General features: G+C 49.4%; 60 protein-coding genes and 1 tRNA gene (1 of these 61 running past the window's edge). 22 read left to right on the plus strand and 39 right to left on the minus strand.

What is annotated here, in order from left to right:
• Nucleotides 1-117: 117 nt before the first annotated feature.
• The gene (locus BUB59_RS15290) at nt 118-282 is read right to left on the minus strand and encodes a hypothetical protein (RefSeq protein WP_159433302.1); all 165 of its coding nucleotides are present in this window, start codon (nt 280-282) and stop codon (nt 118-120) included.
• A gap of 277 nt (nt 283-559) precedes the next feature.
• Between BUB59_RS15290 and BUB59_RS01435 the strand changes: the two genes are divergently transcribed.
• The 6 genes from BUB59_RS01435 to folE are packed head-to-tail and all read left to right on the plus strand — an operon-like array spanning nt 560 to nt 3,797.
• Nucleotides 560-964, plus strand: a complete 405-nt coding sequence (locus tag BUB59_RS01435) for a ParB N-terminal domain-containing protein (protein WP_234979892.1) — start codon at nt 560-562, stop codon at nt 962-964.
• Nucleotides 965-975: 11 nt separating this feature from the next.
• Nucleotides 976-1,704, plus strand: a complete 729-nt coding sequence (locus BUB59_RS01440; protein ID WP_141100426.1) for a hypothetical protein — start codon at nt 976-978, stop codon at nt 1,702-1,704.
• Nucleotides 1,685-2,353 carry a 7-cyano-7-deazaguanine synthase QueC gene (queC, locus tag BUB59_RS01445; RefSeq protein ID WP_073224982.1) on the plus strand — a complete coding sequence of 223 codons (669 nt, stop codon included), beginning with the start codon at nt 1,685-1,687 and terminating at the stop codon, nt 2,351-2,353. The genes BUB59_RS01440 and queC overlap by 20 nt, the downstream gene beginning before the upstream one ends.
• The gene (locus BUB59_RS01450; RefSeq protein WP_073224987.1) at nt 2,346-2,915 is read left to right on the plus strand and encodes a 7-carboxy-7-deazaguanine synthase QueE; all 570 of its coding nucleotides are present in this window, start codon (nt 2,346-2,348) and stop codon (nt 2,913-2,915) included. Before queC ends, BUB59_RS01450 begins: the two co-directional genes overlap by 8 nt.
• The gene (queD, locus tag BUB59_RS01455) at nt 2,915-3,256 is read left to right on the plus strand and encodes a 6-carboxytetrahydropterin synthase QueD (RefSeq protein ID WP_073224988.1); all 342 of its coding nucleotides are present in this window, start codon (nt 2,915-2,917) and stop codon (nt 3,254-3,256) included. The genes BUB59_RS01450 and queD overlap by 1 nt, the downstream gene beginning before the upstream one ends.
• Nucleotides 3,237-3,797, plus strand: coding sequence for a GTP cyclohydrolase I (gene folE / locus BUB59_RS01460; protein ID WP_073225392.1), 561 nt, complete (start codon nt 3,237-3,239; stop codon nt 3,795-3,797). The genes queD and folE overlap by 20 nt, the downstream gene beginning before the upstream one ends.
• Here folE and BUB59_RS01465 read toward each other — a convergent pair.
• Nucleotides 3,761-4,312, minus strand: a complete 552-nt coding sequence (locus tag BUB59_RS01465) for a hypothetical protein (RefSeq protein WP_073224989.1) — start codon at nt 4,310-4,312, stop codon at nt 3,761-3,763. The two genes, folE and BUB59_RS01465, sit on opposite strands and share 37 nt — an antisense overlap.
• 39 nt (nt 4,313-4,351) lie before the next feature.
• On the opposite strand from BUB59_RS01465, the gene BUB59_RS01470 reads away from it, so the two are divergent.
• The 5 genes from BUB59_RS01470 to BUB59_RS01490 are packed head-to-tail and all read left to right on the plus strand — an operon-like array spanning nt 4,352 to nt 10,302.
• Complete coding sequence (locus BUB59_RS01470) at nt 4,352-4,555, plus strand: helix-turn-helix domain-containing protein (protein WP_073224990.1); 204 nt, start codon at nt 4,352-4,354, stop codon at nt 4,553-4,555.
• Nucleotides 4,556-4,558: 3 nt separating this feature from the next.
• A complete protein-coding gene (locus tag BUB59_RS01475) occupies nt 4,559-5,011 on the plus strand; it encodes a hypothetical protein (protein ID WP_073224991.1) in 453 nt (150 codons plus the stop codon).
• Nucleotides 5,012-5,054: 43 nt separating this feature from the next.
• The gene (gene terL / locus BUB59_RS01480) at nt 5,055-6,389 is read left to right on the plus strand and encodes a phage terminase large subunit (RefSeq protein ID WP_083540114.1); all 1,335 of its coding nucleotides are present in this window, start codon (nt 5,055-5,057) and stop codon (nt 6,387-6,389) included.
• Nucleotides 6,390-6,404: 15 nt separating this feature from the next.
• Complete coding sequence (locus BUB59_RS01485; RefSeq protein WP_073224993.1) at nt 6,405-7,643, plus strand: anti-CBASS protein Acb1 family protein; 1,239 nt, start codon at nt 6,405-6,407, stop codon at nt 7,641-7,643.
• Nucleotides 7,644-7,647: 4 nt separating this feature from the next.
• A complete protein-coding gene (locus tag BUB59_RS01490; RefSeq protein ID WP_073225001.1) occupies nt 7,648-10,302 on the plus strand; it encodes a phage head morphogenesis protein in 2,655 nt (884 codons plus the stop codon).
• A 14-nt stretch (nt 10,303-10,316) separates the two neighbouring features.
• On the opposite strand, the gene BUB59_RS01495 is transcribed toward BUB59_RS01490, so the two are convergent.
• The 23 genes from BUB59_RS01495 to BUB59_RS01600 all read right to left on the minus strand — a co-directional run bounded on the left by BUB59_RS01495 (nt 10,317) and on the right by BUB59_RS01600 (nt 23,994).
• Entirely contained in the window at nt 10,317-10,703 is a 387-nt protein-coding gene (locus BUB59_RS01495) for a hypothetical protein (protein WP_073225002.1), read from the minus strand.
• Nucleotides 10,704-10,706: 3 nt separating this feature from the next.
• Nucleotides 10,707-11,294, minus strand: coding sequence for an EndoU domain-containing protein (locus BUB59_RS01500; RefSeq protein ID WP_073225003.1), 588 nt, complete (start codon nt 11,292-11,294; stop codon nt 10,707-10,709).
• Nucleotides 11,285-12,034 carry a DUF4417 domain-containing protein gene (locus BUB59_RS01505; RefSeq protein WP_073225004.1) on the minus strand — a complete coding sequence of 250 codons (750 nt, stop codon included), beginning with the start codon at nt 12,032-12,034 and terminating at the stop codon, nt 11,285-11,287. The genes BUB59_RS01500 and BUB59_RS01505 overlap by 10 nt, the downstream gene beginning before the upstream one ends.
• A gap of 272 nt (nt 12,035-12,306) precedes the next feature.
• Nucleotides 12,307-12,927 (minus strand): hypothetical protein, encoded by a 621-nt coding sequence (locus BUB59_RS01510; protein ID WP_143160171.1) that lies wholly within the window; start codon nt 12,925-12,927, stop codon nt 12,307-12,309.
• A gap of 4 nt (nt 12,928-12,931) precedes the next feature.
• Complete coding sequence (locus BUB59_RS01515; protein WP_073225006.1) at nt 12,932-13,612, minus strand: hypothetical protein; 681 nt, start codon at nt 13,610-13,612, stop codon at nt 12,932-12,934.
• A gap of 189 nt (nt 13,613-13,801) precedes the next feature.
• The gene (locus BUB59_RS01520) at nt 13,802-14,284 is read right to left on the minus strand and encodes a PIN domain-containing protein (protein ID WP_143160172.1); all 483 of its coding nucleotides are present in this window, start codon (nt 14,282-14,284) and stop codon (nt 13,802-13,804) included.
• A gap of 35 nt (nt 14,285-14,319) precedes the next feature.
• Entirely contained in the window at nt 14,320-15,375 is a 1,056-nt protein-coding gene (locus BUB59_RS01525; protein ID WP_083540116.1) for a helix-turn-helix domain-containing protein, read from the minus strand.
• A gap of 223 nt (nt 15,376-15,598) precedes the next feature.
• Nucleotides 15,599-15,931 carry a hypothetical protein gene (locus BUB59_RS01530; RefSeq protein ID WP_073225008.1) on the minus strand — a complete coding sequence of 111 codons (333 nt, stop codon included), beginning with the start codon at nt 15,929-15,931 and terminating at the stop codon, nt 15,599-15,601.
• Nucleotides 15,932-15,948: 17 nt separating this feature from the next.
• Nucleotides 15,949-16,209, minus strand: coding sequence for a hypothetical protein (locus BUB59_RS01535; RefSeq protein WP_073225009.1), 261 nt, complete (start codon nt 16,207-16,209; stop codon nt 15,949-15,951).
• A 96-nt stretch (nt 16,210-16,305) separates the two neighbouring features.
• Nucleotides 16,306-16,461 (minus strand): hypothetical protein, encoded by a 156-nt coding sequence (locus BUB59_RS15295; protein WP_159433303.1) that lies wholly within the window; start codon nt 16,459-16,461, stop codon nt 16,306-16,308.
• 13 nt (nt 16,462-16,474) lie between these two features.
• Nucleotides 16,475-16,753, minus strand: coding sequence for a hypothetical protein (locus BUB59_RS01540; RefSeq protein ID WP_073225010.1), 279 nt, complete (start codon nt 16,751-16,753; stop codon nt 16,475-16,477).
• Nucleotides 16,754-16,783: 30 nt separating this feature from the next.
• Nucleotides 16,784-17,083, minus strand: a complete 300-nt coding sequence (locus BUB59_RS01545; RefSeq protein WP_143160173.1) for a hypothetical protein — start codon at nt 17,081-17,083, stop codon at nt 16,784-16,786.
• A gap of 110 nt (nt 17,084-17,193) precedes the next feature.
• Nucleotides 17,194-17,367: a DUF4314 domain-containing protein gene (locus tag BUB59_RS15115; protein ID WP_141100428.1), complete on the minus strand. Its 174-nt coding sequence runs from the start codon at nt 17,365-17,367 to the stop codon at nt 17,194-17,196.
• A 9-nt stretch (nt 17,368-17,376) separates the two neighbouring features.
• On the minus strand, nt 17,377-17,754 hold the full coding sequence (locus BUB59_RS01555; RefSeq protein WP_073225013.1) for a DUF3846 domain-containing protein: 378 nt from the start codon (nt 17,752-17,754) through the stop codon (nt 17,377-17,379).
• Between the two features lie 30 nt (nt 17,755-17,784).
• Nucleotides 17,785-18,024, minus strand: a complete 240-nt coding sequence (locus BUB59_RS01560; protein WP_073225015.1) for a hypothetical protein — start codon at nt 18,022-18,024, stop codon at nt 17,785-17,787.
• Between the two features lie 73 nt (nt 18,025-18,097).
• Entirely contained in the window at nt 18,098-18,511 is a 414-nt protein-coding gene (locus BUB59_RS01565; protein WP_073225017.1) for a hypothetical protein, read from the minus strand.
• Nucleotides 18,512-18,542: 31 nt separating this feature from the next.
• A complete protein-coding gene (locus tag BUB59_RS01570) occupies nt 18,543-18,866 on the minus strand; it encodes a SpoVG family protein (RefSeq protein WP_073225019.1) in 324 nt (107 codons plus the stop codon).
• Nucleotides 18,867-18,923: 57 nt separating this feature from the next.
• Nucleotides 18,924-19,109 (minus strand): hypothetical protein, encoded by a 186-nt coding sequence (locus BUB59_RS01575; protein ID WP_073225020.1) that lies wholly within the window; start codon nt 19,107-19,109, stop codon nt 18,924-18,926.
• 181 nt (nt 19,110-19,290) lie between these two features.
• Nucleotides 19,291-20,379: a site-specific integrase gene (locus BUB59_RS01580; protein WP_083540117.1), complete on the minus strand. Its 1,089-nt coding sequence runs from the start codon at nt 20,377-20,379 to the stop codon at nt 19,291-19,293.
• Between the two features lie 158 nt (nt 20,380-20,537).
• Nucleotides 20,538-20,864: a hypothetical protein gene (locus tag BUB59_RS01585; RefSeq protein WP_234979893.1), complete on the minus strand. Its 327-nt coding sequence runs from the start codon at nt 20,862-20,864 to the stop codon at nt 20,538-20,540.
• Between the two features lie 23 nt (nt 20,865-20,887).
• Nucleotides 20,888-22,342 (minus strand): Asp-tRNA(Asn)/Glu-tRNA(Gln) amidotransferase subunit GatB, encoded by a 1,455-nt coding sequence (gene gatB, locus BUB59_RS01590; protein WP_073225032.1) that lies wholly within the window; start codon nt 22,340-22,342, stop codon nt 20,888-20,890.
• A gap of 96 nt (nt 22,343-22,438) precedes the next feature.
• Entirely contained in the window at nt 22,439-22,888 is a 450-nt protein-coding gene (locus BUB59_RS01595; protein WP_073225033.1) for a type II toxin-antitoxin system VapC family toxin, read from the minus strand.
• Between the two features lie 29 nt (nt 22,889-22,917).
• Nucleotides 22,918-23,994, minus strand: coding sequence for a hypothetical protein (locus BUB59_RS01600; protein WP_073225395.1), 1,077 nt, complete (start codon nt 23,992-23,994; stop codon nt 22,918-22,920).
• 108 nt (nt 23,995-24,102) lie between these two features.
• On the opposite strand from BUB59_RS01600, the gene BUB59_RS15455 reads away from it, so the two are divergent.
• The gene (locus BUB59_RS15455; RefSeq protein WP_200778791.1) at nt 24,103-25,485 is read left to right on the plus strand and encodes a hypothetical protein; all 1,383 of its coding nucleotides are present in this window, start codon (nt 24,103-24,105) and stop codon (nt 25,483-25,485) included.
• Between the two features lie 128 nt (nt 25,486-25,613).
• On the opposite strand, the gene BUB59_RS01610 is transcribed toward BUB59_RS15455, so the two are convergent.
• Nucleotides 25,614-25,811, minus strand: a complete 198-nt coding sequence (locus BUB59_RS01610) for a hypothetical protein (RefSeq protein WP_073225037.1) — start codon at nt 25,809-25,811, stop codon at nt 25,614-25,616.
• Between the two features lie 127 nt (nt 25,812-25,938).
• Between BUB59_RS01610 and BUB59_RS01615 the strand changes: the two genes are divergently transcribed.
• Nucleotides 25,939-26,628: a TatD family hydrolase gene (locus tag BUB59_RS01615; RefSeq protein ID WP_073225038.1), complete on the plus strand. Its 690-nt coding sequence runs from the start codon at nt 25,939-25,941 to the stop codon at nt 26,626-26,628.
• Here the strand turns inward: BUB59_RS01615 and mfd are convergent.
• Nucleotides 26,599-29,991 (minus strand): transcription-repair coupling factor, encoded by a 3,393-nt coding sequence (gene mfd / locus BUB59_RS01620; RefSeq protein WP_073225039.1) that lies wholly within the window; start codon nt 29,989-29,991, stop codon nt 26,599-26,601. The genes BUB59_RS01615 and mfd overlap by 30 nt on opposite strands.
• 135 nt (nt 29,992-30,126) lie before the next feature.
• Between mfd and lexA the strand changes: the two genes are divergently transcribed.
• Complete coding sequence (gene lexA, locus BUB59_RS01625) at nt 30,127-30,837, plus strand: transcriptional repressor LexA (protein WP_083540118.1); 711 nt, start codon at nt 30,127-30,129, stop codon at nt 30,835-30,837.
• 340 nt (nt 30,838-31,177) lie between these two features.
• On the opposite strand, the gene BUB59_RS15120 is transcribed toward lexA, so the two are convergent.
• Nucleotides 31,178-32,320, minus strand: coding sequence for a hypothetical protein (locus BUB59_RS15120; RefSeq protein ID WP_073225040.1), 1,143 nt, complete (start codon nt 32,318-32,320; stop codon nt 31,178-31,180).
• A gap of 3 nt (nt 32,321-32,323) precedes the next feature.
• A complete protein-coding gene (locus BUB59_RS01635; RefSeq protein ID WP_083540119.1) occupies nt 32,324-32,857 on the minus strand; it encodes a peptidylprolyl isomerase in 534 nt (177 codons plus the stop codon).
• 158 nt (nt 32,858-33,015) lie between these two features.
• Between BUB59_RS01635 and lepA the strand changes: the two genes are divergently transcribed.
• Together lepA and BUB59_RS01645 are read left to right on the plus strand one after the other, a co-directional pair.
• Entirely contained in the window at nt 33,016-34,839 is a 1,824-nt protein-coding gene (gene lepA / locus BUB59_RS01640; RefSeq protein WP_073225041.1) for a translation elongation factor 4, read from the plus strand.
• A 26-nt stretch (nt 34,840-34,865) separates the two neighbouring features.
• On the plus strand, nt 34,866-35,999 hold the full coding sequence (locus BUB59_RS01645) for a S26 family signal peptidase (protein ID WP_143160174.1): 1,134 nt from the start codon (nt 34,866-34,868) through the stop codon (nt 35,997-35,999).
• A 116-nt stretch (nt 36,000-36,115) separates the two neighbouring features.
• Here BUB59_RS01645 and BUB59_RS01650 read toward each other — a convergent pair whose 3' ends face one another.
• Nucleotides 36,116-37,912, minus strand: coding sequence for a DUF1015 family protein (locus BUB59_RS01650; RefSeq protein WP_234979894.1), 1,797 nt, complete (start codon nt 37,910-37,912; stop codon nt 36,116-36,118).
• Between the two features lie 113 nt (nt 37,913-38,025).
• On the opposite strand from BUB59_RS01650, the gene greA reads away from it, so the two are divergent.
• Both greA and BUB59_RS01660 read left to right on the plus strand, forming a co-directional pair.
• Nucleotides 38,026-38,493, plus strand: coding sequence for a transcription elongation factor GreA (greA, locus tag BUB59_RS01655; RefSeq protein ID WP_073225043.1), 468 nt, complete (start codon nt 38,026-38,028; stop codon nt 38,491-38,493).
• Nucleotides 38,493-39,374 carry a TatD family hydrolase gene (locus BUB59_RS01660; protein WP_073225044.1) on the plus strand — a complete coding sequence of 294 codons (882 nt, stop codon included), beginning with the start codon at nt 38,493-38,495 and terminating at the stop codon, nt 39,372-39,374. Before greA ends, BUB59_RS01660 begins: the two co-directional genes overlap by 1 nt.
• Before the next feature lie 37 nt (nt 39,375-39,411).
• On the opposite strand, the gene BUB59_RS01665 is transcribed toward BUB59_RS01660, so the two are convergent.
• From BUB59_RS01665 to BUB59_RS15730, 3 genes are all read right to left on the minus strand, one after another.
• On the minus strand, nt 39,412-41,385 hold the full coding sequence (locus BUB59_RS01665; RefSeq protein WP_073225045.1) for a putative bifunctional diguanylate cyclase/phosphodiesterase: 1,974 nt from the start codon (nt 41,383-41,385) through the stop codon (nt 39,412-39,414).
• A gap of 117 nt (nt 41,386-41,502) precedes the next feature.
• Nucleotides 41,503-41,575 (minus strand) — tRNA-Glu (locus tag BUB59_RS01670).
• Between the two features lie 54 nt (nt 41,576-41,629).
• On the minus strand, nt 41,630-43,555 hold the full coding sequence (locus tag BUB59_RS15730) for a peptidylprolyl isomerase (RefSeq protein ID WP_083540120.1): 1,926 nt from the start codon (nt 43,553-43,555) through the stop codon (nt 41,630-41,632).
• A 146-nt stretch (nt 43,556-43,701) separates the two neighbouring features.
• Between BUB59_RS15730 and nadB the strand changes: the two genes are divergently transcribed.
• The 3 genes from nadB to BUB59_RS01690 all read left to right on the plus strand — a co-directional run bounded on the left by nadB (nt 43,702) and on the right by BUB59_RS01690 (nt 47,089).
• Entirely contained in the window at nt 43,702-45,285 is a 1,584-nt protein-coding gene (gene nadB / locus BUB59_RS01680; RefSeq protein WP_073225047.1) for an L-aspartate oxidase, read from the plus strand.
• Between the two features lie 79 nt (nt 45,286-45,364).
• Nucleotides 45,365-46,423, plus strand: coding sequence for a serine/threonine protein kinase (locus BUB59_RS01685; RefSeq protein ID WP_073225049.1), 1,059 nt, complete (start codon nt 45,365-45,367; stop codon nt 46,421-46,423).
• A 9-nt stretch (nt 46,424-46,432) separates the two neighbouring features.
• Complete coding sequence (locus BUB59_RS01690; protein ID WP_073225051.1) at nt 46,433-47,089, plus strand: CvpA family protein; 657 nt, start codon at nt 46,433-46,435, stop codon at nt 47,087-47,089.
• A 61-nt stretch (nt 47,090-47,150) separates the two neighbouring features.
• Here BUB59_RS01690 and BUB59_RS01695 read toward each other — a convergent pair whose 3' ends face one another.
• The gene (locus tag BUB59_RS01695; RefSeq protein ID WP_073225053.1) at nt 47,151-48,395 is read right to left on the minus strand and encodes an amidohydrolase; all 1,245 of its coding nucleotides are present in this window, start codon (nt 48,393-48,395) and stop codon (nt 47,151-47,153) included.
• Nucleotides 48,396-48,500: 105 nt separating this feature from the next.
• Between BUB59_RS01695 and BUB59_RS01700 the strand changes: the two genes are divergently transcribed.
• The gene (locus tag BUB59_RS01700) at nt 48,501-49,496 is read left to right on the plus strand and encodes a GGDEF domain-containing protein (RefSeq protein WP_143160176.1); all 996 of its coding nucleotides are present in this window, start codon (nt 48,501-48,503) and stop codon (nt 49,494-49,496) included.
• A 2-nt stretch (nt 49,497-49,498) separates the two neighbouring features.
• On the opposite strand, the gene BUB59_RS01705 is transcribed toward BUB59_RS01700, so the two are convergent.
• From BUB59_RS01705 to BUB59_RS01725, 5 genes are all read right to left on the minus strand, one after another.
• On the minus strand, nt 49,499-50,737 hold the full coding sequence (locus tag BUB59_RS01705; RefSeq protein WP_073225058.1) for a vWA domain-containing protein: 1,239 nt from the start codon (nt 50,735-50,737) through the stop codon (nt 49,499-49,501).
• 101 nt (nt 50,738-50,838) lie between these two features.
• Entirely contained in the window at nt 50,839-52,212 is a 1,374-nt protein-coding gene (locus BUB59_RS01710) for a hypothetical protein (protein ID WP_073225059.1), read from the minus strand.
• A gap of 150 nt (nt 52,213-52,362) precedes the next feature.
• On the minus strand, nt 52,363-53,652 hold the full coding sequence (hisD, locus tag BUB59_RS01715) for a histidinol dehydrogenase (RefSeq protein WP_073225060.1): 1,290 nt from the start codon (nt 53,650-53,652) through the stop codon (nt 52,363-52,365).
• Entirely contained in the window at nt 53,643-55,217 is a 1,575-nt protein-coding gene (gene cimA / locus BUB59_RS01720; protein ID WP_073225061.1) for a citramalate synthase, read from the minus strand. Before cimA ends, hisD begins: the two co-directional genes overlap by 10 nt.
• A gap of 98 nt (nt 55,218-55,315) precedes the next feature.
• Nucleotides 55,316-56,852: the 3' portion of a polysaccharide biosynthesis tyrosine autokinase gene (locus BUB59_RS01725; protein ID WP_073225062.1), read on the minus strand. The gene runs 626 nt beyond the window's last position; the window shows 1,537 of its 2,163 coding nt (coding positions 627-2,163); its start codon lies off the right edge, out of view — the gene reads right to left on this strand; the stop codon is at nt 55,316-55,318.

Below are 56,852 nucleotides of genomic sequence, written 5' to 3' on the forward strand. Positions count from 1 at the left end.
TGGTAGAGATCAAAAGCCCGAATCCATTCTTTTTCTGTGTGTTTCTTATACATGAAAACCCCGAAGGTTGTGTCCAACTTTCGGGGTTCACATCAGATGTGAGCGAGGCTTTTTCATTTACTTTCCTTCCTTAACCTTATTCTTCGATCCCTTGGGTCTGCCTCCCTTCTTACCGTTTTCTGCGGAAGAAGGCTTCGGTCGACTCCCTATCATTTGTGAATGAATGGATCGCACCTGGGCATCCGTCAAGATTGCTCCACAGCAGGGACATTTAGCAGGCATCTATTTCTCCGATATTTTTCGATAGTCAAAGGATAGTCAATAGTCATTTGATTTATAAATGAGTTCTGCCCCATTCAAAAACCTAACTAAAGTTAGGTTTTCTTTTTTTGAGTGTAAACCCACAAAAATTTGACTTCTATGCAAATAATTTTATTTACAAACAATTATTATTGCATTATATTTAATTCAAATTGCATAGGATTCAATTTTTATGGATATAAAAGAAGTTCCAATTTCGGACATAAAGCCATACGAGAATAACCCCCGTAATAATGAGATGGCGATTGAAAAGGTTGTCGCCAGCATCAAGAATTTCGGCTTCAAGGTTCCCATCATCATCGACCGCGAAAATGTAATCGTCTGCGGTCATACCCGCTACCTCGCGGCCCAGCAGCTAGAAATGGAGAAAATCCCCTGCATCATGGCGGACGATCTCACCCCAAACCAGGTCAAGGCCTTCCGACTTGCCGACAATAAGGTGGCGGAAGCTAGTGGCTGGGATTTTACGAAGCTCAACGAGGAACTGTCCTTCCTCAATGAAATCGCCTTTGACGTGGAACAGTTCGGCTTCAACCCCAGCGAGGACGTGGACTTCGACAGTTTCCTCACCAACGAGGAAAACCCGGAAAAGAAGCCAAAGACTATCACCTGCCCCCACTGTGGAAAGAGTTTCGAGAAATAATGCTTCTCCACATGGCAACAGATGGACTCGTAGGCGATTTCTACACAAAGTTCCCCAAGAAGGAACTCAATATCCTTACGTCCTTTGAATACAAGTCGTCGCTCATGGGCAACGACGTTCGTGAATTTAACCACTTCATCGCGGATAGTGGCGCCTTCACAGCCATGGCGAGCGGAAAGAAGATTGACGACAAATACATCGACGCCTATATCGACTGGATCAAGTGCGAGCATATCGACAACTATATCGAAATGGATATCGACGAGATCGTGGGCTACGAGAAGGTCAAGGAAATCCGAAACCGCATAGAACGGGCCACAGGCAAGCAGAGCATCCCCGTCTGGCATCTTGGACGCAAGAAAGAAGGCTGGCTTGATATGGTCCAGAACTTTTCCTACGTCGCGCTATCGCTTTCCGGATTCACGGATTCTAGCAAGTGGCTCAAGGCAAATGACTGGAAGCCCCTCCACTTCTTCCTGGAAACTGCGGCGAAGTACAACACGAAGGTTCACGCGCTGGGCTGTACGAACTGGCCCCTTTTGCGCAAGTTCCACTTTTTCAGCAGCGATTCAAGCACCTGGAGCCTCGGCGAAAGGTACGGAAACTGCTTCCTCTTTCAAGATGGAGTCATGAAGAACATCCATCTGCCAAAGAAATTCAAGAAGGACAAGAAAACTCTTGGATTCCACAACAAACAACAATGGTTCAAGGCAATGCAATATGCAAAAATCAAAATGTGATGCGGTGCTGCTGCTATCCGGCGGGATTGACAGCACGACTGTTCTGGAACAGCTTACGAAACAGGGCAAGAAGGTTTTCTGCCTCATTTTCGACTACAAGCAGACATTATCCAAGGAAATCGCCTATGCCGCGCAGAACGCGAAGCGACTAAAACAGCCCTACAAGATTATCTCCATCGACCTGGGGTTTGCCGGAAGCAAGTGTTCTCTGATTTCCAAGACGAAGATCAGCGTAAACAGGGACTTCAAGCAGATAGATTCCTCCATACCCACAAGCTATGTGGAGTTCAGGAACGGAATCCTGCTCTCTTACGCGGTCATGTTCGCGGAAGTGAACGGCATAGGCGAAATCTACGGAGGCTTCAACGGGCTTGCAAGCGGTCAATACTATGACGACACCCTCCCCTTCATCAAGGCTTTCGAGAAGGCTGCAAACCTCGGCACAAGCCCTGCCTTCAACGTCCGTATCCGCGCCCCCTTCTCCATGATGGAAAAGGCTGAAATCGTCAAGGCCGGACGCAAGATCGGCATCGACTACGAAAAGAACACCTGGAGCTGTTACAACAATGGAGACCGCCATTGTGGAAAGTGCGACAGCTGCAAACAGCGCGAACGCGCTTTGAAACTGGGAGGCTGTGAAAATGGCTAGGACCTACAGGATAAACACAATCTTTTTCAGCATCCAGGGCGAAGGCAAGCGCGTGGGAACGCCGCAGGTCTTTGTGCGTTTCAGCGGATGCAACATGAAATGTCCCTTCTGCGATACGAATCATGAACCGTTCACGGAAATGACCGCGGAACAGATTATCGCAAAGGCGAAGGAAGTTGGCGGAAATTGCCGAAGCGTCTCCTTCTGCGGTGGCGAGCCGACGCTCCAGCTTGACGCGGAACTTATCAAGGCCTTCGAAGGCTGGTACAAGTCCATCGAGACGAACGGCACAAAGCCCGTTCCCGCGGGGATTGACTACATCGTTTGCAGTCCCAAGACAAGCAGGATCGAGCCGGACAATATCGACGAGCTTCGTTTCGTCATAAAGGCTGGCGACCCGTTACCTTCCCCATGCAAGACAGCGAGAAGAATGTGCCTTTCCCCCTGTTTTGATGGCGACAATCTTGTTCGCGAGAATCTTGACCACTGTATTGAGCTGGTCAAGCAGAATCCGGGCTGGATTCTTTCACTTCAATGGCACAAGTTCATAGGAATCGAATAATGTTCAAGGTAAGCAAGCGTTTTGAAATCGCAGGCGCGCACCGTCTGGAATTACCCTACGAAAGCAAGTGCAACGGCCTCCACGGACACAACTGGATTATTACGGTCTGCTGCAAGAGCAAGACCCTGAACGCCCAGGGAATGGTCGTGGATTTCAAGCAGATCAAGCAGAGCATTTCCGAGAAGCTGGACCACGCCTACATCAATGACGTAGTCCCGTTCAATCCGACTGCGGAAAACATCGCAAGGTGGATTTGCGAACAGGTACCATTCTGCTATCGCGTCGTCGTACAGGAAAGCGAAGGAAACATCGCGGAATATGATCGAGAAGAAGAAAATTGAGAGCCTGGTAAGACAGCTTCTCCAGGCGCTCAATGACAATCCAAATCGCGAGGGGCTTCGGGAGACGCCCCGCCGCGTGGCGGACTATTATGCGGAAATGTTCGAAGGCCAGAACTACACCAACGAACAGATTGCAAGGAAGTTCGGCAAGTGCTTCAAGCAAAAGACGGACGGGCAGATTGTCAAGGTTGACGACATAACGATTTTCAGCCACTGTGAGCACCATCTGGCGCTCATGTACGACATGAAGGTTTCCATCCGCTACATTCCCCATGGCAAGGTTCTCGGACTTTCCAAGTTCGCCCGTATCGCGGAAATGGTGGGAAAGCGTCTCCAGCTCCAGGAAAAGATAGGAAGCGACATTGCCGAGGTCATTCACCTCGCGACTGGTTCGGAGGACGTCGAAGTGAGCATCGAAGGAAAGCACGCCTGTGTCACAGCAAGAGGCGCAAAGAACGTCTCCATGGTGACTCGGACCGTTCATTCCAGCGGAGCGTTCCGCAATCACTTGACCTCGAACGTCACCGAATCAATCAGCTGATGAGTGTCGATGAGGGGTGTCGGACTGTCGTTCTTCTCCCTGCGTCGCGCGATAAGCGTAGCTTCATGCAGCGCCTCGTATCTTGCGCTGTCGCGCATGGCGAGCGTGATGCAGTCCTTCAATCTTACGCCCAGCTCAAGGCATAGGGCATCAACATCGAACTTTCCAGCAATCACAAGGGGGATATACTTCTGTTCGATCTTTGGCATCAAGGCCCTGTACCTCTCCATGGCGAAGCGCAGGAACGGACGCGCGGGAATGGCGCTGTAATGGACGCCCTCAAGGGTCGTCCCGGCCTTTCTTCCGTAGTTGAGCGTTCTTGCGATAAGCGCATTGGAGGGTGGCTCGCGAAGAGCAGCAGTCCTCTTGCCCGTTTTCTTGCGGTAGTCCAGGTTCTGCTTCGCCTTTCTTGCCGTTCCATTGGAATCCAGCCATCCGGCGACAACCTTCCTCTCGTTCAGCGCCTTGAGAGTGTCGAACCTTTTCTTCAAATCTTCAAATGTGGTAATAGCCATGGAAACCGTATATAAAAAAACTTTTCTTCCGGGGAGCCGATGGCTAACATAGACCAAACAAAACAAAAAAACGACTACCTCACAGTCAAGGAGGTCGCAAAGAAGATCGGCTTCAACCCTTTCACCGTCTATGACTGGATAAAGACGCGCGGGATGCCCGTACGCCGCAGCTGCAAGCGTGGACGCATTACAATCTACTGGCCCGATTTTCTGCGCTGGTGGAAGGACTTGAGGAACGACTAATGTATGAACGAGCCAGTAGATATGAGACAGCTCGGCAAGCTGGGAGGCCTTGCCGCGTCCAGGAGCAAGCAGAAGGCCAAGGAGGCTCGCGACGTCGCGAGGAATGTACTTGGCACAAAGTTTACGCTGGGTGAAGGGAAGCTCAAGGAATCGCTGCGGAACATCGGAATCCAGGTTGACAAGCCGATCCAGATACGTGCAGCAATTCTTTCAGTCATGAGCGGCATGGCCCTTTCCGGAAACATCAAGGCGGCTCGTTTTGTCTTTGACATAGCCGAGGAGACGGAAGAAACAAAGCTCACCCGCGCAAAGCGAAAAATGCTCGACAGGATGGTTGACTGTCCCGATGCGATAACGATAGACTCCAACGGGGAAATCCCCACGCCGGAGGAACTGGGAGAAATCAGAAGGCAGGCCAGGGAACTGGGCATCTACGAAAACGACTCCACAGATTGAAAGACTTGCAAGGAGCAATCTTCTCGCCTTCGTGAAGGCGACCATGCCGACGTACAGCATCGGCTGGGTACATAGGGAAATCTGCGCCCGTCTCATGGGGTTCTTCGTGGACGTCATGGAACGCAAGAGTCCTCGACTCATTCTAACCATGCCTCCGCGACATGGCAAGAGCCAGCTTGTCTCCAAGCACTTTCCAGCCTGGTGCTTTGGCGTAAATCCGAACATTTCCTTCATCGCCTATAGCTATAGCGACAGCCTTTCAAAGCGAGTCAATAAGGACGTCCAGAGGATCATGGACTCAAGCGAGTTCCATAGAATCTTCCCAAACGTCTCCCTCCCCCCGCGCGGAAGCAGGTTCACCCGTTCCGCAAACCTGCTGGAAATACCGAACCACATCGGAAGTTTCCGAAGCACTGGTATCGGAGGCGGCATCACGGGCATGGGCTGTGACATTCTCGGCATTGACGACCCGTTGAAGGACAGACAGGAAGCGAACAGCATCACAATCCGCGACAGGGTCTGGGACTGGTACACATCTACGGCCTACACACGCCTTTCCCCAGGCGGTGGCGTTCTTGTGACGCTTACCAGATGGCATGAGGACGACTTGGCTGGGCGTCTGCTCAACGCCATGAAGCGGGGCGATGGAGACCAGTGGACCATCATAAACTATCCCGCAATCGCGGAAATTGACGAGCCTCACCGTAGAATCGGCGAAGCCCTCCATCCGGAAAGATACCCCGTCGAAATGCTTGAGAAGATCAAGGCGAACGTGGGAAGCTATGACTGGAACGCACTTTACCAGCAGCACCCCGCCCCCGTCGGCGGAAGCATCATCAAGCGTGAATGGCTACAGGAATATGAGATTCTGCCGAAGGTATTCGACAAGATTATCCAGAGCTGGGATTTCACATTCACGGACAGCGCCTCAAGCGACAATGTAGCAGGAACTGTCTGGGGAAAGGTCGGCTCACGCTTCTACCTCATCGACTGCGTCTGCGAGAAGATGGATTTCGTCTCCAGCATCCGCGCCCTGCAAAGAATCACAGTCAAGCATCCCAAGGCATTGAAGAAAATCATAGAGGACAAGGCCAACGGCCCCGCAATCATAAGCGCATTGAAAAACCAGATCAGCGGAATCGTCCCCTATACGCCGCAGGGGTCAAAGGAGGCGCGAGCCTTCGCTGTCAGCCCCCTTTTCGAGGCTGGGAACGTTTTCATCCCCAAACAGGATGCGGAACACCCCTGGGTTCGCGACTACGTAGACGAACTGGTCTCCTTCCCCACAGCCCCGCATGACGACCGCGTGGACTCTACCACGCAAGCCCTCAACTACCTATCGACCGGGACAGGCTCCGGCATGGTCAGCTTCATCTAAAAAGGAAATCAACTCATGGAAAAAAGCAAGATTCAGGACGGTGCCTACGGCAATTTCGTCACAGGAATGGGTCACGCCCAGATGGATAAGGGTGAAAGCACCTTCGCAAAGCCCTACGGAGGAAGCGACCTCTACGAACTGGCGAAAATGAAGGTGCAGGACGGAATTGCAGCCCGGATCGTGGAATGTGTTCCGGAAACAGCCTTCAAGCATGACATTTCCATCATCGGAGACGAAGATGGAACAGTCCTCAAGGAATGTTTCTCCCTTGGCCTCATCGAAGCCCTGCAGGTCGCTGGCGAATATCAGCGTTTGACTGGAGGCGCAATCATCGTCACGGAATATGAGAATGACGATTTGCAGTCCCTGGCTGCACCCCCGACGTCCAGCGCCAAGGTGAGACAGTACCGCGTCTATAGCGCAGGGACAGTCGATCTTCAATCCAGCGACTTCGAGGGTGATTCCCCGAAAGTTTTCCGAGTCACCCTTCTGGACGGTGAAAGGCGCGAAATCCACCCCCAAAGATGCACTGTCATTTATGGCAAGAAGGCCCCGGACGTCCTTCGTGGAGTCTCCCTGCGGGAACGGTTCTTCGGAACACCCGCCTTGAAGGCCAGCGAACAGAGCCTAAAGAACCTCGCCAACGTCATGGCAAGCATCGTCAATATGGCAACGGAGACAGGCGTCATGCTTTTCAGCCTGGAGAACTTCAACGAAATGCTCTCCAAGCCGGACTGCGGCATCCGCGACGCACAGGAGCTTATAAGCCTCGTCAAGCTATCCATGAGTTCGTTCCGGGGCGTTTTCAGCGGCGCAAATGACAAGTTCGAGATTTTAAGCCACAACTTCACAGGTTTGCCCGAAGTCCTGCAGAAGGCGATGAACATGGTCAGCGCGGATTCAAGAATCCCCATGAGCATCCTTTTCGGACAGAGCGCCACTGGTCTCGCCCAGACCAACGAGGGCGATACAAAGGCCTATGGCGAACTGGTGGAAAGTTGGCGATCCCGCTACATCTACCGTCCGGCAGCAAGGCTCATTTCCGAACTTGCCCACAGGAACTGCAACGCAAGCTGTAGCGAGTTCGAATGGGGACCCGTTACCGTCCTCAGCCTAAAGGAACAGCTGGAAGCAAAGAAGCTCCAGGCGGAAACCCTCAACATCTATTACCAGATGGGAGCCATAGACGCAGACAGCATCCGCGAGAGCGTCTTTCATAACGGTCACTCCTGGGAAGTAACCGTAGAGGACTAGCTGAATGGCAAGCAGCTTTCTCAATTTCGTAAGGAACGTGGAACGCATCGGACAGAAGAAGCGTGGACGCAGGCCCGTCTTTAGCGCCCACCAGTTCTATCCCAGCGCCATCGAGGCGGACCTTCAAAAGGCTACCCGCGAGGAATTTGCAAGGGCGCTGGAACAGAATATCCAGCTCGCCCTCATGGGCTTCGTTGACGACCTTGACGACCTTGCGAAAGCGAAAGCTGAACTGCCCCCGGAATTTGTAAAGAAAGTGTCAAGCCTAGCCGATGCCGTCGGAGTAAAGACGGGCTGGAATTTCAGCGAATATTCAAAGATGCTTGTGGGCCAGCCCTACTTCCCCCCGGAAGCGGAAAAGTCCATCTTTGACGCATGGAAGGCAAATTTCCAGCAGCTCTGCATAAGTGCCGAAACCGACGCCAAGGCAAAGATATCCAGGCTCGCCACCGACGCGAGGATGAAGGGCTGGAGCAAATCGCAACTTGAATCTGCAATTCGCAGGGAATTGCCGATGGAGACAAAGCATCGCGCGGAGCTGATCGCCAGAACGGAAATGGGAAAGCTCAATTCAGCAGCCAACCTTTCCACCTACAAGAAGCTGGGCATCCGCTACTATATGTGGATGACAACGCTGGACGGACGCGAGCGCGATTCCCACGCCCTCATGAACGGCTTGATCTGCAGCGTCGAAAATCCGGACGTCTATTATGAGGAAACTCCCGAAGGACTTGTGGAGCATCCAAGAACCTCGGAAATGTACCATGGAACCCCCGGAGAGGACTTCCAATGCCGTTGCAGCATGGTCGCCTGGGAGCCGGAAATCGACGGAAAATACCAGGTCAGACAGGCGGAACAGCCAGAGACTCCGCAGCAGGGCGCAAACGAGGCTACGAGCGCCCAGCTGGAAAAGATGGAACAGACTATCGCCCAGCAGGAAAAACAGCTGCAGGCGCTTAAAATGGAGCAGGAATCGCTGTTATCCAGGCAAAGGCTCATCCAGGCCGCAGAAAAACGCCACGAAAGGACGCCCCAGCAGATCGCGGATATCCAAAACCGCTGGGAAGAAAGGCTCCGCAGGCGCAGAATTGCCGAAATTGCCCAGAAAAGGCATGAAAAAAGGACTATTTCACAGGAAAACGCCATCAGGAAGGAGCTGGAACGCAGAACAGCCATCCGTACAGAGGCGCACAAGCTGTTACAGGAAGCAAACGGGCTTCATGGATTGTCCGGTAAGGACGAACTGGAAAAAGCCCTGCAGAAGGGCGGCAAAAGCGCCTACAGCGAAATGGAAGCCCAGAGCGCCAAGCTGGAGGAATCCCTCAAGAAGCTCAAGGCCTGTACCTACCTTGAGGACCCGATCCAGGTCGCCAGGGATTTCGACTATGACACAGCCATTCTAGTCAATGATTCCGTCAAGAAGAAACTCGACGGGATGCCCCGTTCCCTTTCCAGCCGAAAGCATGACCTTGAATTTGAAATCAAGTGGGTGGAGGACCATAAGAAGTATTCCAGCTGGAAGGTCGCACAGGACGCCTATAAGAAGGCGCTTCGCGAGGTGGAACAGAAAATCCTATGGGAATCCGACATTCAGCGCGTGGACGAAATCAAGGACTTTCTTGCCAAGCATCCGAAATCCGGAATCATCAAGAAGCTGGCGGAGGATATGGACGCCGCGATTGCAAAGGGTGACGCCGCAGCAAGAACGGAATTTCAACAGCTATTGAAGAAGGCCGAAACAAGAAAGGCCGAAATCGAAGCCAAGGAACTTCGCGAACGCTTGAAGAAGATCAAGAGCGGAACAGCTGGTGGAATCCCCTTCGGAACACTCACTCTCCCGGAACTCAAGGCCACCATGGGTTCAAAATTACCCAAGACCCTTGAGCATCTGGATGACGCCATCGCCAAGTACGAAAAATCCAGAAAGTACGGTTCGGACACAAAGAAGTACGCCAAGGAAATTGAAGCCAACATGAAGATGCTTTTCCAGCAGCATGACCTGGGAATGCACATTGACGACGATATTCTCGAAAAGGTTTTCACCAGCCATTTCAAGAACACTTTCGAAACAGGAAGCTCCGGCGGTTATTGTGGCCCAAGCCTAAACGCAGATGGTTCAATCAAACAGTCTCACGCACGTTTGGGTGCCGCCCATAATCTTTTCGGCCTTGGTTCCACCGACAGGGCAAATCAGCTCAAGATCGGCCAGTACGAAAAATACGGAAACCTGCTGGACCACGACAAACTTCGCGAGTTCAAGTCCCACAATCCGGCCACGCAGTACGGAAATGTCACAGTTCGTTTCAAGAAGGATAAGGTCGTCTGCACCTGGACTGCTGGCGACAGCCTCGGCGAAACTTACCAGCCCAGCCTCGTCACCGATCCCAAGGCTGTGTCCTACGACGATATGAGCGAAAGAAAATTGCCGAAACTTGGAACGGACACTTCCAACATGGCAAACTTCCGAGACAACAATATCCGAAGCTACTTGGAACTACAGTTCCATGGCGACGTCACAATCGATTGCGTGGAATCACTTACCTATCCCTATGACTTGATGGATAAAAGTAAAGCCACCCATTTACAGGTGGCTAAAAAATGGCAGAGCATCGGAGCAGAGGTTTATTACATCAAGAACGGAAAGCTGGAGAAGTTGTAGGATAAACCAAAGACTCAAGAAGCCGTTTGACTACCCTTACCCAATTTTTTCAACCTAAAGAATTCCTCGCGTTTAGCAACGAATTCCACTATCAGCTGTTTTAATTCGACTGTACTGACAGTTTCCTCGTTGATTATACCCTCAGCCTCATCATCTTCATCTGGATAAAGATATTCTACTCTTGAACAATCTTTATGAATCTCGACAAAGCAAATATTTCCACTCACCTCAGCTCTTTCAAATTTATCTGAAAGGACTAGATCAATGTGTTCCAGAAAAGTCCCCAACAAATCACATTCACTGGAAAGGAATACACTTATCAAGGAATGTTCCTTACCAAAATCGAAAATGATATCCGTCTTTTCTCCGTCATGGACAATGTGTTCAATAGTGTACTTCATAATTTATTTCCCCCTAATCGGAAAAGCCGTCCTTATTTTACCTGTGTTTTTATGAACGATAATTCGTATCGTTATTCCCGATAAAGACACTCCTTCAAGAATGGTTGGTCTATGTGGATTGACTGGGGTTGCGTTTGAATAAGAGTGATTGATTTCGTTCACCACCTGTTGTGGAGACCAATTTCGAGGAAAGAAGGAGGATTCTTGAGCTTTAACCAGAATTTTCCCGTGATATTCCTTCATTACTTTGCCATAGTAAACTCCATTTTTATCAGGAGCTGTTTTGGAACCGGGAATTATCCTCGCCGTATTTCCACGAACACCTTCATGATGGTATCCTTTTAATTCTCCTTTTTCGTTCACCTCTCCCCTAAATATATGATTTAAGGCTTCTTTTGTAAACGACTGGGTATTTTCCAGTTGGTTCAAAATTGCAGCAGGTTCCCTCGGCTCTTCGGAATTGAGCTGCCGAAACAGCTGTTCGATTTCATTTTCGATTTCTTCTACATGCTTTTTGTTTTCAAGTTGTTCAAGACTAAGGTAAACACTCTCCCTAGTGCCACTGGCAAGATTAGTACAGCTTACGCGCATTTCTTCCCCCTTCTTTCCTTTGCAAGAACAATATTCCTTTCCTTCAGCATATTGGGTGGAGCCTTAACGTCGATTCCTTTCTGGCGTGCGTAAGCGAAAATTTCATCAACAGCATGGTTATCCTTGCACACATCATAAACAAGAATTGACTTTAGCTTCAGTGTATCTACGGTTACCCTTACAGCCTCCATCAGAACACTCTTTTCGTAGGGATCGTCAACACAACCTTTGGTACTAAACGCAACTACGCTACAATCCTGCAGGCCCTCAAGCACCCAAGCAAGATGTTTCAAGTTCGGAAAAGTAATCAGCGGAATCACAGATATCCCCATTTCCTGGTTTAACCATAAGGAAATAATTCGAGATCGCTTCAACCTATACAAGTTTTCAATGTGGTCAACATCACCGCACTGCGAACAATCTGGAGCGATGGCAAATCGAACGCCCTTGAACCGTTTCCTAAATTTTTCCAGGTCTCGTTTATTGTCATAGTAGATAGCATTGTAAAGTCCCCGCTGCCCATCAAACGTATCATCATAACTGAAAAATGAAACAGCTGTAAAAGGAGTGCGATGATAATCACCAGGCTGCTGATATACGGCGATGTAATCTGGCAGCACCTTCGTATGACAATGCATTTCCGGGAGATCAAACTCCCCGCGCATAGTCGTCTTGAGTAAGTATTTTAGGTAGTGGAGTAGTAGCCGCTTCACCAGAAGTAGCGGATTTTTCTTTTGCATAAGAAATTTCCTTAAAAGAAAAAATGTTGAATTTTACCAAATTTCGGCATTTACCGAACATGGCGAGAATCGACCCGTCTAAAACCAATTTAGACGGGGTGGTCAAAACGCCCATTTATTTCTATTTTAAGGAAACCGTAGCTTCTACAGAAATGTTGAGGCGAAGTCCTGGATCGCGCCAACGATTCCAGGGCTTTTTTTGATGACCGAAAATATTGATTACAGACTTTCGATCTTTACATGGAATCAGCCCTCCATCTTGAAATTCCTGGTTATAGCGATCCAATCGTGGTATCTATATGCCCTCTAGGATACCCCGTTTTCTCAAACCTGTACGGAAATGTCACCACAGTTTTGCCATTGGATTTGGGGAATTTTACAGCATCAACCAAATCTTTAACTTCTTGGTCAAACTTCGGCATATTCGTGCTCGATGAAAGGATTTCACTTCTTTCAACAGAACCCTTTTCATTGATTACCTGCTTGAAAACGATTTCGCCAGTAAAATACACGGAATCACCTCCAACAGCTTGCATTTCCTCTAACGTTTTTCGGTACAGGCCTCTTATCAATCCCCCTCGTTCACCTTCGGCTTGTACTATTTGGCTTCTTCTAAGTGAAGAACCCGAATCAACTTCAACAAGTTTGCCATAAGGCACGCGAGAATTGAATGGACCTCGGTGAACGATAATACCTGCTGGGTGCTCACACTGAGGACAGGCTTCTATTTTATTACCAACCAACGGCGGTATACCATCCCAATTAAAAAATAACGTTTCTTGATTTTCACGTTTAACGCCATCTTTGTGCTGCGCAGAATCAGCGTTGGAATCACCACATGAACAATAGAGGATTGACAATCCTGCAAGAAGAAGGTTCACGACTTTATTCATATTTCTAATACCCGATTTGAATAAATTCTCCATAAACATCAACCAAGGCCTTCAACATTGGCCAGACATCGGATTTTTTGTCTATGACAATTTTTCCGATCCTGTTGTCAAATTTGGCGACATCCATAGAATCCAGTTCTTTGTCCATTTTAGCAAATCTTTCCATAAGGCATCTGTAGGCAACGTCGCTCAATGAACGGTAACCATTATTACGTCGGTTCATATGATCCTTATGAATCATTTGACGTACAGAAATGATGGCTTGATGGGAAATTTCATGATGAGCAGCATTGGATATATAGTCTGCAGCCCATTCCTGTGCAAGATAGGTTGTTGAACGAGGCTTTACGTAATTTCCGCCATAATTTCCATGCCAATCTTCCTGGGTTGTACATCCGTACAATTTGCGTGGAGATAAGGTTTCCAGAACGCCATGGCAAACCTCATCTACTTCATCTTTGGGCCAAACAGCCAGTTCATCATTTTGAGGTGCAAATGTGACACCTTTCTGCCCCAGTCGTTCCGCAATCGGTTGCATCATGGCTGTCGCCTGTGCCAAGGCCCATTCCCAGTGACGATTGTAAAAACCTTTTGTATCCAGGTTGGAATCCAAAAGTTCTTCTGTGGATTCATCTTCAAAGTCTATATCGCCGACTTTAGGGGCGCTGTTAAGAAATGCAGTCATTGCATTCACCTTTCGAGTAGCGATTTCCGCCTTTCGGCAGAAATCTAGGTTTGACTAAACCCACCTATATTGCTACTTTAAAGGTTCCTTACGTCTTATCTGGTAGCAATACCTGGTGAGCATTGTGCCGGAAGGCTGCACATGCGGCTTTCCGGCATTTTTTTTAAAGGATTTATCCTTCTCAAAAAATTACATAGCAGAGTTTCTCCATTTGATAATTCTACTTTCGCATTCTTCTTTCGGGAGCCTAACGTTCTTCTTCATCAAGGCCTCCAGCTTTTCAGCAGCAATTCCAGGTAAAAGAACGCTTTTCTCGACCAACCTGTCAAATATATAGAGGATGCCGGAGACTCGCACAGAGTCCTGTTCCGCGACCGACCGCAGCTTCCTGTCCCCGGTCAGTAAACGCCCATTCACTTTCTTCGCATAATACCAGACGGAACAGTCCGGCATGGAGGCGTTATTCACGCAAGACCTTTGCATTGCGGAAATTTCAAACATTTCCTGCAACTCGAATACAGCCACTTTCAGTTTTCCTTCCTTCTGGAATCCTTCAATTCTCGTCAGCTGTTCTGGCTTTGTGATTTCACCAATCACCAAGTCCGTGGTATGCACTTCCCAAGGCAAGTCGAAGAACAGCGTCAGTAGGTCCACCGACAGCAGATCGAACAAAATGTTCGCATCACTTATGACAATTCGTTCATCCATCATGCGAGAGCGTAATCCTCTCTTACATCTTCAATGTTGATGCGCAACAGATTTGCCGCCTTGGAAATAGTAATCAATTCGCTATAGAGCGCCTTATAGACCAGGCTGGTAAAGCGGTTTGATTCTTCCTTGCGACAAATGGACTGTTCTACAAAACGTTTGTAGCTTGGGTCCTGGCTTTTGTGGATATTGTACCACTTATAGCATTGAGACGTAATCACACCACATTCACAGGCTTTGTACATCAGGGCATCATAGGAAATTCCGAAACGGGTTTGCAACGGAGCCACTTCCTTATAGGAAATGCTCTTTCGCGCAACACCGAGAAAGCGCTTCATTTCGGATTCCGGAATCAGCATTTCGTTTGCAAAAAGATTGCAAAGAGCTTCTTCTTCCTTCGTTTCGATTCCATCCTTAAAGCGCATGATCAAATGGCCAAGTTCATGCAAGGCGGTAAAACGCTTTCTTTCCGCATTTTCAGAACGCCTTAGGACAATTACCGGATGCTTAACATCGTCAGCGCTACTCAACCCGTCAAAGATATCTGGAGCATCAACTTCAACGACCTTGTAGCCATGTTCTTCAAGCAAGTCAATAACATTCGGGATTCCATCGATACCCAGATTCCATTTCCGTCTAAGTTCCTGGGCAGTTTTCTTTACATCATCCTTTGTTTCGACCGGATATTTCTTTACTTCCGCAGAAACGGAAACCTCGTTGCAGATTTCCTCGACATTGATGTAACGTTCAACTTTATCAATAATGGTTTCTTCAATGGACTTTATTTCTTTCTGAGTTACGGAAGCCTTTTTTCTGAACTTGACAGCACCCATTTTGAAGGTGATTGGACGAAAGAAATAATCAATAGGCTGTTCCAGCGCCTTCGCGATGGAAAGAAGCGTAGTGCTGTTGGGCTGCATAGCGCCACTTTCATACTTAGAGATCGTCATTTTTGACACTTTGGGGGTCATTTTTTCACAAAGTTCTTCCATAGAATACCCCTTCATAAGTCGGGCACTCTTTAACCTCGTCATAAAAATTTCCATATCAGTCATAATGTGTCTCCGTTTTCTATTTTACAAATCTAATAAATTTTTATTCAAATGTAAACACCAAAAATAAACATTTTCCATCAATACAACCAGAAAACGACCAAATTCGTAAATATATTTAGTCTTTTTTGCAAAAAAAAACGTTCTTTTCATTCTTATTTACGGAATAACATCCAAAAACGTAGGCTTTAGTTTCAAAGACACCATCAAGGGAATAATCGAAAAATCACCCACGAACATTCTTATCCACAGTTTCCTTGCACTGTTTCAGCATTGCTTCCGCAGCCTTGTGGGCATCACCATGTATCTTTTCCAGGAAGGCTTTAGTCTTACTACGAAAGTTATCATTGAACTCACCCTGCAAGACATTAGGCCATTTCCCAATTTTCAAATCTTTGACAAAGGTGTTTGCCAAAACACGAATTTCACTTTTTCCAGGATATTTCTTTTCCCGGTAATAGTCGCGCGTCAAGTTCGAAAGGCGCGCCATCGCTGTTTCCAAATCAATGTCGGCGCCCGTTTTGACAAAGATTTTTAGGGAATTTTCAAGGCATTGCATAAAAAGTCCAACAGCTTCTAAAGAATAATATCCAGCGAAGCGGGTTTCACTGGTTCCAGGAAGCCAATCAAAGGATCGAGAGAACTGTTTCCCCTAGCTTCCTGAATAACCTTGAAAATCTTTGCTGCGGTGGCGCCTGCCTTGGGCGTAAACTCCGATCCATCGGAATACCTGGTAAAGATGATGTTATCCAACCAGCGACACCATGTAATCGAATAATCATGGATCATGCAGTATTCCGTCAATTCAACAGATGCAGCAAGGTCTTTGTAATTCATGGTCAGCTTCCCTTTAGGATTCAATTTCAAGATAACAAAAACTCCAAGATTTGTGCAATCTTGGAGCCTTGATGAACAGTTTATGGATTTAAATCTCTATTCCCTGTCGCCAGCGACAATCAGCAGATCGTCATAATTGTCGTCCTTTTCCAGTTTTTCGACCTGGCGATAATCGCCATTTCCATTCTGAGAAAGAACAACCCAGTCCGAGGGGAACTTCTGCAGTTCCTTGATAAGTTCTCCAGCTGTCATTTAGGCCTCACCGTTAGAAATAGAGCTTGCTGACGTTCATGCGAATTTCTTCGCTTGCCTTGGAGTTCTTGAGGTACTCCCGAATCAGTTCTACAAACTGATAGGGCGCCCACTTTGCGATATAGGCGCAGACCATCCTAAAGAAGTCCAGCTCAGTCTGTTTTTCAACAGTCCGCGCATACTCCTTGCAGACGAAATTTTCAGCCACCCAGAACTTGCCTGCATGACCCTTCCCCGCCTCGAAAGGACAGTTTTCCTCGCCCTTGTAATAGGTACAGAAATCTTCAAACATTGATTTTTCCTCTTGTGATAAGATAGCATTTTAAGACTGTTGCTGAATGTCCTTCAACATATCGGCAACCACAGACTTTATCCAGCCAGGTTTCAGCTCATACCCGGAGGAACATTTCTCCAGATAGTCCGTCACCTTGGCCTCAATCTGATCCAGATTGTCGAATACTGTAAAGCAGCATTCCGGGTCCTGGGTCAATGGCGAGCCACGCCCAGCCATGCGGTTCTGCAAGCTGCAGGCGTAATAGACATAAGGATAGAGAAGCGCGCATTTAAGCTCCAAATAGGCCATGTAGCCCTCGCCCTTCGTATAGGTGTGAACATTCGTCACATAGACGCCCACATCGTTCGTAAGGGCGCAAAGCCACGATTTACACCATGGCTTTGCACTGTTGGGGATTTCTACGCGGTCAAGTATCGAAAAGAAATCCAGCTGGTCTGTCATTTGTGGCCTATAACCTCGAAGCGATCGTTCTCGGGCTGAACAGCCAGCCCACCCCAGCTTCCATGCAACTGGCCCAGGCTGTCGATGTGTTCCACGACGCCAGTCTTTCCCGTATAACGCGGTTCACCAAGCATTTCAATAATCTTGATAATGTCTCCAACTTTTACCATGGTCGCCTCCTAGCAGTATTCCACCTGGGTGAGCATTTCATAGCCTTCCGGAAAGTTACGGGTACAGAGCTTCTGGACTCGCTCGCGAACGTATTCGATTTCATCATCCTCAAGTCCGGTTTCTACGCCATCCTTGCAGTTCACCACAAGAAGGTTGCCAACAAACATAGGCGCGCCCAGGTTGTCGATGGCGCTGATCTTGTTATCTTCCTTCATCAGCCCCTCATCATCACAGATAATGTCGAATACCTTCTTGCCGACCTTGCGCGACTGGATGTCAATCAGTTCACAGTGAAGCTCGCGATAATAGTCCTCCAGCTTGTTTTCGATTTCAACGACGCGGCTGTTTCCGCCAATCACGTCAATAAGAAATGCCTTGATTTTCATAATTCGGTGTCCCTTAAATTTTGGTGGTGATTATTTGATGGTCCAGCAGGATTCTCGCGCCTGCCATTCAGCCTTGAGTCCAAATGCGGCCGCGATCTCGATTACAGTCTGTTTCTGGACCGCTACGGCACTCAAAAGCTCACGCTGGTACTTGCGATACTCCGCGCTGGAGCTGTTTTCGGCGGTCTTGCGAAGTTCCACCGATTTTTGCTCATAACCCCAGAGCGCCTTGAGCAGCACCTTCTTGACTTCTTCAATTTCCATTTTCATTCCCTGTTCAAAAATACCTAACTTAATTAGGTTTTTCAAGTAATAAAAAAGGAGGAATCTGAACAGCCTTAAACTAGGCCTCCGATTCCTCCGGTTCTTCTTCGGATTCCTCAATCGCGCTGTCGATCAATTCCTCCAGTTCCTCCATGGCCTTTTCAATTCCCTCGTCCAGCAAATAGCAACGGATCGTCACGTCAGCCCATTCGGCGCCCTTCGCGATGGCGTCACACTCGCAACAGAACTCGCTCATGGCTTCGCCAAGCAGGTCCCAGTTACCAGCAAGATTCTGTTCCGCTTCATAGGAGGAAAAGGTATAGGAACCGGAAGCATTGCCTGTGACGGAATCGTCAATCCAGAACGCGTCATGGAACTTTTCAGTCAGCGTTTCCTTCGACATTCCCTTCACTTCATCCTTATGGTAATCCAGATATTCCTTGATGGCGGTTTCACAATCTTCTTTGATGGCGTCGTGGTAATTGTAGCTCATGGTTTGGAATCCTTATTTTCAATGGTGATTTTTAAGCGATTGCGGCCTGGTATTTTTCCAGGATGCAATTTTCGATGTGTTCACGAAGCTGGCGGGTAATGGGCTGGGCGATACAGCGGAAATCCTCGCCCTTGTAGAACGGATCGTTCGGATAGCCAACAAAAAGACCGTTTTCACCGTCCATAATGCGCAAGCCGCGAAGCATGAGCTGGTCATTGAAAACAACAGTTGCAAGGCCCTTCATGTGGCCCATGCTGGGGCCTTCCTTGAAGGGGAAAACCTGCACGTTCGTGATTGCCAAACAGTCAAAGACGTTTGCGATCTGGGTTTCGGTGTTTTTGGTTTCGTTATTCATGATTTTTTCCTTTTTTAGGGTTTGTGGTTAAAAGAAAGGCCTGCCGATCAGCAGGTCCTAAATGATGTAGGCCGGGTGAGCCTTGTGGTCGGTTCCGCCAAGGTAGCGTTTGACCCATTCAATAGCAGCCTTCTTGCTGCTGGCTACGTCAACAGTCACGCTCCAGGTTCTGGGTTCCCCGTTAAACTTGTAGGCGACGTTGTAGTACCTAAACTCGCCCTTATTTGTCTTTCTTGTATTCATTTGAACCAGCCTTGTTTGCTCATTTGTACACTACAAATCTACATAACCGCACAGCTATGTCAAGACGTAAATCAAGAAAAATTCAAATATTTTTCATTTTCTTTCAATTTTCATTGTTCAATAGACAAAAAAAGAGCCATAGACGGATAGTCTATAGCCCTTTCACGATTTCCGCAAGGTTCTAAATCTTGGGAACCAGTTCGACAGCCTTGCGCTTGCCCTCATCCAGCACCTTTGTGTAGATTTGGGTAGTCTTGACGTTGGTGTGGCCAAGAATCTTGCTAACGGTATAAAGGTCCGCCCCATAGGAAAGCATCAATGTTGCACAAGTATGGCGGGAACAGTGAAAGGTAATGTGCTTCTTTATGCCAGACAGTTCAACGAGCTTCGCCAACTTTTCATCCGCATGGCATGATCTACCAGGAATGGAGTCAAAAATTCGATCTTCGTCTTGAACGTTTTCGTTTCTTTGCGGAATAAATTGCAAAGCGTTTTGCGAAAGAGGAATACGAACTTCCTCCTTCGTTTTCATCTGTTCCGTAATCAAAATACCGTCTTGAATGTCGCCCCATTTTGCCTTATAAATATCGCTATAACGAAGTCCCGTAAAACAACCGAAAAGAAAAGCGTCCTTTATCATGAACCAGCGCCTTGCTGCAGAAGCGCCACATTTCTCAACAGGAGGTTCTACAGCCATGAATTGCTTTATTTCATCCAGCGTCAAGAAAACCTTATTACCAGGTTTTGGCGATGGAACAACACCAGAAAAATCCGGGAGCTGAGGAATAAGACCTTCCTTGAAAGCTTGTCGCATGGCCAACTTAAGAAACGCACCGTTTGAGTTTTGTGCGTTTTGAGAACATTCTCCCCAAGCATCTCGAATGATCTTTGAAAGGCAGGCCCTATCAACAGAAGCGAGCATTATCTTATTCGGAATACGTTTCGCAGCCGACGTAAAAGATCGAACGGTATTTTTCACTTTATATCGACTTGCAACTTCCAAAGCATAATCTCTAAATGAGATGCTGGTTGCTTCAAATTTCTTGACAGCGATTCCTGCTTCTATGGCAATCAGCTCTTCCATTTTCTTGGCCTTGAGTTGTTGGGCCAAACGCATTGTAGTTGCATTTTGAACTTTATCTTTTCCAAGATAGAGTCCTAAAAATTCGCGTTCCCTTTTGCCATGAAAGAACCAATCCAGATATAGGGACTGGCCTCCATTTTTCATGGTACGCTTTCTCAAATTGACTGTTTCACGAACCTTACTCATAGACCTCCCCGGCGATCCTCGGGTGCCAGTCAAGTGACGCTCGAGTGACGGTTTCAGTCCAAAAGTAACACTACAAAAGCAAAATTGAAAGAGGTATTTTTACGAAAATTGCCGTTTTTAGCTCAATTTAGGCGTTTTTGAGTTTATGCAGGTTTCTGTCAGCGCGAAGGGTTATAATTGTTCATGAGCACCATGGCTAGTGCCACACAGAGCATGACGACACTTCCAACTACCACCTGCTGTTTGTGGTTATACTCGCGCTTGATATAGCTGGGATTTTCCTCGTTCAATTCCTGAAGGCTAGGACCTGCGACCAGCTTGGTGGAATCTACCCCAAGGACCGCCTCGATTTCCTCATCCGTCATATTCAACGTGTTCACATGAGCGGAATCATATCGGTCCAGTTTGTCTGCAGCCGTTGAAACCGCCGGCGTCAGTGCGACGCAGACGATTGCAAAAGCGAGAATTCCGAGGGCCTTGCGCAACGTTCTTCTTCGGAGAAAAACGATTATTCCTGAGCCAACTTGTCGAGAATTTCGTTGACCATAGCCGGGTTGGCCTTGCCACCGGACTTACGCATGGTCATACCCACAAGGAAGCCCTTCAAAGCAACCTTACCGGCCTTGAATTCTGCAAACTGAGCAGCGTTGGCAGCGCAAACTTCGCGGACGATTGCTTCGATAGCGCCAGTGTCAGCCACCTGAACCAGACCCTTTTCCTTAACGATGTCTGCAGGATCCTTACCGGTTTCGAACATGTCGGCGAAGACGGTCTTAGCGATCTTACCGTTGATGGTCTTGTCTTCGATCAAGTTCACCAGAGCGCAGAGCTGTTCCGGCTTAATCTTCAGGTCAGCGAGGCCGCCTTCCAGATCCTTCATCTTGGCCAGGAGTTCAGTAATGACCCAGTTAGCCAGTACCTTACCGTTCTTGCAATTCTTGGAAGCTGTATCGAACCAGTCGCTGATGTCGCGGTCGTCGGTCAAAACCTGTGCGTCGTATTCAGACACACCCAGGTCGTTCATAAAGCGTGCGCGGCGGGCATCCGGCAGTTCCGGAAGGGTGCGGCGGATTTCTTCCACGAAGGCAGGATCGGTAACGAGGCGTACCATGTCCGGTTCCGGGAAGTACTTATAGTCGTGAGCGTCTTCCTTGGAGCGGATGACGATAGTCTTGTCGGCGTTGGGATCGTAACGCTTGGTGCACTGTTCCACTTCCTTGCCAGCGTCCAGAGTAGCGGACTGCAGGTAGTATTCGGCGTTCAAAGCCTTTTCAAGGTTGGTGAAGCTGTTCAAGTTCTTGATTTCTGCACGGGTGCCGAAAGGAGCGTCTTCGGAAGCACGGAGGGAGATGTTACCGTCGCAGCGCATGTTGCCGTTTTCCATGTTAGCATTGGAAACGCGGGTGTATTCCAAAGTCTGCTTAATCTTCTTGAGGACCAGCACTGCTTCTTCCGGACTACGGATGTCCGGTTCAGTCACGATTTCGCACAGCGGGGTACCGCAGCGGTTTGCGTCAAAATGAGAATCGGTGGGGCTCATGTCGTGAATCAGCTTACCAGCGTCTTCTTCCATATGGATACGGGTAATGCCCACGCGCTTCTTGGTACCGTCAGCCTTGATGATTTCCAGCCAGCCGTTCTTGCAGATGGGATGATCGTACACCGGAAGACCACCAGTCTGAGTGATCTGATAACCCTTGGGAAGGTCCGGGTAGAAATAGTTCTTACGAGTCCACATAGCGTTCAGGTCAATTTCGCAGTTGAGAGCGAGACCCAAACGGATTGCGTATTCCACAGCCTTCTTGTTGGGAACAGGCATTGCACCAGGCATACCCAGGCAAACCGGGCAAACGTGCTTGTTAGGAGTAGTGTTCACTTCAATTTCGCAACCGCAGAACATCTTGGTCTTGGTAGCGAGCTGGCAATGGATTTCGAGACCGATAACGGTAGAGTAATTAGGCATATTAGCTCCAGTAAATTTTTACGGATAAAATTTAGAAAAAAGGCCGATTCCCCATGGAGTCGGCCAGACTAATTTTCCAATGTTTTTCGTTGAAAACTATACTTCGTCCAGAGTCACTACGGGAATGTCCATAGCGCTGGCAAAGTTGGCGTTTTCTGTAAGGATACAGTCGGCACCGTTCACGAAGGCGGTGGCCAGACGTAAGGAATCGGCTTCGGAAATTTTATGGTTGGTACGACCTGCGGCAGCAAAGAGTTCCGCGGCCTTCACGGCGATTTCACCATTGACGTCGCAGAGCTTGACGTTGGAGGAATTCTCGAAGAATTCGCGGTACTGGCGGGCAAGAACGCCCTCCCCCGCTACACAGGCTTTCTGGGAAAGTTCGAACAAGGTAACAGAAGATGCCAGCAGGGTAATGTTCTTTTCGTAGGCATAGTCCAGCACTTCGGATACAACGGGATAGTAATCCGGATGCATCTGCAGAAGACGCACCACGGCGCTTGTATCAAGAAACAAGATGCGGGACTGTTCAACGGCCTTGTTCATATACTGGACTAGAGATCCGGCAGGGGCAATTACTCGTAAATTTCCATCTGGGCGATGTCTTCACGCATGCCTGCACGGACCATCTTGAAGCGTTCAGCCTTGGGATAGAAGTACCAGATCCACCATTCACCGCTAATATCGGTACGCTTGGTCTTGATTGCCAGGGGCTTTTCACCCTTGAAGAAGTCGCGCTTATGGGGAATCACATGTTCAAAGGGACGGTAGGTATGAACTTCGTCGCCGGCCTTACGTTCAATAAAGCCGTTGCCGCCCTTACTCCAGGTGATGGTCACCTTGCCGTTTTCGTCCTTTTCTTCCTTGCAGGAATCAAAGCCGCTATCGCACCACTTGAAGTACTTGTAGGTAAAGGCCTGTTCCGGCGAGCTGAAGTTTTCGGTAACGCGGGGATTACCCTTGAAAGTATTGTAGTCGCCTTCCAATGCGTAAGAGCCAACGTTGTAGGCTGTGCAGCCACGCTGTGCCACCTTGACCTTGCGGTTGACCACAGCCACATCCACGGTGCAGTCTTCTTCGGAGTAGGTCATGCGGATGTTGCCGTTGGATTCACGGGCTTCCACGTTACTTGCCTCGAATTCAGCGCGATTGCCAAAGGGACCATTCTGAATCACGATGGTGAACAGGCGGGGATTGGTGGGAGACTTCTTGAGGGTTACCGTACCGGAGTTGGAAGCGTAGACACCGCTCAAGTCCTGGGAGGCCTGTTTGAAACGAGCCAGGTCGGCGCGCTTGACCCAGAGGTCATCACCAAACTTACACTGGATGGGGAGATACTTGGGAGGTTCGCTGGATTCCACCTTTTCCCAGTAGTAGACTTTCTTTTTCTTGACCTTGAACTTAGGCTTGCCCTTCTTGTCGTACACCTTCTTGCCCTTTTTCATGACATAGACGGTGTCTTTTTCAAATCTGAACTTCTTAACGGAATCCTGGGGAGGAGGAAGTTCCTTGATCCAGTCGGAAACAATCAGGGAGCCTGCAGGATTGGATTCATCAACTTCGTTTTGATATTTACGGAAAACAGAAAGAGTTTCCTGACTAAATGCAAATGTGGTAAGAATAAACAGAGCACAAATAAGAACTTTTCTCAAAATCAACCTCACTTGGGGCTAAAATTAGCTTTTTAATGGTGTATTTTCCCTACGTGAATATTTTTTTACTACAATTTGATTGTGGAATTAGTGAAAGGAGTTCCTTATATGAAAAAAATGTTCCTCGCCTCTTGCGTTCTGGCCGCAGCAGTTTACGCCCAGGATGCAGCACCCGCCGCAGCAGCTGCACCCGCCGCAGCAGCTGCACCCGCAGCAGCAGCTCCCGCCGCTAACGCTGCAGAACCTGCACCCGTAGCTGAAGCAGCTCCTGCACAGGAAGCAGCACCGGTGGCAGAAGCCGCCCCCGCAGAAGCTCCCGCAGCCGAAGCTCCGGTAGCAGAAGCAGCACCTGCAGCAGAACCTGTCGCCGAAGCAGCTCCCGCCGCTGAAGCTCCCGCCGAAGCAGCACCTGCAGTAGAAGCAGCTCCCGCAGCAACCGAAGAAGTTGCAGCAGCATCTAACGACCAGCCCAAGAAGAAGAAGCGTCGCAAGAAGAAAAAGATGATCGAAAACGCAGTGATGTCTGTAAACCAGATTAACTTCGACATCAACGCCGACTTCGAATTGGAAGCAGGCAAGACTTTCTGGACAAGCGAAGACGACGATCTGGGCGACAACTTCGAAGTGTGGAACGGCGAAGCAAACTTTGCAGTCCTCGCAGAAACCGACGACTTCAAGGGCAAGATCGGTATCGCATTCTATCCGGGCGACCTGGCTACTGGCGATTACGATTCCAAGAAGGTTAAGCGCGAAGCTATCCGCTCCAACTCCAACAATGTTGCCGACAACTTCTCCCTGGACGAAGCATGGGCTCAGCAGGGTACCGAATACTTCACCTTCAAGGTGGGTCGTTGGGACAACACAGACAAGAGCGGCGACTACTTCGGTGGCTACATCGATGGTTACCTGAACGGTTTCCTCTCTACTCAGAAGTCTGAAAACCAGTTGCAGTTCGGTTTCACCCCGACTGAAAATCTGGACATGTACCTATCCTTGATCAGCGGTTCTTCTAACCTGAACAAGGGCGACCTCCGTGCAGCATTCAACTTCCACGGTCTGGAAGGTCTGGAAGGTCTGAAGGTTCAGCTGGCATACCGTGCAAACCTGTTCGACGCCATCTATGACGCCGACGCAGACCTGAAGCACAACATCTCCGCCAAGTTCAACCTCCCCCTCAACAACACCTTCGGCATCTTTGCTGAAGCTGCTTTGATGGATGCTTCCGACGAAATGAACCTGCCGGTGACCGGCGGTATCGCAATCACCACTAAGGTTGTGGACCGTATCATTCTCGAAGCTGAATACGTTAAGGACCGTCATGAATGCGGTTACGGCGTGAACGACAAGCAGAAGCATGTTAAGGACGTTCTCGGTGCATTCTACATCGAAAAGGCCTTCACCGACCGCTTCAGCCTGTCCGCTGGCTTCCACAACTTCGGCTCTACCAAGGACTACATGCTCTCTGGCAACCTGGTTGGTAGAATCAACTAACGCAAGAGCGTTGATAGCGATTTCAAAAGGCATCTGGTTAAGACCAGATGCCTTTTTCACACACAAAAAAAGCTAGGTCGCTTCTGCGATCTAGCTTTTTTTAATACCGGCGCTTGAGGCTTGCGGAATTACAGGCCCTTGCGGTCCAGTTCCATGATGAGGGACTGGAGTGATTCTTCAACACTGGAACGGAAGTCAGAGGAACCAACGCTGCAGCTGGCAACAATGTCAGCACCCTTGGTGATGCGGATGATAGCGAAGCCTGCTTCCTGAGAGAAAGAAACGTTAAGACCCTTATTCAAAACCTTTTCCAAAAGATCGCGCATTAGAAAACTCCTTTCTAGTGTAAATAAAAATTGTTGCTATCAAATTAGGCTTTTTTCCTAGGAAAAACAAGATGAAATTTGATTTTTATGGCTTTTTCTTTGATTTTTCGTGGCTATATTGTAGTTGATGTTCGATTTTCACCTTCACCTGGCCCGTTTTAAGTCTCCCACGACCGTTGCAAAGGGACTTTTTGACGTCGGAACAGGTTTTAATACCATCGCCTGCGAACCTCGGGAATGGGAAAAATCCCTGGATTTGGAATCCCGGGGACTGGAAGCACATCAAGCCTTTGGAATCCACCCCATGGTGGCGACCCAAATGACGGATGAAGACTTTGAACATCTGAAGGCAATCCTGCGAACACATCCAGAAGCCGATGTGGGAGAATGCGGACTGGACAAGCGCTTTGAAGGGTATGCCCCCGCAGGCATCCAGGAGCAAGTATTTAAAAGGCAAATTGAACTTGCGCAAGATTTAAACCGTCCCTTGCACATTCATTGCGTCGGGGACTATTCTCGCATTTTACAAGCAGTAGCAGATGACGCTAGGCAGATTCCCCAGGTGGTCTTCCATCGCTTTGGCGGTGACATTTCCGCAGTTCGTTCCGCCCAGAAGTTGCTTGGACCTCGGGCAGTATTCAGCCTTCACGCAGATTCCTTCCGAAAGAAGTCTACGGTAGCTGCCATCAGGGAAATCCCTCCAGAGCAAGTCCGATTCGAGACGGACGCCGATGATGAAAGCTGGACCGCAGAACGAATTATCCACCAGCTAAAGGCTGTGGAAGAATTATTTCTTAACCTCACCCACGCCTGCTAACAGCGGGTTCTTGGGCTGGATGGTGGCTGCCTGAGCCTTAATGACTGCGAAGGAACGGAACTGCTTGAGGGCGTTTTCCGCCAATGTCTTTGCAGAACCCTTCCCCACTTCAATAATCACCTGCATAGGAGAACCTGCGAGAATACGCATAGGGAACAGAGCGAGGCCGTACATTTCACTGATGATACGAACATCGGGAGGCGGGAATTCCGCGAAGGTTGCCGCAAGCATTCCCTTTCGCTGGACAAGACCCTGAATACGCAGGCGGCCAGCCAGAAGCCCCACTTCCGTCACTAGCAGCAACATCTTGGCGGGGTCAGGCACAGGACCGAAACGGTCTTCCAATTCCTGGGCAATACTCTGAATTTCATCCGTATGGGTAATGCGGGCAATACGCTGGTAAAGGTCGATTCGAGTAAGGCCATCCTGAATGTAGTCTTCCGGCAGATAGGCATCCACACCCAGTTCCACGCGAGTTTGGATAGGCTTTTCCACGGGGCCGCCACGAAGCATTTCCACCGCTTCCTTCACCAGACGAACATAGGTTTCAAAGCCCACTTCAGCGATGAAGCCATGCTGTTCCTGGCCCAGCAAGTTACCTGCGCCACGAATTTCCAAGTCGCGCATAGCCAGCTGGTAGCCGCTACCCAAGTCCGTAAACTGTTCCAGAGCTTTTAAGCGACGCATGGATTCTGCCGAGATTTCGTGCTTGGCGGGAACCACCAGCAGGGCCTTAGCAAGAACACTACTGCGTCCCACACGACCGCGCATCTGATACAGCTGGCTAATGCCAAAGTGATGGGCGTTCATAATGATGATGGTATTTGCGTTAGGAACGTCCAAGCCAGATTCAATAATGCTGGTACTGATCAGCACGTCGAACTTCTTGGAAATAAAGGCGTCCATGGCATTTTCCAGTTCGCGGTCATCCATCTGGCCGTGAGCCACACCGATGGAAGCGTTGGGAACTAGAGCCTCGATTTCATCCGCCAGAGTGTAAATGCTGTGAACGCGATCGTTGACGATAAACACCTGGCCGCCGCGGGCCAGTTCATCCAGGATGGCGTTCTTGATCACTTCGTCATCCCGCTTCATCAAGGTGGTTTCTACGGGAAGGCGGTTGATGGGCGGAGTATTAATGAGGGAGATGTCGCGGACTCCGGTCATACTCAAATGGAGGGAGCGGGGAATGGGCGTTGCACTCATGCTCAGGGAGTCCACCGTCAAGCGGAGCTCGCGGAGTTTTTCCTTCTGCTTCACGCCAAACTTCTGTTCTTCATCGATGATGAGAAGTCCCAAGTCCTTGAACTTGTTCTTTTCGGAGAGAAGTGCGTGAGTTCCGATCAGGATATCCACCTTCCCTTCTTCCGCTTGCTTGAAAATATCCTTCTTTTCCTTGGCAGTCTTGTAACGATTTACAAGAGAGATATTGATACCAAAGCCAGCGAAGCGATCCATGAAGTTTTCGTAATGCTGGGCGGCAAGAATGGTGGTGGGAACCAGAAGGGCCACTTGTTTCTTGCTGACCACGCACTTGAAGGCCGCACGCATGGCGACTTCCGTCTTGCCGAACCCCACGTCGCCACAAACCAGACGGTCCATGGGGCGGCGGCTTTCCATATCCTGCTTGATTTCTGCAGTTGCCTTCACCTGGTCCGGCGTCGGGTCGTACTCAAAAGCTTCTTCGAATTCTTCCTGAAGTTTGCCGTCCTTCGGGAAGGCGAAACCTTCAATCATTTCACGCTTGGCGTACAGTTCCACCAGGTCGCGGGCAATCTGGATGACCTTCTGCTTGACGCGCTTCTTCAGGTTTTCCCAGCTCTTGCCGCCTAGCTTATCCAGCTTGGGAGGTTCCTCACCGTGGTCCAGACGTTCAATCTTCTGGAGGTCTGCCACAGGGAATTTCAGGCGGTCGCCCCCTTCGTATTCCAGCAAGGCGCAGTCCACCATACCGCCGTTCACTTCCACACGGACAAGGCCCAGATACTTACCTACGCCATGATCCTCATGAGCGACGAAGTCTCCTCGATTCAAGGATTCAATCATCAGAGCGCCGGAAACAGAACCGGACACCTTCCTCTTGCGGGTCTTGTTGGAATGACGATTAAAAATTCGAGTTTCCGTCAGGAAGGCCACGTTATCTTCTTCCAGCCAGAAGCCTTCCGAAAGATTGCCCAGAATATAGTCCTCAATGGGCAAGTCACTGAACACGGTCTTCAGGCGATTAATACCGCCAGAGGTGGGAGCCACCACGAAGACGGAGCCGCCAGCAGCCGTAAACTCTTCAATCTGTTTCGCCACCGCATCCGTACCTGTGGAGGAGAAATCCTGAACACGACAATGCAAGTCATGCCAGTTTCCATCATCCACATTGACGCGGGTCAAATCCATGGATCCACGACCAGCAAAACTGCGGGAAACCTCACCCATCTTCAACCAGATTTCGCTGGGAGGAACTGCATCACTTTCGACCTGACGCAACTCATGGAAATCATTTTCGCACTTGAAAAAATACTTGGTGGCAGTTTCTGAAAGTACTGATAATTCTTCAAAAACCAGCGGGGCCTTTGGTAGGTAATCCAGCAGCGTATAGTCTAGTGATTCGTACTTACTGCGGTTCCACCAAAGCCCAGCGCTATCGCCATTATATTTCGCCAGTTCCCTTTCCGGAATTACAAACTCTCCCATGGGGAAAAGCTGTACGGAATTCATCTTTTCTACAGAACGCTGGCTGAAAATATCAAAACTACGGATAGATTCGATTTCATCGCCAAAGAATTCAATTCGGATGGGATGAGGATACAAAAGGCAGTTGACATCAACAATACAGCCTCGGATGGAGAATTCCCCCACACCGCTTACCACAGGCTGTTCCACAAAGCCATGGTCCATCAGCCAGGGGCGCAATGTGGAAGGCTCAAATACGTCACCCACCTTCAGGGTGCGAGAATTCTTCATGATGGAGCCAGGAGCTGGCAACCTCATGAGGAATGCATCCAGAGGGCAAACAGTAATGAAGGGCGCTTCGTTCTTTTCCAAGTCGCGGAAGAACTTCAGACGTTCTTCCAGCACCCCCTCAAAGGGCACCTTCTTTTCGTAAGGCTTCAATCCGATGGAAGGAAGAAAACGGACGAAATCCTCCCCCACCATGCTTTCCAAGTTTTCTACCCAGGTTTCCGCACTCTTGTAATCCTTGGCAATGACCAGGATGTGTTCCGGCTTCTGCTGGAAACGGATTGCCACCATCATGGATGCTACCGGAATGGTGGTTCCATTGACATGGATAGCCTCCCCCTGAACATTCTTGAACAGGGACAGAGAAGGCAAATGCGTAAAGGTGAGAAATTCGGAAAGATGATCCATATGGCCAAAGATAGAAAGTAAAAATAAGTTCGTTCAGTGATAAAAAAGAAAAAGTTACTTTTTGTGCAGTGAAAGTATTGACAATTGCCCAAGAGTGCACTATATTTATAATCGTAAAAATTTAAGAGGTACAAGATGGAAAAACCGAACATTATTACGCCCGCTTTCGACCGCGATGTCGAAACCGAAACCTATGGTGATGCAAGCCCCCGCAAGGAGCTGACCAAGCGTCAGGAAGAAATCCTGGACTACATCAAGAAGTATTCCAAGGAAAATCGCATGCCGCCTACCGTTCGCGAAATCGGCAACCATTTTGAAATTTCTTCTACCAATGGCGTTCGTTCCATCTTGGCAGCCCTCATCAAGAAGGGTTACATCAACCGTTCTCCCCGCTTGAGCCGCGGTATCGAAATCGTTTCCAACGGCAACGAAGAAGTCAAGGATATCGCTCCTAGCAATTCTATCGAAATCCCTATCGTAGGCCGCGTTGCAGCAGGTACACCCATTCTCGCCGTACAGAACCTTGAAGGCACCGTCACCATCGACCGCGACTTCCTGGCTTGCCGCACCGACGTGTTCGCTCTCCGCGTTAAGGGTGACTCCATGATCAACGCAGGTATCTTCGATGGAGACCTGGTATTCGCACGTCAGCAGAAGACTGCAGACCGTGGTGAAATCATCGTTGCCCAGGTGGATAACGAAGCTACCGTCAAGTATTATCATCCGGCTCCCACCCATGTGGAACTGCGTCCCGCAAACCCCACCTACAGCCCGATTATCGTCAAGAAGGACAAGGACTTCTCTATCGCAGGTCGCGTCATCGGCGTCATGCGAAAGATCAACTAATAAGATCAACTAAGCCCTCCCCTCTAGAAATATCTTGTACAAAAAAAGACGGACAAAAGTCCGTCTTTTTTTATAGAAATTCTAATTAGAAATAAAGATTTTCTTTCCTGCAGTAATGTTCTAACCTGCTTGCGCGTCGGCCAAGGATGGGGAGGGTGCGGGAGGGGCCCGTGCGGCCTTCGCAACTCCGAGCTTGGGCCCCGCCCGCCCTAAAGCAAGCGAAGCGTAGCTTCTTAACCGACTCGCGTAGCGAGTCAACTAGGGGACTCTTACGAGTCCCTCGCACTGCATCTTGGCAATACAAACAAGCAAGCTTGTTTGTGCAGCCAAGATTTGTACGCTAGTCATCCATTTCGGCGAGATCTTCTTCGGCTTCCTTCAGGTCGTCTGCATCCGGTCCGAGAATTTCATCATCTTCTTCGTCCAGAGAGTCACCGCCCATGGCGCCCAGCTGGTATTCCACCTTACGGGCTTCCTTGGACTGACCAAGCTTCAGAATCATAGCGCATTCTTCGCAGTAGCCGAGGTGCTTGTCCACCCAGAATTCCGGAGAGACAAGATTGCGGTTACAGCGAGTACACATCTGAGTTGCCGCTTCACGTTCGAAGGCAAGGTTCTGTTCTTCCAGTTCCTTCAAAATACGTTCAGTCAATTCTTCCTGGGTTTCTTCAGCAAGAGAGCTCTTACGGCGGATAGAAGCGGTAGGCTTCATTTCCAGACTCTTCATTTCAGAAGACATCTTCTTCTTGTTGGAGCGATCTTCCTGTTCATCCACTTCGACGAACATGATGGACTTGGAAAGCTTCTTCACGCCTTCCAGAAGAATTGCATAGTCGTAATCATTGGCAGGCTTCTTGCCGTTATCCTTAGCAGGAGCGGCATCCACATGTTCAACAACTTCGGGTTCGGGCTTAACCTTAGTATTTGCCTTGGAGGGCTTTGCTTCGGGAGCCTTTTCTACAGGCTGTTCAACAGGCTTTGCAGCAGCCTTTGCCTTCTTGTCTGCAGCCTTGGGTTCTGCCTTAGGAGCAACCTTCGGTTCAGCCTTTGCAGCAGCCTTGGCTGCGGGCTTTGCGGCAGCCTTCGGTTCAGCCTTAGGGGCGGCCTTTGCGGGAGCCTTGGCAGCAGCCTTTGCTGCGGCCTTCGGTTCAGCCTTAGGAGCTGCCTTTGCGGGAGCCTTGGCAGCGGACTTCGCAGCAGCCTTCGGTTCGGCCTTGGGGGCAGCCTTTGCAGGAGCCTTTACAGCGGGCTTTGCCTTTGCGGTAACCTTGGTATCCTTTGCAGCAGCCTTAGGTGCAGGCTTCTTGGCAGCACTAGCAGTGGCAGTCTTTGCTGCGGGCTTCTTTTCAGGAGCCTTAGCCTTTGCAGCAGGCTTCTTTTCAGCGGCCTTGGCAGGCTTTGCTGCAGCCTTGGCAGCGGGCTTTGCAGCCGGCTTCTTAGCAGCAGTCTTGGTTTCCTTTGTCGATGCTTTCTTAGAACTCATAGGTTACTTCTTTTCCACAATTTTAATGTTTATAATAGGGTCGTTCTGCTCAATACGGCAGACCACATCCAGACCTTTAATGACCTTGCCAAAAACGGAGTGCTTTCCGTCCAGGTGGTGCTGCGGCGTCTGGGTAATGAAAAACTGAGAGCCATTGGTGTTAGGACCACGGTTTGCCATGGAGATAACGCCTTCTTCGTGGGTAAGCTTGCTGATTTCATCCATGAAGGTGTAATCAGGACCGCCTTGTCCATTCCCCTTCGGGTCGCCGCCCTGAATCATGAAACCGGGAATGACACGATGGAATGTCAGGCCATCGTAGAACCCGCTATTGGCAAGTTCCACGAAATTTGCAACTGTGTTGGGTGCGGACTTAAAATCCAGGGAAAGTACGATTGTACCTTCGTGGGTTTCGATAGTTGCCTCGATTTCCTTAATACCGGTATAGTCCTTGTCAAAGGTTTTCACCTTTGCACAGCTTACGGAAACAAGGCCGCTTACTAAAGCCGCTAGCAATAGTTTTTTAACGATTTTCATAGATCCTATTATGTAATCGTATTGAAGATTCAATTTGTAAACAGAATATAGATTTTTTAAAAACCAACTATAGCCGACTCACTCCCAATTAGAGCGCATTTTTCCAACATTCTTGCGCCATTTTCTATATTTGTTCCAAAATTATTAAATGGGACTATATGGCTCACAACGACAATATCAGAAACTTTAGTATTATCGCCCACATCGACCATGGTAAATCCACCCTGGCCGACCGTATGATCGAGCTTACAAAGACTGTTTCTAAGAACGAAATGATGAACCAGCTCCTGGATGACATGGATCTGGAACGTGAACGCGGCATTACCATCAAGGCCCACGCCATCCGTATGGTGTACGAACGTGACGGCAAGGAATACATCCTGAACATGATCGATACCCCGGGGCATGTGGACTTTACTTACGAAGTGAGCCGTTCCCTGGCCGCTTGCGAAGGTGCAATCCTGGTGGTGGATGCAAGCCAGGGTATTGAGGCCCAGACCCTTTCCAACTTGTATCTGGCTATCGAAAACAACCTGGAAGTCATTCCCGTTTTGAACAAAGTAGATTTGCCGGGCGCACAACCAGACCATTTCGCCCAGATGATTGGCGACTTGCTGGGTTACGATCCCGATAAGATTCCCCGCATTTCTGCAAAGACAGGCTTGAATGTAGAACAAGTGCTGGATAAGATTGTGGACGAAATTCCCGCTCCCACTGGCGAAAACGACAAGCCCCTGAAGGCTTTGATTTTTGACTCCGTGTACGATTCCTACCGCGGCGTGATCAACTACATCCGTATTGTAGAAGGCACTCTCAAGCCAGGCATGAAGATTCGCATGATGAAGACCGGCGGCGAATATATGGTGACCGAAGTGGGCACCTTCAGTATGCGTCGCGATCCCAAGCCAGAACTGACCGCGGGCATGGTAGGCTATGTGCTTGCCAACGTGAAGACCATTAGCGACGTGAAGATTGGCGACACCTTGACCGATGCGGCAAATCCGGCCACCGAGCCACTGCCCGGCTACAAGGACATTCTTCCCATGATCTATTCCGGTATCTACCCCATCAATCCGGAAGATTACAAGGACTTGCGCGAAGCCCTGGAAAAATTGCGTCTCAACGACTCCGCCCTTACCTGGGAACCGGAAACTTCCGAAGCATTGGGCTTTGGTTTCCGTACAGGCTTCTTGGGCCTTCTGCACATGGAAATCGTGCAGGAACGTTTGGACCGCGAGTTTAACGTAGACATCATTACCACCGTTCCCAACGTGGAATACCACGTTTACATGAGCGATGGCGAAATGATCAAGATCGAAAGTCCCTCTAAGCTCCCCGATGCCAGCCGTTACGACCACATCGAAGAACCTTACGTGAAGGCTCAGATCTTTACGCCCAAGGAATTCGTGGGCGCCCTCATGACTCTCTGCGATGAAAAGCGCGGCGAGTTCGAGACCATGGAATACCTGGACGAGACCAAGTGCATCTTGAAATACAACCTCCCGCTGGCAGAAATCATGTTCGACTTCTACGACCGTCTGAAGTCCGTGAGCCGCGGTTATGCAGGTCTGGACTACGCTCCCATGGGCTACCGCCAGAATAACCTGGTGAAGCTGGACATTCTTTTGAACGGTGACCCGGTGGATGCCTTCTCCGTGATTATCCATCGCGACAAGGCCCATACCTACGCCCAGGCAATCTGCGTGAAGCTGAAGGATTTGATTCCTCGCCAGCAGTTCGACGTGGCTATCCAGGGCGCCATCGGCGGCAAGATCATTAGCCGCAGCACCGTTAAGGCAGTCCGTAAGGATGTGCTTGCCAAGTGCTATGGCGGTGACATTACCCGTAAGCGCAAGCTCCTTGAAAAGCAGAAGGAAGGTAAGAAGCGCATGAAGAGCATCGGCTCCGTGGAAGTGCCCCAGAAAGCATTCCTCGCTGTGCTTTCCCTCTCCGACAACTCCTCTGGCGGCAGCGAAGACTAATCCACATTCGGGGATCAGGAAGTACAATGGCGTCCTTAAAGCAAAAGCTGAAAAGGTTACATCGTCGGAATTCAAAACGGCATGTCTTGCTGTTGTTTCTTGTGCTTCTTGCATTTCTTGGAGCATCGGGCGTGGCTCGCTACTACGCCTTCGTACCGCTCCGTCTGATGGACAACTCCATGAGTCCGGGATTCAAGGAACGCTCCGTCATCTGGATGTGCCAACTTCCCAACTGCCTTACTCATTTTGAAGAAGGTGACATCGTTCTGGAAAGCCGACCCGGCAACGAGAAGATGATCCGTAAAATCCTGGGACAGCCTGGCGATACCATCAAGATTACCGACCAAGGCCGAGTCACAACCCCTCGCACAAACTTTAAGTGGAAGCAGGAAGACACCTTTATCCAGAGCAGAGCCTTCTACGTTCCTAAAGCGGGAGACACGCTTGTTTTCGATCAGCTCAATGATGTAGAACAAGATTACGTGATTGGATACTTGCGGAATAAGGGTCAGCATATCATCATCCAAACAACCCTTTGGCAAGGCGAGCACGAGATTAACCTGGACCGTGTAGGCTCTACCAAAATTGCCAACCGTCAGGTCAGCCTCAACGAAATCGATTTCCTCCCCTGGCAGGATCGCTTCCTCATCGAAACTCAAATTCGACAGAGCGAACCGGGCAACGCCCCCATCGCCTTAAAGCGAAAGATTTTCCGCGGATCAAAGAAAATCATTCCACAAAATCCGCCCACGATCAAAGACACTCTCGTTCAGGATTCCCTCGCTAATCAAGATTCTCTTACGCCTCAAGTTGTGGAAGAAATCATTGACCCCATCAATACCATTGTGATTGAAGACGACTGTTACTACCTGGTTTGCAACAAAGGTTCCAACTGTCCAGACTCCCGCGAGACAGGCTACGTGACTGCAGATAAAATCACTGGACGCATCATGGAGACCCCTACAAGATTCCAGAACAGCGTCATCGCACCGACCATCAGAAAGACTCAAACGGCAGCAAGGCTAGCCTCAGAACTCATCAGCAAAGCTGTCAATGCCGTTACCGAGTTTTTCAATTCAGAAGAATCCAATGAAGAAAAGGATGCGGAAAAAAAACCGCCAAAAACATCCAAGATAAAACTACCTAAAGGGGCAAAATAATCTTCAAGATGTTTCCGCAAGAATTGAAAAGAACATATAACAGAAAAGGCGTCTAGCAAAACTAGACGCCTTTCTCATTTGCTTTTCGTCGCCGTATTCCAGCGATTTTCAGCTCATTAGTCCAGAGTATGAACCAGGAGACCGTCACGGAGCTTGGGTTCAAACCAAGTGCTCTTGGGCGGCATGATTTCGCCAGCGTCGGCGATGTTCATGAGCTGGTCCAGAGTGGTCGGGTACATTGCAAATGCGCAAGTGCATTCACCGCTATCAACGCGCTTTACCAGTTCGCCCAGACCGCGGATGCCACCGACGAAGTCGATGTTCTTGGAGGTACGGGGATCGTCCACATTGAAGAGGGGCTTCAAGATGAGCTTCTGGAGGAGAGCCACATCAAGGCTGTCCACAGGACCCAGGTTCTGCAGGTATTCAGACTTGAAGGTGCAAGCATACCACTTGCCGCCCATGTAGAAGTTCACCTGGTTCTGCTTTGCGGGGCTCTGCATTTCAGCAAGTTCTGCAATGTCAAAGACCTTGGCCATTTCTGCCATGAGCTGTTCCGGAGTGTGGCCGTTCAGAGTCTTGAGAACACGGTTGTAGTCAAGAATCTTCAGCTGGGTGCTGGGGAACAGGATAGCGAGATAACGGTTGAATTCTTCTTCACCAGTGTAGGTGCCGGCCTTCTTGGCTTCTTCGGCACGGAAGCTAGCGGCGCGAGCGCCAGCAGCACTACGGTGGTGACCGTCAGCGATGTAGCTCACGGGAACAGCTTCGAAAGCCTTACGGATAGCAGCGATCTTGGCGTCGTCTTCGATAACCCAAACGGTGTGGCCAAAGCCATCAGCTTCGGTAACGAAGTCATAAGTGGGGGCCGTCTTAATCACGTCAGCCAGCAATTCGAACTGACCTTCGTCGCGGTAGGTCAGGAACACCGGACCGGTGTTGGCGTTGGTGCCCAGAACATGACGGAGACGGTCTTCTTCCTTGTCTGCGCGGGTCAGTTCGTGCTTCTTGATGATGCCGTTGAAGTAGTCTTCTGCGGGAACGCAGCAAACCAGGCCGTACTGTTCGCGACCGTTCATGGTCTGACGGTAGATGTACAGGCAATCCTTCTTGTCGTGAGCGATAACGCCGTCGGCAATCATCTTGTCCAGGTTTTCGCGAGCATGAGCGTAGACCTTCGGGTCGTATGCGTCAACGCTATCGTCCAGTTCCAGTTCGGAACGGGTAACGCGGAGGTAGGAGTGAGGAAGGCCCTGAGCCATTTCCTTGGCTTCAGCGCGGTTCATCACGTCGTACGGGAGTGCGGAGATGTTCTTGGCTTCGGCGGGGTCAACCGGGCGAAGAGCCTTGAACGGATAGATGTGCATCATAGGTTTCTTTCCTTTGTGAGCTTCTTTGATTAAAACTTCGTCTTCAGCAATAAGATTATGAATAAATCCAGTCTTCTTTGCAATCCACTTTTTGCGGCGGTGACTTACGATGACATAAGCTAGAATAAAAAAGATGATTCCGCCGATGGCTGCAACAATTGTAATGCCAATTAAGAAAGCGATTAGATGATCCGGTGCGTTGTGAGCCAAATTCTTGATAACGGTGACGCAATTTTTGAAGGAAAGCCCTTCCATTTCGGACAGGAAGTCGAAATGGATCTTATCCGGTTCGATGATCTGGCAGCCAATATAATACCCCGCCGGATAGAAAAGCCCGAATTGGGTGAAAGGGTTTGCTACAAAAGAGGATACTACGCCAGGAACCTTAGGCAAACGGAACAAGGCGCAAAATGCAACCGTCAAAATGATAGCCACACCAATAGTGGGCCAAATGCCGATAAATACACCTGCGAAAACAGAAAAAGCGACACGAAGTGCGTCCTGGTTCTTGGGGAACATGCGATTGTAGTAGATTCTACTCAATCGTTTAATCTTCGGTTCCTGTCTTCTTTTGGGCAATCTATGCAACATGCTCATACGGAGGTCAAAGATAGCAAAAATTTACAAGTCAAGGCGCTTTTTTCTACATTTAGGCCATGAAACATCTTATTTCAAAAGAAGGCTTTGAGAAGTTCAAAGCAGAATGGGAGCAGCTCAAGTATGTGGAGCGTCCCGCCATGATCAACCAGGTTCAGGCCGCCGCTGCCGAAGGTGACCGTAGCGAAAACGCCGCCTATACCTATGGCCGTATGCGTGTCCGTGAAATTGACCGCCGCCTTCGTGAACTGGACCGCATTCTGGACGGAGCAAAGGTCGTTGAAAGTATGGCTTCCGATGATGGTTCCATCCGCTTTGGCGCCACCATCAAGCTGAAAGATGTTAAAACCAAGCGTGAAAAGACCTACCAGATTGTGGGCGACAAGGAAATTGACCCCCTCCAGGGTAAAATCAGCATGAAATCCCCCGTTGGAGAAGCCCTCATGGGTAAAAAACAGGGCGAACAAGTGCAAGTACAAGCTCCCCGCGGCACCATTACCTACGAGATTGTAGAAGTAAGCTACTAATGTTTATCGATTCTCATTGCCATCTTGATGCTTACGAGGAATACTCCGGCGAAAAGCTGGACGAATTGTTCGCTCGACTGCAGGCTGCAACCGACGCCGCCCGAGGCGACTCCCCCTCCTTCCCTATTCCCGACTTAAGCAGCCAGAAGAGCTGGAGCAGTTCCAAGTCCGACGCACCGGACCCCAACGTGAGAATGCCCGAGGCATTCATCCATGTGGCATGTGACCCCAAGGACTTGACCCGCGGTGTTGAACTCATCGAGAAGTACAGCTTCGTGTACGGAGCCTTCGGCATCCATCCCGAGTACGTCAGCGTGACGACACCCGAAGATGAAGCCCGCATTGGAGAGCTGTTGAAGCATCCCAAGTGCGTCGCCTGCGGAGAAATCGGCCTGGATTATCATTACGGAGCCGACAAGAAGAACGAACAATGTAAGCTGTTCGAGCGACAGCTTGCCATTGGAATTTCCTCTGGAAAACCCCTGGTGTTCCACCTGCGAGAAGCAGACGATGACGCCCTAGCCATCCTGCGAAATGCGGATTTACACAACAGGAACATTCACGTTCACTGCTTTACGGGAGACCCTGAATTCGTCGAGGAATTGCTGGCACTAGACGCCAACGTCTTTATCGGCTTTACGGGAATCGTTACCTTCAAGAGTGCACAGAACGTTCGAGATGCAGCCATGCTGGTACCCTACAACCAGATCCTGCTGGAAACGGACTCGCCCTATATGGCCCCCGTTCCTCACCGCGGGAAGACATGCCATTCCGGTTTCATTCCCTACACCGCCCAGATGCTTGCGGATATTAAAAAGATACCCGTAGACGAACTCTACAGGCAATGCCGGGAAAACACCCGCAACTGTTACAACATCTAATTAATGCAAAGAGGCTCGCGAATGCGAGCCTTTCCTTTTAAGCTTTTACTACGGGTTCGCCGTAGTGCTCTTCCATATAAGTCAGAGCATCTTCGGGAGAAAGTGGCCTGCTGAAATAGAAACCTTGAATCAGGCGGCAACCTTCTGCACGAAGGAATTCCAGCTGATCTTCGTTTTCGACGCCTTCCGCAATGAGGTCCAGTCCCATACTCTTGGCAATTCCAACCACCATTCGAGCAAAGGAAGCATCTTCTTCGTCATCTGCCACATGGTCAATGAAAGACTTATCCATCTTGAGAGTGTGAATGGGATAGCGCTTCAAGTAAGACAAGCTGCTATAGCCGGTACCAAAGTCATCGATAGAAATCTGAAGTCCCATACCGGAAAGAGCCTTCATGATTTCGATGGTCTTTTCCGCTTCGCACATGGCAGTGTATTCTGTAATTTCCAACTTCAGGTTACGAGGATTCAGCTTCGTCTCGAGCAGGACTCGTTTCACGTCCTCCACCATGTTGTCCAGGGCGAACTGCTTTGCAGAGAAGTTCACGGCCACTTGAATATCCTTATACCCCATATCCACCCATTTCTTAGCCTGCAGGCAAGCCATACGAAGAATGAGTGCACCCATGGGGATAATCAAGCCAGTTTCTTCTGCAATAGGAATGAATTCCGCCGGAGAAATAACGCCACGTTCAGACTGATTCCAGCGAACCAAGGCTTCAAAACCAGCAATACGATTGTTCTTAGTAATGTCAACAATGGGCTGATAAAGCAAGATGAATTCCTGGGCCTGGATAGCCCTACGAATTTCAAATTCTAGCTTATACAGCTTCATGGCCTTTTCACGGATACCACCGCTAAAGAACTGGATACCGCCATGGTTCACGCTCTTCTTGATTTCACGAAGGCTGGCGGTCGCATTAGCAAGAATATCTTCCACGCAGTCCACGTCGTGATTCAGAACCACGGACATGGAGGAACTAATATAGAGGGAACGACCATCCATCTGCATGGGCATCTTCACTGCATTATGGATTCTGCGGACAACCGTCAGGACGTCGTCGTTGTTGTCCTGCAAGCCGTGAAGAACAATGGCAAACACGTCAGGTCCAATACGTGCAATCGTATCATTGTTGCGGCACTGGGACTTGATTCGGTCAGATACAATACGGAGCACACGGTCACCAACATTGGTGGAATAAGACGTATTGATAGCGCCAAAGCTATCGATGTCCAATAGGGCAACCGCAAAAACGTAATCCGGACGCTGTTGTGCAAGGTCTACATCAATCTTCAGCTTTTCCAGGAAAAACTTACGGTTGTATACGCCGGTCAATGCATCCTGATAGGCGTAGAAATAATTCTGTTTTTCGGAGGATGCGCGATCGGAATATTCGTTGATGGCTCCGATAATGCGAATGGGACGACCTTCCTCATTCTTCTGGATATTACCAGAAATCTGGAGGAACTGCTCCACGGAATCCGCATTCAGAACGGTAACCTTCAGGGAGAAACTTTCACCCGTTTCCAGGGCGGTACGCATCACCTTCTTGAAGTTTTCCCAGTCCGTATCCACAATACGGCCGTGGAGAGCGTCAAACGTATCCCCCACAGTAAAGGTATCGCTAAGCAAAAGCTTGGCAGCCTTCTGAGACCAGTAAACCTTTCCAGATGCAACATCAAAAGTCCAGAAGCCGCTGGAGGAAACATCCACCATCATCTTGAAAAGTTCATCCTTCTCAAGCAAATCCTTCTGGAGATCTCTGACATGGAACGATCCAGTCGCATGTTCTTCAATCTTCACATCTGTACGCATCTTTCTTGTGTTTCCAATCATGGGGAAACGATATGCAAGCGCGACAGCAAGAACAAGAACGATGGATAAAATGTAGGCGGCAATAAAAACAGGACTTACCGAAAGAGTAATAACCTCCGGCAAAAACCCTACAAAGAAGACGCATGCCACAATCAGCAAGAGTCTTAAGACAATCTTTCCATCAAATAAACGCATTAAACGCCAATCCTAAACCCAAAGATAGAACTTTATTTTGGAATATACCAATAAATAATAATGAGTGTGACATTACACACAAAAAAAGACAATTCCCGAAGGAATTGTCTTTTTTTATAGTGCCAGAGGGACTCGAACCCTCGTTGCCGGCGTGAGAGGCCAGTGTCCTAGACCACTAGACGATGGCACCGAAATGTTGCTTAAGAAGCGGGCGCTAATATAGCAACATTAAAGGATTTTGTCATTAGTCCTTGTAGAACAGGTCCATATTGTTCACGACCTTGGCAGAATTCACCAGGTTGCCGGTGAAATCGTTGAACATCATGGACTGGTTCATGTTACGGCTGTTCTGCTGAGAAGCGATTTCTGCGGCGACAGCGTCATCAGCAGGAGCCTTCTTGGAAACAACCTTCACCATCACAGCACCGTTTTCAGTAGTGATGACATCGGACCATTCACCTTCCTTGGCGTTCTTGAGAGCCTTGGCAATTTCAACACTGCCATAGCCGAAGCCAGGAACGTAACCTTCAACAGAAGCGTTCTTCTTGTCCAGCTTCACCTTTTCGATTGCAGCGTCGGTGGAGTCGAACTTGGCAGCCTTCACCTGAGCAGCAACGGAAGTCAGGTAAGCGGCAGCAGCCTTAGCGGAAGCCTGCTGGAGGAGAGTGTTCTTGATGCTTTCTGCATAGTAGTCCTGGCTACGAACGCCAGCTTCAAGATCAGCAACCTTCATGGCAACGACAGCAAAGTTTGCATTTTCCATGATCGGGGAAACCTTGCTGGGTTCTTCCGGAAGGATTTCGTTGGGCCATGCGTATGCGCCCAGGCCCTTCAGGTAACCGATGCCAGCGATGTTTTCGCCACGAGCGATCCAATTGGAAGTTGCAACCTGGAGATTACGAGCTGCAGCGGCTTCTTCAAAGGACTTGCCTGCGTCAACGTCAGTCTTGATGCCGTTGAGTTCATTCTTCAGGCTATCGATGGTCTGAGAGGATGCGTTGATACGGAGCAGGATGTGACCCACGTTAGCAAGAGTCTTGCCGGTGGAATCAGTAGACTTGCTGTAGCACTTGATAATGTGGAAGCCATACTGAGTTGCAATGGGAGCGGAGATTGCACCGGAATCCAGAGCGAGAGCAGCCTGTTCAAATTCAGGAACATAGAGACCGAGACCAGCGGGCTGATCCAGCTTGCCGTCGTTCTTTGCAGTACCCGGATCTTCAGAGGAAATGCGAGCCATTTCTTCGAAGGTGGTAGAGCTGTTGGAGTCAACGAGAACGTCGTAGATGTTGGTCTTGGCGTAATCGAGAATCTGAGCGATGTCGCCATCGGTGGGCTTGATGGGGAGCATGGCGTAAACGAACTTAGCCACATCCTTCTTCACGAAGAAGCTATCTGCATGAGCGTTGTAGTAAGCAGCGATTGCAGCATCATCAATGGTCTTTTCGTCAGCAGCGAAGTCTGCAGAAGAAGCGACTGCCACCTGCAGTTCGTAGTCGGTCAGGCGACGGTTTGCAGCCCACTTAGCTTCCAGGCTAGTGGAGTGAGCGCCTGCACCAACGAAAATCTGGAGCTGACGCATGGGGATGGTATTCTGAACGAACTGTTCTTCAAGTTCGCGGAGAGAAGGCCACTTGCCAGCGTTGGGCTTCACCCAAGCTTCGTAGGCAGCCTGGTTGAAGTTGGTGTCAGTGAGGAAGCTGGGCAGAGTTGCAAGGTATGCCTGGTAGCGCTGCATGAAGTCATCCTGGGAAGTAGCCTGCTGCTGCATCATGCTGATACGAGCGTTCACTTCCTGAGACATATAGCTAGCAACAGCATTGGGGTTGCGAACGAACTCGTTTACCACTTCCGGATCGGAAGCCTGGATACCAGCATTGGCGTAGAGGTTTTCAAGAACGTTCTTGCGAACGAATTCATTGAACACGCTGTTGCGGATTTGGTTGTACTGTTCGTCTTCGAGACGCTGTTCCTGAGCCTGAGCCTGGGAAGTAACTCTCTTGACCTGAGCTTCAAATTCGCCATAGGGAATCTTTTCGCCGTTGACCACACCTACCGGATGGCTCTGTGCAGTGTTAGGCACACGGTCCATGGCCAGAAGGCCCACTGCGATACCTGCAGCGAAGATTACAACAATCCACTTGGCTTTTTCATTAATCCACGTTAACATAGAGATGACTCCATTAAAATTTTGTCGGGGCAAAATGTAGTAAAAAATTCCATTTTATTTTATTTTACTTCTAGATAATGCCGAAATACGGCTTTTTTTCTATTTATGGGATATCCAAAGTCGAAGTTACTTAACGGAGTTCGAATATGTACGATATTTTGGTCCTGGGAGCCGGTATTTCCGGTCTGAGTGCAGCCCTTCACGCCGCAGAAAAAGGTCTGTCAGTAGTGATTCTTACCAAGGGAGCAAAACCGGACGGATCATCCAACTACGCCCAGGGCGGTATCGCAACCGTTACCGAAAAAACGGACAAGTTCAAGTTCCATATCGACGACACCCTTGAAGCAGGTGCAGGCCTTTGCAAGAAGGAACCGGTGAACATCCTCACCAAGAGTGGTCCCGCCACCATCCAGCAGCTGGTAAAGTGGGGTGTCCAGTTCACCCCCAATCCGCAAAACCATTCTGAATTTGACCTCCATCTGGAAGGTGGACACAGCCATCACCGCATTCTCCACGCCGCAGACCTTACCGGTAAGGAAATCATGCGCGCACTGCTGTGCACCCTGCACCAGCAGAAGAATATCGACTACCTGGAAAACTGCTACATCAAGGATTTGATCTGCCAGGGCGAAGGCAAGGACAAGCGTTGCGTCGGTGCAAAGATTATTCATCAGAAGACCGGCATCGTGGAAAATATTTATGCCAAGGCTACCATCCTTTCCACAGGTGGTGCAGGCCGTATCTGGCAGTACACCGTCTGCCCGCCGGATAGCTGTGGCGATGGTATGGCAATTGCCGCCCGCGCAGGTGCCGCACTGCAGGACATTGAATTCATGCAGTTCCACCCCACTAGTTTGTATGCACCCAGCCTCAAGAAGCCCTTCCTGATTTCCGAAGCGGTTCGTGGCTTTGGCGGCATCCTGAAGAACTACAAGGGTGAAGAGTTCATGAACCAGGTTCATCCCCTCCACTCCCTGGCACCTCGCGACATCGTGGCACGCGCTATCCACGCCGAAATGCAGCGCCTGGGCCAGACCAACATGTTTATCGACCTCACCGGTCACACTCCCAAGGACATCAAGAGCCACTTCCCCAACATCTATGCCAAGTGCAAGGAAGTTGGCGTGGACATGACCAAGGAATGGATCCCTGTGGTTCCTGCCGCTCACTACATGTGCGGTGGTGTGCTTGTGGATACTTGGTCCCGTACGGAAATCAAGGGCTTGTATGCTTGCGGCGAAGTCGCCGCAACAGGTGTTCACGGAGCAAACCGTCTGGCCTCCAACTCCCTGCTGGAAAGCGTGGTCTACGCCCTTCGTGCCGTTGATAACATCACTGAATCTGGCATCCTGAAGGATAAGATCAGCACGTCTCATTCCAAGAAGCAGGAAAAGGTTTCCTATACCAAGTCCGCCTACTGGCGCAAGCGTCGCAAGATCCTGCAGGACATGATGTGGACCTACTGCAGTATCGTTCGTACGGTAGCAGGCTTGAACCAGGGTCTCAAGGTGATCGCCGGTCTCGAAGCAGACGTGCAGACCGCCATCAAGAATAAGGAAATAGAAAACTTCTACTTCCTGGAATTCTTGAACGCTCTGCAGGTTTCCAAGATGATTCTTATTGCAGCCCTCCGTCGTAAGGAATCCCGCGGTCTCCACTACATTCTGGACTACCCCAATCCCGATCCCAAGAGCAAGCACCAGAGCATTTACCTGGGCGAAGAGAAGTAGTTACTAATTACGAGTTACGAGATACGAGTTATTAATTACGAATTACGAGATATGAGTTATTAGTTACGAGAGTTGATTAGTGGCAGAGAAGGCTGGGAAGACAAATAAAATCGGTGGATACAAGCCGGTACAGGAGCTGGGACACGGCGCTATGGGCAACCTGTGGCTGTGTCATGACCCGTCCATGGATCGTATGGTGGTGGTCAAGCAAATGCAGGACGACCTGGAACAGAACGAAGGAAACGTCCGTCGCTTCCTTCAGGAAGCCTACATCCTGGCTCACCTCAATCATCCCGCTATTATCGCACCCCACGCCCTCTGGAAAGAGAAGGACGGCAAGTATTCCATCTCCATGGAATTCGTCCACGGCAAGACTCTGCGAGAAATTCTAGACAAGTGCCCCACCCCGCCTCTGTGGGTGGTCCTCAATGTCATCTACGAAGTGCTGAGCGCTCTGGGACATGCCCATCGCAGTGGCATTGTCCATCGCGATTTAAAGCCATCCAACATCATGATCGACAAGGATGGCCGCGTCCGTCTGCTGGATTTCGGTATCGCCCACAACGATAACGCCATCAAGCTCATGAAGGATGACTCCACGGACCTGAGAATTACAGGCGAAAACGTCATTCTGGGAACAGTCACATACATGAGCCCGGAACAGACGGTTGGCGCAGAAGCAACCGCTTCCTCCGACTTGTTCGCCGTAGGGATTATTGCAAGCGAGATGCTGCTTGGCGAAAACGTTTTCCGCGGAACAAACTTTAGGGATACCGCACAGCGCATCCAGCGACTTCGCGTCACCCGCAAGGCATTTCCCAAGGACAAGGTCCCTCCCGAACTCGCCAAGCTGGTGGTAAAGCTTTTAAGCAAGAAGCCTAAGGACCGCCCCCTCACCGCCAATGATGCCGCCGAAAAGCTCTCCTCCCTCATGAAGGAATTGCCCAGAGACCTCTCCCCCTATATGGGTATGTGGCTTTCCGCAGTAAAGCATAGCGAAGACGGAAACATCAGCGAAGAAGATTACAGCACTCCCCCGCTCTATCAGGATAGCCAGGCCCTCTCTCTCCTGAAGGGTTTTGGTCTGGGAGCCCTCTTTGCGGCCATCGCCTTCGCCATCGTCACTTACATCATGTAAATTTACCCTATGAACGCTATTGATATCGCAAGCCTCATTTTCATTCTGCTCCTTACCCTGTTAGGTATCTGGCACGGATTCCTTCGCGGTATTTTCCGCCTCATGGCCTGGGTTGCAGCCATCGTGGGCGCCTATTACGCCAACGACTACCTGTCCGAAATAATTCTTGAAAATCTCGGACTTAGCCAGTTTTCCACCACCATCGTCTGCATGGCCCTGGGATTCCTTATTCCGTTCCTGTTCCTACTTCTCATAGGACGTTTGCTCAAGAAAGCCATTGCCGATACAACTTTCGGAAGAATCGACCGCGTATTCGGCGGCCTGCTAGGTTTCATCAAGTCCATCCTGATCTGCTTTGTCATTTTTTCCATTCTTCATATTATGCCATTTGGAGAAGCACTCCTGGCCGCTCGCGACGCATCTGTGGGCTATGGCTTATACAAGAATAGCTTGGAACTGATGGGCTTCTCTTCAGACCCCATCGACCTGGTGGGTGTAGCCGAAAAGAAGGCTTCTGAAATTACCCAGAAGGCCGTAGAAAAAGCTACAGACAAGGCAACTGAAGCAGCCAATGAAGTGAAGGATGCGGCAAAGGACGCAGCTAAAAATGCTGCTAAAGACGCCGCTAAAAAAGTTGTAGACGAAGCAACTTCCATTACAAAATAAATTTGAACCCGTAGAGAAAAAGCCCTGCTCAGCAGGGCTTTCTTAATGCAAGAATTTATTGCTACGCCAGGCGCTTTGCGCAAAGTTCCGCTTCACGCACAATATCTTCTTCCCCATCCACATGATGATTCTCCATGACGAACTGTCCATTACAGAGGACAGAATGAATGGAACTGGAATCGGCAGCATACACCCAATTGCTCACCAGATTGTGGCAGGGATTCAGGCGTTCGTTTTTCAAGTCCACCAGCAGGGCGTCCGCAAGGAAACCTTCTGCAATCACACCTGCAGGTATACCATAGGCAATAGCCACATTGGAGGTAGCCATCTTCAATACTTCTCCTGCAGGCAACTTTTCAGCACTGCTGGACACCTTAGTGAGAAGAGACGTTAGCTTCATTTCTTCGTGCATATCCAGATTGTTATTGGAAGATGCACCATCAGTACCAATTCCCACCAACATACCGCTTTCCAGCATCTTGGGAATCTTGGGAATGCCACTACACAACTTTAGGTTAGAACAGGGATTTAGAATAGCTGCCGAACAGGATTCCGCCATCATCGCCATATCATCCTGATTCATATGAACGCAGTGGGCAGCCACAAAGTTTCCGCCCAGCACGCCATAACGATCCATCAGTTCCACAGGAGTGCAGCCATACTGCTTCTTGCAATCCGCCACTTCCTTCTTGGTTTCTGCCAGATGGGTATGAAGAATCATTTCTTCCTCCCGAGCCACCTGGGCGCAACGCTTGAAGAGCTTTTCCCCAACCATGTAGGGAGAATGAGGCATTACTGCAAGAGCTACTCGATCCGATTCAAACTTATGATCCCTAAGGAACTTGAAGTTGTTTTCGATAGCCTCTTGTGGCACAAGACCTTCGGCAAAAGTCACCCCGATGGTTGCCCGGATGCCCATTTCCTTCACCACCTTCATGGTCTGTTCGCGATGCCAGTACATATCCGCAAAAAAGACCGTCCCGGACTTGATCATTTCAAGAATCGCTAGACGACTTCCGATTTCAATGTCCTTGGGCTTCATCTTTCCTTCAAAGGGCCAGATATGGTTCTGAAGCCATTCCTGGAGCGGCATGTCATCGGCATATCCCCTTAAAAGGGTCATGGCTGCATGGCAATGTCCATTGTAGAACGGCGGGAGAATCGCAAGGCCATTGCAGTCAACCACCTTGGCCTTTTCGTAATCCTTGGGCGTTAGACCACCAATCTTCGCAAATCGCTTGTTAGAAATGAGGATATCACAAAAGTTACCCTGATGGAATACCGATTTCAGAATTGTTTTTGCCACAAGATCCTCCAGAGGACGAAAATTTACAACACTGAAAATAGTACTTTTTTAACAAAAAATTGACGTTTTTTCGCTTTTTTGGCAATTTTTGTATATAATATCAACATGAGTGTGACCCAACTTGAAACCCTTCCTATTTCTAGATCCGAATTTTTAAGACTGGAGATTTTTAAGAATGTCTCCTTTGAAAGCCTTGCAGGTTATTTGCTGGGCTGTAAAACCGTTGTTGTCGAAGAAGGCGAACTGCTGATCGATCCCGATCATCCCAAGCGTCGCCTAATCGTGATTCTGGAAGGTCTTCTAGAGGTAAGAGCAGAAGCAAAGGGTGGCAGCTTTTCCAGTTTGATTGAAGCAGGGCACTGCGCAGGTGAAATGTCCATCTTCGATAACATCAAGCCCAGCGCCTATGTTTACTCCAAAGTCCAGAGCCGTCTTCTGATTATTGAACCGGAAATGGCCCTGGCAATGATCCATGCATCTCATGATTTGTGCCTCAATTTCCTGCACATGTTAAGCCAGCGTATCCGCAACAACACCAAGGTTGTGTGCGAAGAAGAATACCACATTCGCTGCATCGAGGAAAACGCAAAAGTGGACTCCCTTACAGGACTCCACAATCGCCGTTGGCTGGAAGAAATGTACACCCGCGAAATCAATCGCAGTAACGCAGGCAATTTCAGGCTGTCCGCCTTTATGATGGACATCGACCATTTCAAGCAGGTCAACGACACCTACGGTCATCTTGCCGGCGACCAAGTGCTGATCGCTGTGGCAAAGACAATCGTAGAATGTCTGAGACCGTCCGACATGCCTGTACGTTATGGTGGCGAAGAATTCACCGTGTTCTTACCGGGAACTTCCACCGAGAACGCAAAGATCATTGCCGAACGTCTCCGAGCCAGCGTGGAACGCAAGGATATCCTCCTCCCCTCCGGCGAGGTTATCCATGCGACCATTAGCGTAGGCTTCACGGAACGCGTAGAAGCCGACACTGTTCGCTCCATTATCGAGCGCGCTGACAAGGCTCTTTATCACGCCAAGGAAAACGGACGAAACCGAGTCTGCCTGAACCTTGACGGTGATGACATGTTCTTGTTCTAACGTTATTGCATTTCAATAACGGTACCGGCCTTATCCTGCTTGCTACCGCCCTTGGTAATCACCCAAATGACGTCCAGGCCCTCAATCTGTTCCTGAGAAACCGCATCAGCAAAACCATCCGTAAGGACTACCACCTGGGAGATTTGCCTTGAACGAGCGTGTTCAAATACCGGTGCAAAGCATGTTCCCCCACGGCCCTTGAACTCAATGGAGTCAATGGACCGGCGAGTAAACAGAACTTCCTCGTCGGGATCCTTGACATCGGTGTCAAAACTCCAGAGGTACACCCCCGTGTAATTGGCAATGCGCTCGATTTCCACAATAAAGCGGGAAAGGTCCGCAGACCCCACACTGCCCGAAGTATCGGCATAGACGGCAACAGGCTCCACACTCTTGGTGGTGTTTCCCAGAAAGGGCTTTCCGTAATGCTTGTTCCAGCGGCGACGGGAAGGTTCCTTCTGGAAAGAGAGGAAAGGTCCCAGCTTTAGCCTTAGGATATCGCCCCAGTTGAGAGGTTGCTCCTGAGCCTTCTTAACCATCTCGATGGCGTTTGCCCCCAGATGGCCCCAGTTGTGGTTTCGTTCAATATTTTCAACCACATTACGTACGTAGTCATCAATGAAGGCATCTTCGTCGTAGCCTTCCCCATGAGATTCATCAATACGATGCTTGATGATTTTACCCAAGGGACACTTTTCACTGATGACCATACTACCATCCTGACCACCATCTCCCTGCATTGGAATCAGAATGATGGTATCGTCCGGGAATTTCTTGTCCAGCAGAGCCAGGTACTGTTCATAGCTCAAGCCATCCTTGAATCCGAACATGCTGGGAAGAAGGCCCAGGATTTCTCCCTTCTTCTTATCTCCTACATCTTCCTTGAAGCGGGGCATCTTCACCCCCACTTCTTCGGGGATCATGCAGTTAATTGCAAGATCCATGGCCACGTTTTCCTTACGGGCACGGCGCAAGTCACCAGAGGAACGGTGAGTACAATGGTGCAGCAGGACATGCATCATCTCGTGAATCAGCACGAAGGTTCGTTCCGATTCCTCCAGGGACGCAAAGAACTTAGGGTTATACCCCAAGGTAATACGGCCATTCTTGACACGGACGCCAAGAGTCTCGATAGACTCAGAGGGTTCCTGTACCATGCCCACCAGCATGTTAAAGCTGAACGGGCTATAAAGCAGAAGACGACACATCGTGCTCTGGAAGGTTTCTTCAACTTCTGTCATAACCCTCCTTAGGCGTATTCTTTACAAAATGATTGTTTGTATTCATATTATCTCTTTTTACTTCACAATAAGTTTATCGGCCTTACGAAACGAAATGTCAACTATTTTTCAAAAAACGATCCGTTAATAAGTCCATTCACGTACTTTCGAATCGCTGGCACTGGATACTCAACGTATTGAATAGGATCAATTTTAATGGAATTGACAATCATTTCACCCATATCCTGCACCAAGTTTTCAGAAGAACACTCTTCAATAGCGGCCCAGAGGGTCTCCAAGGCCTTGTGAAGGGATTCCAGGCAGGTCGTATATTCTTCCAAGCTTTCACGAATCTTCGGAATACCGTCCTTCACCTTTTTAAGGATGGTATCGTCTGCGCTCATAGGCCAAAGCATCAGCTGGCATCCCGACACCTTATAATTGGAAACGTTATTCCATGTCCAGGGAAGACTAAACTTTTTCTTATCCAGAACCGTTCTACATTCACGGATTTTCTGGAGCAGATAATCGCAAACATGGCTCAGGCAAAAGAGCGCATCTTCTCTGGAAACGGGATATCCGAAGGATACAGAAACGAAACTTTCAAAATAATAGCTGTAGATTCCACTGACGGGAGGATAGAACTTTCGTTCAAAGCTAAACTGTTCATTGCGATTTCCCTGGGGAAGAAACTCGGGAAACAGCGCCATATTCTTTCGCACTTCCGGGCTGCGAGAAAAATCACGCATGAACATGCCCAGCATATACAAGGTCGGAGGATTTTCCCGAAACAGTTCCCGCATAAAGAACAGATCACTTTCCAAATCCGATTCAGGCAGAAGCCCACAGGTCTTGCACCCCTGACTCACCCACACCTTATCAGGATGTTCCATGAAGGTTCTCAATACAGAATAAAGAGACGTATTGTCGTCTTCATAGATGAAGGTGTTCTTCAATTGTGCGAGAGGCAGTTTAGGCACTGCCGACAAAAGCTGGATGTTCACATCAAAGGAAACATCCAGAACCTGGGAGAATGGCGTCAAGCAGGCATTTGACTTTGCCGGCATTAAATCCGCATATTCTACAGGCGGGTTCTGTACGTTAAAAACCCGTACATTCAAGGTGTCCGGCAGGATGCTGTAATCCAGCGGGAGAAATGAATCACGAAAGTATCCCCGCCCCGAATAAGCCTTATGGAAAATTTTTTCCATTACGGACTTTCCGCAGGCCTGATCGGGCACCAAGCTCTCCGCCACACGAAAGAGCATGTGGTTGTCTTGCAACAGCACGTTCTCCCCTGCCAAGAAACGCTTCAGCAGCTCTATACGTCCTGCGTCAAATTGCATCAGGGAACGTACGCCAGCCACCGGGTCATCTTTCATTTCGGGAAGCCCAAAGTCCTGGGCAAACATCCAGAAACTCTTGGCAAGATCCTTAAGATTCTCATCAAAGAAAATCTGTGGTCCACTTTCATTGCAACCGTGAATGATACTCACAAGTTCCTCCTTCTAGATATAGTATCGAGGAGAAATTTGAAAATGTCAAAAGTATCTCACAAAAAGAGGATCAGTTCAGAATGTGAACTGATCCTCTTTTTGATTTATAGAGAGGCGAAGCCTCTCCTATCAACAAGACGTTTGGGGAAATTACAGACGCTTGAGAACTGCCTGGGCGTGGTGGTAGAAACCTTCTTCCATTGCCACGGCGGCAATTGCCTTACCATTCTTCTTGATGGCCTTTTCGCTGTAGCGGATGATGGACATACGCTTCAGGAAGTCGTATACGCCCAGGGGGCTGAAGAAGCGGCCAGTGCCGTTGGTGGGCAGCACATGGTTGGGGCCAGCGAAGTAATCGCCCACAGGTTCAGAAGACCAGTGGCCAATGAACACGGCACCTGCGTTTTCAATCTGGGCGGCCATGGATTCAGCTTCGTCGGTCATCACTTCCAAGTGTTCCGGAGCGATCTTGTTTGCAATGGCAACGCCATCGAACCAGTCCTTCACAACGAGAATGCGGCCGAAGTTGTTCAGAACCTTTTCCAGCAGTTCGCGCTTGGGGCTGTTTTCAACCTGAACGTCAACGCAGGCAGAAATCATCTGGGCGGTTTCCATGTCATCGGTAATGCAGATGGCTGCTTCGAAACCAGAGCCATGTTCAGCCTGGGAAAGCAGGTCTGCTGCGACGAAATCCGGATCAGCAGTGCGGTCGGCCATGACCAGAACTTCGGAGGGGCCAGCCACCATGTCGATATCTACGACACCAAAGACTTCCTTCTTAGCAACAGCTGCGAAAACGTTACCCGGACCAACAATCTTGTCCACGCGTTCTACGATGGTCTTGCCCTTGGCATCCTTGGCACCGTAAGCCAGCAGGCCGATAGCCTGTGCGCCACCAATGTGGTAGACTTCGGTAACGCCCAATTCCTTAAGAACAAATGCAACAGCGCGGTTGATTTCGCCCTTGATGGGAGTAACAACCACGATGTCCTGAACGCCAGCAACAATTGCGGGCACAGCGTTCATGATCACGGTGCTGGGGTAAATGCCTGCGCCACCGGGAACATAAAGACCCACGCGCTTCATGGGGCGAATACGCTGACCAAGAACAACACCGTCCTTCCCTTCCATGAGCCAGGATTCTTCCATCTGGTTCTTGTGGAAGTCGCGAACGTTCTTGATAGCCTGCTTCAGAGCCTTCTGCAATTCTGCAGGGCACTTGGCAGCGGACTTTTCAATTTCCTTTTCGGACACGCGGATGTTCTTGCCCTTGAGGCCATCGAACTTCTGGGCGTATTCCACAGCCTTGGCATAACCACCCTTCTTGATGTCGGCAAGGATATCTACAACCTTGTTATAAATTTCGCGGCTGGGAGCAACTTCGCGACCGCAAATACGTTCAATTTCCTTAGAGCTCGGAGTAGCTTTTACTATTTGCATTTCTTAGTTTCCTTCAAAATCTTGTAGCACAGACCATCCATCAAGGCAAGCCAGCTAGCTTCGATGATATTGGTGCTAACGCCTGCCACATTCCAGTGTTCCTTTTCATCACCGAAGGTAGTCCACACGCGGACCAGAGCATCGGAACCAACGGAAGAACCCAGAACGCGAACCTTAAAGTCATCCAGACGGACCTTGGCCATGTACGGGAAGAACGGGAGCAGAGCCTTACGGAGTGCAGCATCCAGAGCGTTCACAGGACCGTCACCTTCGCTTACCTGATGGCTGATCTTGTCACCAATCTTCAGCTTGACGCTAGCCTGAGAAACAGACACACCCTGCGGGGTCTTGTCTTCAGTAACGCGGTAGTTCATGAATTCAAACGGAGCCGTAAACATTCCCAGCTGGCGATAAACCAGCATCTTGAAGCTGGCTTCGGCAGAGTCGAAGTGCCAGCCGGCGTTTTCCTTCTCCTTGATAGCAAGCAACAGCTTTGCCACCATGGGGTCCTTCTTGTCGATGCCGGGCTTGATAGCCTTCAGCTTTTCTACAACCAGAGAGCCGCCAGCCTGATCGCTGGTGACGAACACGCGGTCATTGCCCACGGAGTGCGGATCCACATGTTCAAAGCTACGGGAAACCTTCATGACGCCATCAATATGTGCGCCGCCCTTATGAGCGAAAGCAGCCTCGCCCACGTACGGTGCGCGAACGTCGCTTGCCAGATTTACGATCTGGTCAACGCTCAGGAACAGCTTGCGAAGGCCAGCCATCTTCTTAGAGGCAAAGAACTTTGCACCCATCTTGAAGACCAAGTCAGCCATAATGGTGGTAAGGTTTGCGTTACCGCAACGTTCGCCGTAACCGTTCACAACGCCCTGAACCATGGTAGCACCGGACTTCACGGCATAGATGCTGTTTGCTACAGCAAGGCCGGAGTCGTTATGCACATGGATTCCCAGGGGAACGTCTACGTGTTCCTTAACGGCTTCAAAAATTTCTTCCAATTCCCAAGGCATGGTACCGCCATTGGTATCGCAAAGCACGATAAAATCAGCACCACCGAGGGCAGCGGCCTTCAGGGTTTCGATAGCGTATTCCGGATTAGCCTTATAGCCGTCAAAGAAATGTTCGGCGTCGTAAATGACTTCCTTGGAATGTTCCTTCAAAAATTCGATGGAAGACTGGATCATATCCAGGTTTTCTTCCAGAGTAGTATGAATGACTTCTGTAACGTGAAGGTCCCAGCTCTTACCGAAGATGGTCTTTACGGGAGCTTCGGACTTTACCAATGCCTGGAGCAGCGGATCCTTCTCGGGAAGAATCTTCGGACGACGAGTGCTACCGAAAGCAGCGATCTTTGCATGCTTCAGCTTAAGCTTCTTAACTTCCTTGAAGTATTCTTCGTCGGTAGGATTGCTCGGGTTGGGCCAGCCGCCTTCAATGTAATCAATACCGAAAGAGTCAAGAATTCGAGTAATCTGGATTTTATCGGCCAGAGAGAGACTAATCTTGCGATCTTGATTGCCGTCGCGCAGCGTGGTATCATATATAAAGCATTTCATAAGTAACCCAAATTTAGAAAATCATAAACAAAAAACGAGAGTTGGATGGCCAAACTCTCGTCTTTTACGATTGTACTTGTTCAACAACAATTTGAAAATTATTTCTTCTTTTTCTTGTTGCTGTAATAGCCATACTTACCGTAGCCATGGCCACCATAGCCGTATCCGTAACCACGACCATCGTGTTCCACATGGTTCATCACAAATGCATGAGGCTTATCGCCGCAGCGGTCCACCTTAATCATGGATTCCTTAATCTGATCCATGGAGTGGCGGCCGTAGTGGAGAACGAACAGAGCGAAATCCACCACAGGGTAAATCAGTTCAGAATCGGTAACAAGATTCAGAGGAGGAGTATCCACCACGATCATGTCAAATTTTGTCTTAGCATCTTCGAGCAATTTCTTGAAGTTATCACCGCGAAGAAGTTCACTGGGGGCAACTTCGGAGTTACCGGCACCCAGAGTATACATGTTCTTCACCAGAGATTCAGAGACAACAGCATCCAGAGAAGCCTTTCCAGACAGGACGTCACCCAAGCCTTCACGATGTTTGCTATACACAACACCGCGGCGCATGTCTGCATCAATGAGAAGCACCTTCTTGCCATTGGAAGCATAGAGTGCAGTCAAGTTCTTGGAAACGAAGGACTTACCTACGCCAGGAACCATACCCGTCACCATGATAACCTTCTGGTCCGCAATACTAAAGTCAATTGCAGTATAGAGTGAACGGAAAGCTTCACTAGCAGGATCATCCGGAGATTCATCCACAAGAGGCAGAGTATTCTTGCCCTTCTTACGACGGCTCAACAGGCTATTGTCGGATTCAGGAATCTTGGCGTAGACGCTAACACCAGTTTCACGTTCAATTTCCAGAGAGCTACGAACACCACGCTTGGTCATCTGGAGCAGATAAATCAACAGAGCGCCAAGGAGGAACGCACCAGCCACACAACCCAAGAAAATCATCTTCTTGTTGGGCTTGGAAGGAAGGCGTTCAATCTGAGCGTAGTCCACAACACGAACGGTACCCACTTCACCGGCACGCACCACGCGAAGCTGCTGGATATTATTCAACATGGAAGTATACTGAGCATTCTGCACGGCAACTTCTTCTTGCAAGCGGAGAACTTCCTGCTGGGTCAAAGGCATCTTTTCTGCAGAATTCTTCAACTTGGAAAGTTCTGCACGAAGGCGATTCTGCTGCTTAACGATGGTCTGAACAGAGGGATGTTCTTCCTTGAAGAGACGAGTTGTTTCCTGACGCTGCTGTTCAAGTTCCAGGATCTGACGCTGCAGGGCGGCATCCTTTTCCAAGTGAGCTCGGGTTTCACCAGTCATATCCACAGAACCGATCTTATGGCGATAGTCAGCCAAATTCTTTTCTGCAGAATCCAGCTTAGCCTTCACGCCGGGAAGCTGCTGTTCCAGGAATTCCAAAGTCTTTTCAGCTTCGGCACTACGCATTTCCACATTCTGACGGAGATAGACATTGGCAATGGAATTCAAGATTGCAGCGGCACGATCCGGGTACTGATGGGTAAAGGACACTCCAATGATGCCAGTCTGCTTTCCTTTTTCTGCAACATTCAGTTTCTTTACAAGACCACGCATAGCGTCCAGAGGATCAGTC

Source organism: Fibrobacter sp. UWEL (assembly GCF_900142535.1).
In the GTDB taxonomy this organism is placed as follows: domain Bacteria; phylum Fibrobacterota; class Fibrobacteria; order Fibrobacterales; family Fibrobacteraceae; genus Fibrobacter.

Coding starts and splice junctions, on each gene's coding strand:
- BUB59_RS01595 (WP_073225033.1), bottom strand. CDS start 22,888: ATGAACAAGGCCGTTGAACAGTCCCGCATCTTGTTTCTTGATACAAGC.
- BUB59_RS01665 (WP_073225045.1), bottom strand. CDS start 41,385: ATGCGTTTATTTGATGGAAAGATTGTCTTAAGACTCTTGCTGATTGTG.
- BUB59_RS01475 (WP_073224991.1), top strand. CDS start 4,559: ATGAACGAGCCAGTAGATATGAGACAGCTCGGCAAGCTGGGAGGCCTT.
- BUB59_RS01570 (WP_073225019.1), bottom strand. CDS start 18,866: ATGAATAACGAAACCAAAAACACCGAAACCCAGATCGCAAACGTCTTT.
- BUB59_RS01610 (WP_073225037.1), bottom strand. CDS start 25,811: ATGCGCGATCTTTTGGAAAAGGTTTTGAATAAGGGTCTTAACGTTTCT.
- BUB59_RS15120 (WP_073225040.1), bottom strand. CDS start 32,320: ATGAGTTCTAAGAAAGCATCGACAAAGGAAACCAAGACTGCTGCTAAG.
- BUB59_RS01560 (WP_073225015.1), bottom strand. CDS start 18,024: ATGAAAATGGAAATTGAAGAAGTCAAGAAGGTGCTGCTCAAGGCGCTC.
- BUB59_RS01500 (WP_073225003.1), bottom strand. CDS start 11,294: ATGCGCGTAAGCTGTACTAATCTTGCCAGTGGCACTAGGGAGAGTGTT.
- BUB59_RS01440 (WP_141100426.1), top strand. CDS start 976: ATGGCAACAGATGGACTCGTAGGCGATTTCTACACAAAGTTCCCCAAG.
- queC (WP_073224982.1), top strand. CDS start 1,685: ATGCAAAAATCAAAATGTGATGCGGTGCTGCTGCTATCCGGCGGGATT.
- cimA (WP_073225061.1), bottom strand. CDS start 55,217: ATGAAATGCTTTATATATGATACCACGCTGCGCGACGGCAATCAAGAT.
- terL (WP_083540114.1), top strand. CDS start 5,055: ATGCCGACGTACAGCATCGGCTGGGTACATAGGGAAATCTGCGCCCGT.
- BUB59_RS01575 (WP_073225020.1), bottom strand. CDS start 19,109: ATGAATACAAGAAAGACAAATAAGGGCGAGTTTAGGTACTACAACGTC.
- BUB59_RS01465 (WP_073224989.1), bottom strand. CDS start 4,312: ATGGCTATTACCACATTTGAAGATTTGAAGAAAAGGTTCGACACTCTC.
- BUB59_RS15455 (WP_200778791.1), top strand. CDS start 24,103: ATGAAAAAAATGTTCCTCGCCTCTTGCGTTCTGGCCGCAGCAGTTTAC.
- BUB59_RS01615 (WP_073225038.1), top strand. CDS start 25,939: ATGTTCGATTTTCACCTTCACCTGGCCCGTTTTAAGTCTCCCACGACC.
- BUB59_RS01555 (WP_073225013.1), bottom strand. CDS start 17,754: ATGAAAATCAAGGCATTTCTTATTGACGTGATTGGCGGAAACAGCCGC.
- BUB59_RS01505 (WP_073225004.1), bottom strand. CDS start 12,034: ATGCAAAAGAAAAATCCGCTACTTCTGGTGAAGCGGCTACTACTCCAC.
- BUB59_RS01645 (WP_143160174.1), top strand. CDS start 34,866: ATGGCGTCCTTAAAGCAAAAGCTGAAAAGGTTACATCGTCGGAATTCA.
- BUB59_RS01490 (WP_073225001.1), top strand. CDS start 7,648: ATGGCAAGCAGCTTTCTCAATTTCGTAAGGAACGTGGAACGCATCGGA.
- lepA (WP_073225041.1), top strand. CDS start 33,016: ATGGCTCACAACGACAATATCAGAAACTTTAGTATTATCGCCCACATC.
- nadB (WP_073225047.1), top strand. CDS start 43,702: ATGTACGATATTTTGGTCCTGGGAGCCGGTATTTCCGGTCTGAGTGCA.
- queD (WP_073224988.1), top strand. CDS start 2,915: ATGTTCAAGGTAAGCAAGCGTTTTGAAATCGCAGGCGCGCACCGTCTG.
- BUB59_RS01450 (WP_073224987.1), top strand. CDS start 2,346: ATGGCTAGGACCTACAGGATAAACACAATCTTTTTCAGCATCCAGGGC.
- BUB59_RS01510 (WP_143160171.1), bottom strand. CDS start 12,927: ATGAATAAAGTCGTGAACCTTCTTCTTGCAGGATTGTCAATCCTCTAT.
- BUB59_RS01660 (WP_073225044.1), top strand. CDS start 38,493: ATGTTTATCGATTCTCATTGCCATCTTGATGCTTACGAGGAATACTCC.
- BUB59_RS15290 (WP_159433302.1), bottom strand. CDS start 282: ATGCCTGCTAAATGTCCCTGCTGTGGAGCAATCTTGACGGATGCCCAG.
- BUB59_RS01565 (WP_073225017.1), bottom strand. CDS start 18,511: ATGAGCTACAATTACCACGACGCCATCAAAGAAGATTGTGAAACCGCC.
- greA (WP_073225043.1), top strand. CDS start 38,026: ATGAAACATCTTATTTCAAAAGAAGGCTTTGAGAAGTTCAAAGCAGAA.
- BUB59_RS01470 (WP_073224990.1), top strand. CDS start 4,352: ATGGCTAACATAGACCAAACAAAACAAAAAAACGACTACCTCACAGTC.
- BUB59_RS01700 (WP_143160176.1), top strand. CDS start 48,501: ATGAGTGTGACCCAACTTGAAACCCTTCCTATTTCTAGATCCGAATTT.
- hisD (WP_073225060.1), bottom strand. CDS start 53,652: ATGCAAATAGTAAAAGCTACTCCGAGCTCTAAGGAAATTGAACGTATT.
- BUB59_RS01485 (WP_073224993.1), top strand. CDS start 6,405: ATGGAAAAAAGCAAGATTCAGGACGGTGCCTACGGCAATTTCGTCACA.
- BUB59_RS01635 (WP_083540119.1), bottom strand. CDS start 32,857: ATGAAAATCGTTAAAAAACTATTGCTAGCGGCTTTAGTAAGCGGCCTT.
- BUB59_RS15115 (WP_141100428.1), bottom strand. CDS start 17,367: ATGGTAAAAGTTGGAGACATTATCAAGATTATTGAAATGCTTGGTGAA.
- BUB59_RS01435 (WP_234979892.1), top strand. CDS start 560: ATGGCGATTGAAAAGGTTGTCGCCAGCATCAAGAATTTCGGCTTCAAG.
- BUB59_RS01540 (WP_073225010.1), bottom strand. CDS start 16,753: ATGTTTGAAGATTTCTGTACCTATTACAAGGGCGAGGAAAACTGTCCT.
- BUB59_RS01495 (WP_073225002.1), bottom strand. CDS start 10,703: ATGAAGTACACTATTGAACACATTGTCCATGACGGAGAAAAGACGGAT.
- BUB59_RS15295 (WP_159433303.1), bottom strand. CDS start 16,461: ATGACAGCTGGAGAACTTATCAAGGAACTGCAGAAGTTCCCCTCGGAC.
- BUB59_RS01580 (WP_083540117.1), bottom strand. CDS start 20,379: ATGAGTAAGGTTCGTGAAACAGTCAATTTGAGAAAGCGTACCATGAAA.
- BUB59_RS01705 (WP_073225058.1), bottom strand. CDS start 50,737: ATGACAGAAGTTGAAGAAACCTTCCAGAGCACGATGTGTCGTCTTCTG.
- mfd (WP_073225039.1), bottom strand. CDS start 29,991: ATGGATCATCTTTCCGAATTTCTCACCTTTACGCATTTGCCTTCTCTG.
- gatB (WP_073225032.1), bottom strand. CDS start 22,342: ATGCCTAATTACTCTACCGTTATCGGTCTCGAAATCCATTGCCAGCTC.
- BUB59_RS01535 (WP_073225009.1), bottom strand. CDS start 16,209: ATGAATTACAAAGACCTTGCTGCATCTGTTGAATTGACGGAATACTGC.
- BUB59_RS01530 (WP_073225008.1), bottom strand. CDS start 15,931: ATGCAATGCCTTGAAAATTCCCTAAAAATCTTTGTCAAAACGGGCGCC.
- lexA (WP_083540118.1), top strand. CDS start 30,127: ATGGAAAAACCGAACATTATTACGCCCGCTTTCGACCGCGATGTCGAA.
- BUB59_RS01515 (WP_073225006.1), bottom strand. CDS start 13,612: ATGACTGCATTTCTTAACAGCGCCCCTAAAGTCGGCGATATAGACTTT.
- BUB59_RS01690 (WP_073225051.1), top strand. CDS start 46,433: ATGAACGCTATTGATATCGCAAGCCTCATTTTCATTCTGCTCCTTACC.
- BUB59_RS15730 (WP_083540120.1), bottom strand. CDS start 43,555: ATGTTAACGTGGATTAATGAAAAAGCCAAGTGGATTGTTGTAATCTTC.
- BUB59_RS01525 (WP_083540116.1), bottom strand. CDS start 15,375: ATGACTGATATGGAAATTTTTATGACGAGGTTAAAGAGTGCCCGACTT.